Below are 57,172 nucleotides of genomic sequence, written 5' to 3' on the forward strand. Positions count from 1 at the left end.
CTTTACCCAAGAATCTTGTCTGGAACCTTGTGACATGAATGGCCTGCGTCTTTTTGCTGTCATCGCCTGCTTCGGTGTCGCTGCATGCGGCGGAAAGGCGCCGGTGGCAGCTGTCCCGACAAGCGGGGTGACCCTGCTTGGCGCGCTGCCACAGCCGACCGGCTTCGACACGCAGGACGCTTCGCGTCAGACCTTTGTCGGGCCGTTTACCGAATTGACCATCGAGGTCTATGGTATCGCCGACCTGAGGCGCGACGTCCTGACCGACGGCAACGGCCGTTTTTCCTATCCGTTCGCGGGAACCGTCGATGGTGCTGGAAAAACCACCGCCGAACTTGCGCGGGCAATCGAAGGGCGGCTGAGCGGTCGCTACGTCCGCAACCCGCAGGTGACGGTCAATCTCAAGGCATCGTCCAATCCTGCGTTGTTGCTGTCGCAGGCCGTCACGATCGATGGCGAAGTGACGAAGCCTGGCCAATATCCGTTGGTTGGCAAGCAGACGCTCATGCGCGCGATCTCGCTCGCTGGTGGGATTGGCGAATATGCGAAACTCGACGATGTCCTCGTCTTCCGCAAGGTTGAGGGCAAGCAATATGTCGGCATCTATAATCTAAAGGCGATCCGCCGTGGTAATTATGCCGATCCGGAGGTTTTTCCGCACGACGTCATCGTGGTGGGCAATTCGCCGCAGCGCCGCCTTTTCGAAGATGTCATCAACGCGGCGACGCTGCTCAGCACGCCGCTGGTCGTCTTCAGCAATCTCAGCAGCGGCAGCAACAATTAAGACCCGCAATTTCTGAACGGATGAAGCTGACTATGGATATCGCGAAAGACCGGCGAGCGGTCGTGAATGCGGGAATGGCGGACTTGGATGAAGAAGCGCCGGCGTACCGCGGGGGCTTCTTCGACATGCACATGCTGGAGCGGGCATTCGTCGCGGTCCTGAATCACAAGGTGTGGGTTGCCGGTGCGATTCTGGCGTGTCTTTCGCTGGGCCTGGTCGCGACGTTCCTGATGACGCCGCTCTATACGAGCACGTCGCGCATCGAGATCTCGCCGCAGTCGCCCGTAGAAACCGACGTCGAAGGCGCGCGCGAAAAGACGATCTCCAACGAAATCGCTTTCTTCAACACCCAGTACAGCCTGCTGGAATCGCGCTCGCTTGCGGCGCGCACCGTTCGGGCAGGCAATCTACTGAACGATAAGGAATTCCTTGCGGTATACGACCTGACCGAGGGAGAGGAAGGCGGTACGCCGAACAGCGCGCAACGGAGCCGGATGGCTGAGCGGGCCGAGAAGATCCTGCTCGCGGCAGTCAGAGTTGCGCCCGTTCGCCAGTCGAGCCTGGTCGATGTCGGTTTCTCGACGCCATCGCCGGCGCTTTCGGCGAGGCTGACCAATCTCTGGGTCCAGCAGTTCGTGGCCTCCAATCTTGACCGTCGTTTTGCCGCGACGAGCGATGCCCGAAAATTCCTTGAAACGCGTATCACTTCGCTGCGCCGCAACCTCGAAGATTCCGAGCGTGAGCTGATCACCTATGCCACCAGCAGCGGCATCATAACGATTGAGGGGCGTGTCGATCCGGTGAGCGGGCGCACGGTTTCCGAGCGCACGCTCGCGTCGGCGGACGTCGAAAAAATCAGCGACGCTCTCGCGAAGGCGCGCAATGAACGCGTCCAGGCCGAAAGCCAGCTCAATAACTCGACCTCGGCTGCCGATAGCTGGAGCAACAATACGGTCAGTGGATTGCGGCAGAAGCGCGCCGAGCTATCGGCCGATATCGCGCGTCTCGGCGCCATCTATGGCAACGAATATCCTGAGCTCCTTTCCAAGAAGGAACAACTTGCGACGCTGAACCGCGGCATCGATGCGGAGACTGGCCGCGCGAAAAGCATCAATCGCGAAACTTATGCCGCCGCCGTGAAACAGGAAAACCAACTCACCGGCGAACTCGATCGAATTACCGGAAAATATCGCGATCAGCAGCGCCGCTCGATCGAGTATGCGATCCTGCAGCGCGAGGTCGACACCAATCGCCAGCTCTATGACGGCCTTCTGCAGCGCTACAAGGAGATCGGCGCTGCGGGCGTCGGGACGAACAATATCTCGGTCGTCGATACCGGCGTTCCATCGCGCAAGCCGTCGAGCCCCAATCTTTTCCTGAACCTGGCGCTGGCGCTACTCGCCGGTCTCGGCCTTGCTGCCGCGCTTGTATTCTTGCTTGAGCAGCTTGACCAGTCGATCCGCGATCCGAGTGAAGTCACGGCGCGTTTCGGTCTGCCGTTGCTCGGATCGATCCCGAAGATCGACGCCGACGATTTTCAGGATCTGCTGCTCGACAAGAAGTCGATGGTGTATGAATCCTATTTGGCGGCGCAAACTAATCTGACCTTTCTGACGAACCACGGTGCACCGCGGAGCTTCATGCTCACCTCGACGCGGCCCGCCGAAGGGAAGAGCAGCTCGGCACTCAGCCTCGCCAGTGTGTTCAGCCAGACCGACAAGAAGATCATCTTGATCGACGCTGACATCCGCAGCCCATCGCTCAACGAGATGCTCGAAATCGACAACAAGGTCGGCCTCAGCAACTATCTGACAGGATTCGATAATATTCCCGAACTAGTGGCGAAGTCGCCGGAATTCGGGTTTGATTACATGCTCGCCGGCCCGATGCCGCCGAACGCCGCCGAGCTGTTCAGCTCGTCGCGCCTCGGCCAGTTGGTCGATATACTGCTGCGTGATTACGACCATGTCATCCTCGACGCGCCGCCGGTCCTTGGTCTGGCCGACGCGCCGCTGCTCGCGCGCGCGGTCGAAGGCGTCATGTTCACGGTCGATGCGTCGAGCAACAGCTCGCGCGCGATCAAATCGGCGCTCGCGCGCCTGCGTCAGACCGGCGCGCAAATCTATGGCGCGCTCGTCACCAAGGTCAGCCGTCGTAACGAGATATATGGATACGGCTATGGTTATGGATACGGCTATGGATACGGCTATGGCGCGAGCAATAAAAATGGTGAGGCCGAGTAAGCTCGGGCAACTACGATGAAGCTGTCAGGCAAATCCTATCTGCTCTTCGCCGTCGGACTCGTCGTGGGTGCAGCGGCGGCGGCGCAGAGCTTCACGATCGCGAACGAGCGGCGCGCACCGACCCGCTCGTTGATGCTCGGTATGCCGTTCAATGGGGTCGCGGATGCTTCGATGGCCAATTTGCTGCAAGCGGCGCGCATCGCGAAGGGGCCGCAGTCAGCACCCTCGAAAGCGGAAATCAAGCTTGCGCGCGAAGCCCTGGCATCCGAGCCGCTCGCTACATCGGCGTTGCCGATCCTGATCCAGGCGGCCGAGGCCGAGGGGCGGGCAAAGCAAGCGCGGCGACTACTCGATCTGTCGGGCGAGTTGACGCGGCGCGACAATCTGATCAACGCGATGCTGATCGACGACGCCATGAAGACGGAGGATTCGTCGCGTGCGCTCCTGCTCCTAGGGCGCGCGATGACAGTAAATTACAAGGTCCGCGACCTCTATGTTGGCCGCATGGCGGCGGCGACCGTAAGCCCTGGCGCGCTCAACGCCCTGCCGCCGCTGCTCGGACGCGACCCTGAATGGGCGACGGAATATTGGGCTACCATCGCCGGCAACAACGCGCTTGTTCTTAATGGCGCGAAGGTGCGTCTGCGGATCGCGGGTCCGCCGTGGAAACTGAACAAGCCCGACGAGACCGACTTTCGACTGATCCGCGAGCTTGCGAATCTCGATCCGGACGCCGCGTTCCAGCTTTCGCAGGCGTTGGGATTACGGCGGTCGTCGACCGGAGACATTCTTGCGAACCCGAACTTCAAACAGGAACCGCGGTTCGTTCCTCTGGATTGGGAACTGTTTCAATCGGGTGACATTGGCGCCGATATCGATCGGGCGGCGGGGCGGTTGGTGCTGTCCAGCCTGCCGGCCGCGTCGGGTGTAGCGGCGCGTCAGCTTGTTCACATCGCGGCGCCCGGCCGCTATCGCTTGCAGTGGAAGCTGTCGGGGCTGACAACCGATGCCGACGCGTCGCTAAAGTTCCGGCTGGCCTGTGTAGACCGATCGAAAGCGGCCGTTTCGATCGTCCCGGTGCTGCTCGCGCCGGGAGCCGGGCGCGCAGCAATGGATGTTCGTTCATCGACCTGTAGCTGGTACTGGGCCACGCTCGAACTCGACACGTCGAACAGCGCGGCCGGGGTCGATGTCGAGGTTCGCCAGCTGAACCTGCGGCGCGAAGGTGCGGCGCCCGGCACAAGCAGGACCGCCGAATCCCAAAATTGATCTTTCACGATGGAGAAACGCGTGGGCCGTAAGATATTTGTGACCGGCACGGCCGGTTTTATAGGGTTTCATCTTGCCAGACTGTTGCTGGCGGAGGGTTTCGAAGTCGCCGGTTTCGACGGCATGACCGACTATTATGACGTCAACCTTAAGCGCCGGCGGCACCAGATCCTGCTCCAGAATCAGGCGTTCCAGGCGACCGAGGCGATGCTCGAAGATCGCGATCGGATTGATGAGGTCATCGACGCGTTCCAGCCCGATGCGATCGTCCATCTCGCGGCCCAGGCGGGTGTCCGCTATTCGCTCGAAAACCCGCATGCCTATCTGCAGGCGAACGTCATCGGGACGTTCAACGTCATGGAGGCGGCGCGGCGCAACAAGGTCGGCCATCTGTTGATGGCCTCGACCTCGTCGGTCTATGGCGCCAACGAGGACATGCCGTTCCAAGAAACCGAAAAGACGGACACCCCGCTCACCATCTATGCCGCGACCAAAAAAGCTACGGAATCGATGGGGCATGCGCATGCGCACCTCTGGAACGTACCGACGACGATGTTCCGCTTCTTCACCGTCTATGGCCCGTGGGGGCGCCCCGATATGGCGCTCTACAAGTTTGTCGACGCGATCCTCGATGGACGGCCGATCGATCTTTATAACGGCGGCGACATGTACCGCGATTTCACTTACGTCGAGGATCTTGTGCGGGCAATCCGCCTGCTGATTGACGCAGTGCCGCAGCGCCCCGCGTCGGCCGATGAGGTTGAGGAGGGCGATAGCCTGTCGCCCGTCGCGCCGTTCCGGATCGTCAACATCGGGAATAATGACAAGGTTAGGTTGCTCGACTTTGTCGCGGCGATCGAGGAATCGCTCGGCAGGAAGGCCCAGCGCAACCTGATGCCGATGCAGATGGGCGACGTTCCGGCGACCTGGGCCGATGCCAGCCTGCTCGAAAAGCTGACGGGCTATCGCCCGCAGACCGATTTTCGTGACGGCGTCGCGCAGTTCGTTGCTTGGTACAGGGATTATTTTCAGAAATGACCACGCTCTCCGCCCTTCCGGATTTCACTTCCGCTCCGCTCGCGGTCATTGGCCTCGGCTATGTCGGTCTGCCGCTGGCAGTCGAGTTCGGCCGCCAGCGCGACGTGACGGGTTTCGACATCAACCAGAGCCGTATCGCCGCACTGCGCGACGGCCTTGACGATACGCTCGAGACGACGGCCGAGGAACTGGCGGCGGCCTCGCGTCTCGGCTTTTCGTCCGATGCCGCCGACCTGTCGACCGCGCGCGTCTTCATCGTCACGGTCCCGACCCCGATCGATGCGCACAAGCGGCCCGACCTGACCCCGCTGGTGAAGGCGTCCGAAACGGTTGGCCGCGCGCTGAAGCGCGGCGACATCGTCATCTATGAAAGTACCGTATACCCGGGCTGCACCGAAGAGGATTGCGTGCCGATCCTCGAACGCATTAGCGGGCTGACGTTCAACGAGGATTTCTTCTGCGGTTATAGCCCAGAGCGGATCAATCCTGGCGACAAGGAGCATCGTCTTCCGACGATCCGCAAGGTGACCAGCGGCTCGACACCAGAGGTCGCCGAATGGGTCGATCGCCTCTATGCCGAGATTATCACTGCGGGCACTTTCAAGGCCGAGAGTATCCGCGTCGCCGAAGCGGCGAAGGTCATCGAAAATACCCAGCGTGACCTCAACATTGCGCTGATGAACGAGCTGTCGATTATCTTTGGCAAGCTCGGCATCGACACGCACAGCGTGCTCGCCGCGGCGGGAACCAAGTGGAACTTTCTGAAATTCACGCCCGGTCTCGTCGGCGGACATTGCATCGGTGTCGATCCCTATTATCTGACGCACAAGGCGCAGGCGGTCGGTTATCATCCCGAAGTCATCCTCGCCGGTCGGCGGGTCAACGATGGCATGGGGAGCTATATCGCCAGTCAAACAGTGCGGTTGATGATCAAGCGCGGGCTTCCCGTGCAGGGCGCCCGCATTCTTCTGCTGGGGCTCGCCTTCAAGGAAAATTGCCCCGACATCCGTAATACGCGGGTGGTCGATGTGATCGGCGAGCTCTCCGAATATGGTGCCAATGTCGAGGTCTATGACCCCTGGGTTGATGCCACCGAAGCGCGGCACGAATATGACATCGAAGTTCTGGCCCAGCCGGGCACCGATTATGATGCGGTCGTCCTCGCCGTGTCGCACCGCGAGTTTATCGAAGGCGGCGTCGCCGCGTTGCGGGCGTTCGGCAAGCAGGGTGCGATCCTCGTCGACGTGAAGGGGGTTCTCCCCCTCGAAGACTCCGACCTGCGACTGTAAAACGACCGGGCCCGTATGCCCGCATCCCCGCGGGAACGGGAAGGATTGTTCGTGATCAAAGCAAGCGGCATCTATATGATTGGGCGAGCGCTCGCCGCTTTTTTGACGATCGCGTCAGTCGCTATCTTCTCGCGTCTTCTCGCGCCGGCGGATTATGGCGTCTACACGCTGGCGATTACGACGTCGGCGCTGTTCAACGCGCTGTTCTGTACCTGGGTGACGCAGTCGGTATTCCGCCTCTATGCCGAGGCCGATCGGATGCGCCTGCAAAGCACCGGGTTGTTCGCGCTGCTGCTGTCGGGCGCGATCTCGGTCGCTGGCGCTCTGGCGGTGATCCTGTTGTCGGGACGAGCGGTCACGGGAGAGCTCACAGCCGCGCTTTTGCTGCTGTTCACGGGCTATTCGGTCTATGAGTATTGCAATATCCTGCTGTCGCTTCGTCGCCAGCCGGCGCTTTTCGTTCAGCTTCAGTTCGCAAGGCTGATCCTGACGCTGGCGTTGCCGCTCGGCGCCTTCCTGTTGTTCCACCGTTTCGATCGTTTCATGCTGGCGCTGGGGCTCGCCTATTGGCTGCCGCTGCTGATTCCCCGTTTTTTGTTCTGGGCCTCCGGCGCGCGCTTTGCCCAGCTGGACCGGCCGCTGCTGGCGTCGATGGCGCGCTATGGCCTGCCGCTGTCCTTTTCGATCCTGCTCATCCAGCTTGGCAGCAGCCTCGATCGCTATATCCTGGGCGCGCAGCACGGCATCGACGCAGTCGCCGGCTACGCGGCCGGGGCAGACCTTGCGCTGTTCTCGATCGGCATGATGGCCGCCTCGCTGAGCCAGGCATATTATCCGCAGCTGCTCCAGCTTCATTCGGAGGGCAAGGACGAGGAGCAGGGCCGGCTCTACGGGCAATATATGCTGCTATTCGTCGGACTGCTGTTGCCCGCATCGGTCGGCCTGCATTTCGTGGCGGACGATCTGGCGGGTCTGATCACCGGCAAGGCGATCCGCGCCGATGCGGAGCAGTCACTGGGCCTGTTCGCGGCCACCGCCTTTTTCATCAATTTCAAATCCTTCATCATCGACCCGCGCTTCCAAATCGCGAAGCGAACGATGCTTCCCATCGTCAACGCGGCGGTGATGATCGGCCTCCTGCTGGGTAGCTGCTTCCTGCTGATCCCCGTCTATGGCGGTGCCGGAGCGGCGTGGGCCAGCGTGATCGCCGCGGCGGGGGGCTGTACGGTCGCGGCGCTTGTTTCGACCCGCCTGCCCGGGACGGTATCGTTGCCGGTCGTCGATCTGGCAAAGATAGTCGCGGCAGTGACCGTCATGGCCGCGATTCTCTATGTCATCGATCAACCGTCATATGGCGTCGGCGGTTGGACGGAGGCATTGCTCCGGCTCGCAGCGCAAATTTTCACGGGGATAGCGGTCTATGGTGCCGTGCTGGCGGCAACGAATTTCCGGCCCGCGCGTCAAGTCTTCAGCCGGATCGCGGCATTCCGTCGCGACCGGCGCCTACTTTGAGCCGATTTGCAGCAAATATCGCTTGATCGGAGGGCCAGGAGTTTTTCGACAATGCCTACAAGCCTGACCGACGTTTCGACGCACTTTGAATTCGGCGCGAACTGGAAGGATTATTCGGAGAAGATCGACGAAGAAGCCATCCGGCAAGCCGAATCCGGCGTTATGAAGCTTATCTCGAAAGCGGATATCGAAGGCCGAACCTTTCTCGACATCGGTAGCGGGGCGGGACTGCACAGCCTAGCGGCGCTGCGCCTCGGCGCGAAATCGGTCACCGCCGTCGACATCGATCCCAATTCGGTCGAGACGACGCGTAAGGTGCTGGAGCTCAATTGGCCGGAAAAGAATGTCGAGGCACGGCTCGTGTCGATCCTCGATCCAGAGGCGCGCGATCTCGGGACCTTCGATATCGTCTATTCATGGGGCGTGCTGCATCACACCGGCGCGATGTGTGACGCGATCGACAAGGCGGCAAGCCACGTCGCCCCGGGCGGACAATTCATTCTCGCGATCTATCGCAAGACCCCGCTGTGCTGGGCGTGGAAAATCGAGAAGCGGATTTTCACCAACAGCGGCTCGCTCGTCCGTGCGCTCATCCGTGTGCCCTATATCGCTGGATACAAGCTGGGCCTGCTGCTGACCGGCAGAAATCCCACTAGATTCATCGCCGATTACAAAGGGCAGCGCGGCATGAACTTCTATAATGACATCGACGACTGGCTTGGCGGCTATCCTTATGAGTCGGCGACTGAGCAGGAAATCATCTCTTTCCTCGAAACCCGCGGTTTCGAACCTGAGTTCGTTTCCGAGCTCCATCCGAAGCTCGGCCTGTTCGGGACGGGCTGCTCAGAGTTTCGCTTCCGGCGCACCACCTGAACGAGCGACCTTCGTAAACAGGTCGTCCCACATCGCGAGAACCCGCTCTTTTGAATAGTCTGTCGCGGTTGCGAGCGCCGCGCGGCCGAGTTCTTCACGCTTGGCGTCGTTCGATAGCAGCTCCGAAAGAGCATCCGCCAGCGCGTTGACATGGTCGCGATCGGGCAGGAGTATCAAGCGTCGACCGTCGGCACTCAACTCGCCCGGCCCCGTCAGGACATCGAAGGCGATCGACGGGAGGCCCTGTGCCATGGCTTCTAGCAGGGCGTTGGGAAACCCCTCATAAGACGAGGTCATGACGAAGGCGTCGGCACGGTTATACCAGTCGGCGAGGTTTCCCGCAAAACCGGGAAGGCGGATGCGGTCGCTCATTCCGAGCCACTGCGCTCGCTCGATCGCGGCCAGACGCGCTGGGCCGTCGCCGAGCAGAACGACGTCCCAGTCGGGCGCGGCGGACGCGATACGCGCGAAAGCATCGATCAGGACGTCGGCGCGCTTGGATTCCTCGAACCGTCCCGCCCACAGGACGAGCTTTCGATCGGGCGTGAACAGAGCGTCGGGGTTCTGTCGCGGAGGGTTCGATGGCAGCGGGCTGACCACCGGATTGGGGATCGTCTCCACCAGCGCCCGCCCGGCGCGTGCGCTCAGCCATGTCGCCGCAGTCTCGGTCTGGCCGACGAGCGCGGCGGCGAAGGGATAGGTCAGTCGCCGTGCAATGCGATAGAAGAATGGCAGGGGCGGCTGAAGAAGGGGCGGATATGTCCGCTCGCACGCGATAACCGGAATGCCGAGGCCGGCAGCTGCGGTCACCGCTGCACTGTTCACATGCGGCAGAAATGAAAGGATGACATCGGGTTGGGCGGTCTTTATGGATCGCCGAAGCGCTTTCAAACGCTCAAGTTTGCTGGGGTTTGAACCGACCATGTCGGACAGAAAACGGAGTTTCACCGACGGCGACAAAGTGTAGGCACAGCTGCCTCGCTGCGAAAATGTCGGCATCAGGGTCACGTCATCGCCGCGATCGGCCCATGCACTCGCAAGCAAGGCAGCGACCCTTTCGGCGCCGCCCGCTTCCATCGAAGACAGAAGGAAAAGGATTTTCATCGAAGCGGTGGTGCCACAGTTTCAATCTTCATCACAGCAGTGATATCTCCCTGCCATTCGGTCTGAATTTGAGTCGGATTAGGGGAGCGCTGCAGTTCGGGTTCCTGTGGGCCACTCCACAACGGTGCCAATGTTAAGAATCTGAGGGATATCAATAAATGTCAATGCCTTTCGCGCAACAGGTATTTATAGCCGTCGCTATTTTTGGCGCGATATTCCATGTCTTTTCGAGGCGGTCGGTCGATTTTCTTTCGGCATCCTTCTTTGGACTTGTTATTTATTTCCTGCCGGGTCTCTTTGGCGTCGTTCTGGACCCCTATCTACCTGAAATACAGCCGCTGATTCCGCTGGTCCCCGAAACCTATTGGGTGTTCTGTGCGGCGCTGGTGGGAAACATCATATTTTCGATTATGTACCGGCCAAATCCCAATATTATTGCAAAGCCGATCGAGACGTCGGCGACCTTTGATGTCGTGCTGTCCATCGCTACCATCGTCTCGCTGGCTCTGGCATTTGCGGAGTCGGGACCTGCGCTTCTCGACCCAGACAAGAACAACGTGCTGGCGTCGCAGGGACGTTTCTGGATTCTATTCAGCGCGCTGTCGCAAATCTGTGCTTTCGTCGGCGTCGCGTCGCGTCGGACGATTCCGTTGGTATGCGGATTGGGGACTTTGATTTTTGCCGTTTTTGTCGGCTTCCGATCCTATCTGGCAATAACCGGCGTCGCGATCATGATCTATTATGTCGCGGTCATCGGGACCAAGCGGATTTTCTCACTGAAAATCGTGCTGCCGGCCATTGTCTTCATACTTTTCATTTTTCTTTACAAGCAGGTGTATATCGATATCAAATATGGCGAGTATGCACGCGCGTTCGCGCGCCTGTCTGAGCCTGATATCTATTTCGGGGCGATTGAGAAATCGGAGCCGTTCGCAACCCAGGCGATTCTGAACACCGTCATGATGTACGACTATCGCGTACCCTTTGAATCGCTGGCCAGCGTTCTTCTCGCGCTCGTGCCCTTTCTGTCTGTATTCTTCGATCTCGATCCACGGCTTGTCGGATTCAACTTCCAGGAAATTCTCTTCCCTGGGCTAGAATATGGGCTGGCTTCGAACATTTATGGGAATTTTTATGGCCTGTTCGGGGTATTCGGAATCTTTCTGTGGATCGTCCTCCACAATATGATCCTGATGTGGTTCTCGAAAGCGATCCATCGCTGGAAGGGGTACAAGCGAATCCCGCTGTTTCTTTGCGGATCATTGATGTGCTTCTACGTAATCCGAAGCGATCTTGTGTATAATATCTCCTCGCTCAATCGGATTATCTATACGTTCATCGGCACATTCATCCTGTACAAGTTGATAGCAATCGTCACCGAGGGAGGGCAGCGCGCGCGGGTCCCGGTCCGCGGTCCGCAAGCCTGATCCGGTTCCGGAAACACAGCAGAAGCGCTTTCGGCATGGGTAGGCGAATCCTTCATATCATCACGGGGCTCGATCAGGGGGGCGCCGAGCGTTCGCTGGTCAATTTGCTCGAAAGCGATCTCGGTCGGCGGTTCGACAACCGCGTGTTGTCACTTGGCGGTCCCGGCCATTATGGACCGGTCCTGCAAGGACAGGGAATTACTGTCGATACGCTTGATCTGGCGGGGACGCGTTCGATCCCGTCGGGACTTGGCGGCTTGAGACGCGTAATGCGCGATTTTCGCCCAGACATCATCCAGGGGTGGATGTACCACGGAAATCTTTTTGCCGAGCTGGCCGCGTCGCTGTTCGGTCGATCCGCTGCAAGCGCATGGAACGTCCGGCAATCGCTTTACGATATCGGACATGAAAAACGCGGGACGCGGGCTGTGATCCGGCTGCTCAGGGCGCTGTCGTCTCGGCCGCGCGCAATCGTCTACAACAGCCATCAGTCGCGCGCGCATCACGAAGCGTTCGGGTTCGGCTCCGCGCCGGGGCGGGTGATCCCGAACGGGTTCGACACAGATCGCTGGCGCCCCGATGCGGAACGGAGGGCTGCGTTTCGTCAGGCGCTGGGCGTCGCTGCGGATGCGCCGGTACTCGGTTTCGTCGGTCGTGCTCACCCGCAAAAGGACGTGCCGACGTTTCTTGCGGCCGCCTCTGCAGCGATGACGTCGCATCCCGATCTTCATGTCGCCATGGTCGGTGAGGGGTTTGATCGGGACGGCGCGGCGCTTGGGTCTTGGCGCGAGACGTTGCCCGCCGGGCGTTTCCATCCGCTGGGCCGTCGCCGCGATGTCGAATCGATTCTGCCTGGTTTCGATTTCTTTTGCCTGTCGTCGTCAAGCGAGGCTTTTCCCAATGTCGTGGGCGAGGCAATGGCGGTGGGACTACCGTGTATCGCCACCGACGTCGGCGACTGCGCGCGGCTGATGGGCGGAATCGGTCGCATCGTCCCCTCTGGCGACGCGACGAAAATGGCCGTAGCAATCGGTGAAATGGCGCGCATGGACCTTGCGCGCCGCGCCGAAATCGGCGAAGCGGCGCGCGCTAGGATTGTCGCCGCCTATGGCCTCGACGCCACCGTCGATGCTTATGCCGAACTTTATGATATGATTATGAAAAGAGACGGTTGATGTGCGGCTTTACGGGGTTTCTGGACCGGGCGGGCTTTGCCGACGGTGAGGCGTTGCTGCGGCGGATGGCGGATACGATCATCCATCGCGGCCCCGACAGCGACGGCTATTGGGTCGATGCCGACGCGGGGATCGCGCTCGCGCACCGCCGGCTGGCGATCATCGACCTGTCGCCTGCCGGGCATCAGCCGATGCTCAGCGGCGACGGACGCTATGTGCTGAGCTACAACGGCGAAATCTACAACCATCTCGACATGCGCCGCGAGCTTGAGGCCGCGGGCTCCATCGCGTGGCGCGGTCATTCGGATACCGAGACGTTGCTCGCGGGCTTTTCGGCCTGGGGGGTGCTCGGCACGCTGCAACGCGCAAACGGCATGTTCGCCTTCGCGCTCTGGGACCGCGCCGAGCGAAGGCTCACTCTCGCGCGCGACCGCATGGGCGAAAAGCCGCTCTATTACGGGATGCAGGGCTCTGCGCTGTTCTTCGGGTCCGAACTGAAGGCGCTTCGTCAGCACCCGGCGTGGCGTGGCGGGGTGAACCGCGACGCGCTGACGCTGTTCCTGCGCCACAATTATGTGCCCGGGCCCTATTCGATCTACGACGGCATATTGAAACTGCCGCCCGCTCACTATGTCGAGATCGGTCCCGACGATCGGACGCCGGGCGAGCCGGTCGCTTTTTGGGACATCGCGCAAAAGGCACGCGACGGGCGCGACAATCCTTTCGCGGGATCTGCCGAGGCCTCGGTCGATGCGCTGGGCGAATTGCTCGGCGACGCGGTCAAAATCCGCATGGCGGCCGACGTGCCGCTCGGCGCGTTTCTCTCGGGCGGCTATGATTCGAGCACGATCGTCGCGCTGATGCAGGCGCAGTCGCAGCGGCCGGTGAAGACCTTCTCGATCGGCTTTTCGGAGGCCGAGTATGACGAGGCGCATCATGCGAAGCGCGTCGCGGCGCACCTTGGCACCGATCATACCGAACTTTATGTTACACCCCAGGATGCGCTCGATCAGATCCCGAAACTGCCGCATCACTGGGACGAGCCCTTCGCCGATTCCTCGCAGATCCCGACGCTGCTGGTCAGCCAGCTGGCGCGGACGCAGGTGACCGTCAGCCTGTCGGGCGACGGCGGTGACGAACTGCTTTGCGGCTATAACCGTTATGCCCAGGGCTATGATATCTGGCGGCGCCTGGGGAAGCTGCCGCGCGGGATGCGGAAAGCGGCAGCGGGCGCGTTGCGGTTGACGCCGGGACGCGCGATCGACACGCTGATGAAGGTCGCGCCTGAAAAGCTGCGCAAACTTGCGGTCGGCGACCGACTGCTCAAGCTGGCTGACGTCCTCGACGTCGATCAGGCCGATGATTTCTATCGCTCGCTGGTTTCGCATGCGAAGCACCCCGAGCGGCTGGTTCCTGGCGCACGCGAACCTGAAACGGTGTTGACTCAGGCGGATCCTGACTGGGCGGACCGTGATTTCCGCGACCGCATGATGTATCTCGATATGCGGACCTATTTGCCTGACGACATATTGGTGAAGGTCGACCGCGCGAGCATGGCGGTGAGCCTCGAATCGCGTGTCCCGTTGCTCGATCACCGCGTCGTCGAATTCGCCCTCGCCCTGCCGCTCGAACACAAGCTGCGGAATGGCGAATCGAAATGGCCGCTGCGTCAGCTTCTCTACCGTCACGTTCCGCGCGAAATGATGGAACGGCCGAAGATGGGCTTTGGCGTCCCGATCGACCACTGGTTACAGGGGCCGCTGCGCGACTGGGCCGACGATCTGTTGAGCGAAGACCGACTGAAGCGCGAGGGTTTCTTCGACGTCGGCGAAGTCCGCCGCCTGTGGACCGAAACCCGGAGCGGGCGCCGCCGCTGGCATTATCATGTGTGGGACATATTGATGTTCCAGGCATGGCTCGACGCGCAGCGTTCGCAGTGACCGGCGCGCGGAAAGAGGCGGGGGACGGATGCTGAAGCGTGGGTTCGATCTGGCGACCGCGGCGCTGCTTTTCGTTCCGGCGTTGCTCGTCTGTCTGGTTGCCGCCATATTTTCCGGAATCGAGTTCCGAGCGAATCCGCTGTTCTTGCAGTGGCGCGTCGGAAAAGGGCAGAAGCCCTTTCGCCTCTACAAGATCCGCACCATGGAGCCGACGACCGGCGACCGTCCGTCGCACGAGGTGGCGGTCGCACGGATTTCGCGGTCGAGCGCGCTGATCCGCAAGCTCAAGATCGACGAACTGCCGCAACTCATCTGTGTCCTGCGCGGTGATATGAGTCTTGTCGGGCCTCGTCCTTGCCTTCCCATCCAGGCCGAGCTGATCGCCGCGCGCGCGCGCTATGGTGTTTTTCGGGTTCGTCCGGGCGTGACGGGACTCGCGCAGGTCCAGGGCGTCGACATGTCTGAGCCCGAACGGCTCGCGGCGATCGACGGCGACTATGTCGCGAACCAAAGCTTGATTGGCGATATCCGGATATTGCTGCACACCTTCGGCGGTGGGGGGCGCGGCGATGCCGCGTTTCGGGACTCGGCCTAGATCTCAGACCGGGGCAGTCGCCTTTTCGACCAGCGCAGCCGTGGGGACGGGCCATTCGACCGGGCAATCGGCCGCAAAGCGTTCGCCGGAAAAGGCCGCGTCGCCGAACAGGCTGTCGCCGCGCTGTCCCAGCAACTGGCGGACGACGCGGCGTCCCGCACCGCCAATCGGGAATAGCCGCGGCCTGCGACCAAGCGCGCACGAAATCCGGGAATAAAATTCTTCGGTCGAGATGGCGGGCGAATCGGTGACGATATAGGCTCCCTCAAGCGTCGCGCCGGCGGTAGCCTGCAAAGCGGCAGCGAAATTGTCGATATGCATGATGCTGCGACGATTGCCTGTACCACGTAGGGGCAGGGGAACACCGCGTTGCGCCGCGCTGCGAAGCATCGCGAACGGGCCACCGCCGTCCGCGCCGATCAGGATCGGAGGACGAAGGATCGCCAGCCGCGTTTCGGGATGATTGGCGGCAAACGCCAAAAGGGCGTCGTCGCCGCGCCGCTTGCTGATCCCGTAAGCGGTGGTGGGATAGCACTGATCAGCGTCGGAGACATCTTGCCCGGCTTCGGTGGCGCTGGTCAGCGCGGCGACGCTGCTCACATGGATCATCCGTGAGACGCCCGCGGCGGCGGCGGCGCGGAAGAGGCGCTGGGGCAATACGACATTGGCATCATCGGCCGCGGGGCCGATTCCGCTCTTCTCACCGGCGCAATTGATCAGCGCGTCGCAGCCCGTCAGTGCATGGTCGAGTGCTTCGAGCATTTGGCGCCCGAGCGGCACGACCGCAATCTCTTGCTTCGACAAGTGCCGGACGAGATGGCGCCCGACAAAACCGGCTGCGCCGGCGACCGCAATACGCATCTGCTTTTATATCCTTGCAACGAGCTGTGCTGTTTCAAGCCTTGATTTCAAGCTTTGATCCAAGTCCGCTCTTGACGCTTCGCACCCGAACGCGTCAAGCGGAGCGCGTAGGACAAGACGGAAATATGGCTAAAATTCTTATCAATGGGTCACACGCCCACTATCTCTATAATTTCCGGTCCGCGCTCGCTGAGGAAATGATCCGACGGGGGCATGAGGTGCATGTGTCGTCGCCCGACCTCAAGGGCGAATTCGCCGATCATTTTCGGGCAATGGGCGCGATCCCGCACGACATCGAGCTGAAACGCACCAAAATATCGTTCGCCGGCGATATCCTCTATTATCGAAACATCATGAGGATCGTACGGGACGCGAAAATAGATTTTGTTCTGAACTATACGATCAAGCCCAATATCTGGGGCAGCCTGGCCGCCAGAAGCGCCGGCGCCCGATCGGCGAGCATGGTGACGGGGCTGGGATTCGCTTTCATCGAACGGCGCGGCGTGGTGCGGAAACTTACGCAGAAGGTCGCGCAGGGGCTGTACCGGCTGGCGACCAATGCAAATAGCCATGTGATATTCCAGAACCCCGACGACCGGGACGATTTCATCGCGGCGGGCTGTTTACCCGACAGCAGCAAGACGATCATGGTCAATGGTTCGGGCATCGACCTTGAACAATTTGTTCCGGTGCCTCTACCCGGCCAGCCGGTTTTCCTGACGATCGCGCGGCTCTTGCACAGCAAGGGGCTCAACGAACTCGCGGCAGCGGGACGGACCGTTCGCCAAGCTGTCCCGGGTGCGCGGATATTGGTGGCGGGCATGCTCGACACCGGTCCCGATGCAGTGACCCGCGAGGAACTCGACGAGTGGATCGCCGACGGCATCGAATATCTCGGCCTTCTCGAAGATGTTCGGCCCGCGATCGCGGCCTCGGCGGTGTTCGTTCTGCCATCCTGGCGCGAAGGTACGCCACGGACCGTCCTCGAAGCAATGGCGATGGGACGTCCGATCATTACGACCGACGCGCCCGGCTGCCGGGAAACCACCACCGATGGCGTCAACGGGCGGCTTGTGCCGGTCAAGGATGCCCATGCCTTAGCACAGGCGATGATCGCTCTTGGCATCGATGCAGACGAGCGAGTGCGCATGGGCGCAGCGAGCCGGAGCATCGCTGAGGAAAAATATGACGTCCATCAAGTGAACGTCTCGATGCTTGAGCAACTCGGACTGTAATCGACGCCCGCGCTGTCAGGCGCTCATCTTTCCGGCGCTCTCGGGGGCATATTCGGGAACCAGACCAGCGATAATCTGGACCGCCGCGTTAGCGTCGCCGCTTTGCCGGATGGTCACGTCCAGATTATGCAGCGATTGTTGGAGTTGAGCCCACGGCAACAAAACTTCGCGCGCCCGCATGATCCGTGGATGACTCGTCGCTTGCGGATTATTGCCGATCAGCAATTCCTCGTATAGTTTTTCGCCGGGGCGCAATCCCGTTTCGACGATCTGGATATCGCCATCGGAATTGTCATCGTCGTGGATGGTGAGGCCGGACAAGCGGATCATGGAGCGAGCAAGATCAATGACCTTCACCGGCTGCCCCATGTCGAGCACGAACACTTCGCCGCCCTTGGCCATCGCACTCGCCTGGATCACCAACTGCGCGGCTTCTGGGATGGTCATGAAATAGCGGGTGATTTCACGGTGGGTAAGCGTTACCGGGCCGCCTGCCGCGATCTGCGCTTTGAAGCGCGGAACGACCGAGCCGCTGGATCCAAGCACGTTGCCGAAACGGACCATGCTGAAAATGGTTTTCACGGCTGGTTGTTCGGCACGGGCTTGCAGAATCAATTCGCACACGCGTTTCGAGGCGCCCATGACGTTGGTCGGACGCACCGCCTTGTCGGTGCTGATCAGGATGAAGTTGGCTACACCGGCGGCTTCGGCGGCTTCGACGCTATGCAGCGTGCCCATGATGTTGTTCCGCAGCCCCGAAAGCGGATTAGCCTCGACCAGCGGAACATGCTTATAGGCTGCGGCGTGAAAGACCGTCTCGGGGCGATAATGGTGGTAGATGCGGGACATCGACGATCGTTCGGATACATTGGCGAGTTCGGGCGTCAGCTGAACATCGATGCCGAGGTCATTTACGAGCTCGCTAAGCTCTTGTTCGATCGCGTATAGCGCGAACTCCGACTGTTCGAGCAGGATCAGCCGGTTGGGGTGGCAACGGATTATCTGCCGGCACAATTCGCTACCGATCGATCCGCCGGCCCCCGACACCGTTACAGTCTTGCCGACGATCGTCTTTCCCATCAGCAGCTCATTTGCCGCGACGGCTTCGCGGCCGAGAAGCTCTTCGATCTGGATCTCGCGTAGGTCGTTCACGGTAATGCTGCCGTCGATGACGTTCGTTAGATTGGGAAGCGAGCGGACATAGATATTTTCGTTCTGTAGCTTTTCGATGATTTCCCGGCGGCGCGTGCGCGACGCGCTCGGAATCGCCAGCAGGACTTCGTCAACCCTCGTTTCGTCGAGCAGGCCGTCGAGGCGATCGGACCCGAAAACCGGAACGCCGTCCAGCCGCTGACCTTTGAGCCGCAGGTCGTCGTCGACGAATCCCACCAGATCTAACTGTGATTCGTGCCGCAGCGAAAGCGCGAGCTGCTGGCCGGCGCGTCCCGCCCCATAGACCAGCACGCGGCGGGCATTCACGTCGACGACCTTCAGCAGGTCGAGCAAAGCGAAACGGACGAATATCCGGCTCGATGCGAGGAGGAGCAGGAAAATGATCGGATGCAGAACACACAATGTTCGCGGCACGTCGGGAACGCGAAACACGACCAGAATGACGATAAGCGGCAGCATGAGCAGGCCGCAGGCGATTGCCAAGTCGGCGACGGTACGCGCGCCCGAATAGCGGATAAGCGATCGGTACACCCCCGATTTCCAAGCGATAGGATACCAAAGGGCGAGCGCGGTGATGCTGAACATCAATATCGGGCGGGAGATGATATCCCACACGCCGAGCCGCAGTGAAAAGGCGATCAGAACGGAAGCTATGCACAGAAGCCCGTCGATCACGATGGCGGCAACTTGACGCTGCCTCCGCGGGCGGTCGACAATGTAGGTTAAAATCGACGCGCGCAGCTGCTGCCAGTATTTTTCGTCGAGAATCGTCATTTATCGTTACAATTCCAAATTGATCCTCACCCCTCTCGCGCGGTCACTAGCCTTTTGCGGCATTTCGCTCAAGCGAACATTGGCCGGGCGCCGAGGGGGCTCTGTTCCGAACCGGCCGGTCGGTGACGATTGCCTTAGAGTCCGCCCTTTTGCTTTTGTCGGAGCGGACACTACACTGTGTCTCCGTGTCTCTAGCGCAAATGCCGGAAATAGCCGGTCTACTGTGGCTCTCGCGCCGGAGAGGGAATTCCCCCCGCGTCAGGATCGACCGCGGTAACGCAGGAGGTTGCAATCGCGCCTCGCAAGCTCGACATAGCGAGGATGGGAGTGACGCATGAACTTCGTCTTCGACAATAGTTTCCACGATTCGATGGAAGGATTTTATGCCCCCGCCGACGCGGCGAAGCCTTCGGCCCCAGCGCTGCTCGGGTTCAACCATGCGCTTGCCGAACGACTGAGCCTCGCTGTCAATGACGCGAGCGACGCGCAACTCGCGAGCATCTTTTCGGGGCAATCGCTTCCCGCTGGCGCCAATCCGCTCGCTTTTGCCTATGCTGGCCACCAGTTCGGCCATTTTTCGTCGCAGCTGGGCGATGGCCGTGCGTTGTTGATCGGCGAAGTCGTCGTGCCCGACGGGGCGCGGTTCGATGTGCAGCTGAAAGGATCGGGCCCGACCGCCTTTTCGCGCAATGGTGACGGCAAGGCGGCGATCGGCCCGGTGCTGCGTGAATTTCTGGTGTCGGAAGCAATGGCCGCCATGGGCGTCCCCACGACACGCGCACTCGCTGCCGTCGCCACGGGCGATCGCGTCCAACGCGAGCGTGCGCATCCCGGAGCGGTGCTGACGCGCGTTGCGAGCAGCCATATTCGCGTCGGGACCTTTCAGTTTTTTGCCGCACATTTTGGCGCCGACCATGTGGCGAAGCTCGTCGATTACAGCGTTCGGCGGCATTTTTCCGATCTTATCGATACCACGAATCCGGCGCTGGGCCTGCTAGAACGCGTTGCTACATTGCAATGCGATCTTGTCGCGCATTGGCTTGGCGTCGGCTTCATCCACGGCGTGATGAATACGGACAATGTCGCGATCAGCGGCGAGACGATCGATTACGGCCCCTGCGCCTTCATGGACCGGTTCGCCGTGAACACCGTGTTCAGCTCGATCGATGCCAATGGTCGCTACGCCTATGGCCGGCAACCGCAGATATTGCACTGGAACATGGCGCGTTTCGCCGAGGCGCTGCTTCCCGCGATCCACCGCGTGTCGCCGGCCGATGTCGATGCCGCGAAGACACTGGTGGATGCGATTCCCGGCCGCTTTCGTGCAATCTGGCACGAGCGGGTCAGGTTGAAACTGGGGCTGGGCGGCGGCGATGCGGACGACAGCGAACTGATCGATACGCTGTTCGACGAACTCGAAGAGCATCGCGTCGATTTCACCTCCTTTTTTCGCGCGCTCGCGATGCTCTTGCGCGGCGATGGCGCGATGCTTCAAAGCCTGCTTCCGGCACCCGACGCGATGGCGCCCTGGATCGCTCTGTGGTGGGACCGAATCGAGCATGACGCGGCGGGGCCGCTCGCGCATGCCGACGCCATGGACGCAGTCAACCCGCTCTATATCCCGCGCAATCACCTGGTCGAGGCAGCACTGGAAGCCGCTGAGGCTGGCGACCTGGCGCTGTGGCTCGAACTTCTCGACGTCGTGCGGCATCCCTATGATGTGCGTGCGGGGCTGGAGCGCTTCGCCGAACCGGGGCCCGATGACGCTGCGCCCTACAAGACCTTCTGTGGAACATGATGCGGGCGGTCGCGGTTGAGCTGCCGCATTGCAGTTGCTAGGGACGGCGCCGCACCATCAGAGGATAAGTCATTGGCTCCAGAAACTGTTAGGCCCGCGCCGCCCGTCAAAATTGCGGTCGTCGGCACGGGCTATGTCGGTATTTCCAACGCCATATTGCTGGCGCAGCGCAATGAAGTGGTCGCGCTCGACATCGATGCTCGCAAGGTTGAACAGATCAACGCGCGGCTGTCACCGATCGCCGATCCCGAAATCGAAGATTATCTGGCGAACAAGCCGCTGAACCTTGTCGCGACGACTGACCGCGACGCGGCCTACGCGGGCGCCCACTTCGTCATCGTCGCGACGCCGACCGACTATGACCCCGACACCAATTATTTCAACACGCGCACGGTCGAGAGCGTGATTGCCGACGCGCTGGTGAAGGCGCCGGGCGCGCTGATTATCGTCAAGTCGACCGTTCCCGTGGGCTTCACCGAACGGATGCGCGCCGAGCTGGGTACCGATGCCATCGTCTTCTCGCCCGAGTTCCTGCGCGAAGGGCGGGCGCTGTACGACAATCTTCATCCCTCGCGGATCATCGTAGGCAACACGCATCCGCGCGCGGCCGAATTCGCCCGCCTGCTGCTCGAAGGGTCGCTCAAGCCCGAGGCGGAGATCTTGCAGACCGGCAATACCGAGGCCGAGGCGATCAAGCTGTTCGCCAACACCTATCTTGCGATGCGCGTCGCCTTTTTCAACGAGCTCGATACCTATGCCGCGGCGCATGGCGTGGATTCGCGTCAGGTTATCGAGGGCGTGTGCCTCGATCCGCGGATCGGGCAATTCTATAATAATCCATCCTTCGGTTATGGCGGTTATTGCCTGCCCAAGGACACCAAGCAGATGCTCGCCAATTACGAGAAAGTACCGCAGAACCTGATCCAGGCGATCGTATCGTCGAACACGACGCGCAAGGATTTCATCGCTTCCGAAGTCATCAAGCGCAACCCCCGGGTCGTCGGTATCCACCGTCTTGCGATGAAGGCCGGGTCGGACAATTTTCGCGCGAGCAGCATTCTCGGCGTGATGAAGCGCGTGAAGGCCAAGGGCATCGAGGTGATCGTGTACGAGCCGCTGGTCGAAGAGGAGCGATTGTTCAATTCGCGCGTGATCCGCGATCTGGATGCGTTCAAGGCCGAAGCCGACGTCATCATCGCCAATCGCGTGACCGACGACCTCGCCGACGTTGCGGACAAGGTCTACAGCCGCGACCTTTTCGGCGCCGATTCCTGACCCTCTCTCTCGGCGCAACTCGGCGCATTGCCGGGAACTGTCCCATTGTCGGAGAGTTTGCGTATCAAACAGGGAGAAACGGGTTGCACAGCCATATCTTGCGAGCCACAAGGACCCACCGGTGGCCCACAGATGAAGAAATCTGACATTTCCTGTAAATCCTGTTGGTGCCAATCTTCGCGGATTCGGCCTTTGCTGATCGGCGCGACTTCCCTTCTTTGCCTGGGATGGGCGGGCGCAGCTCATGCACAGCAGGTCGAGCCGCCCAAGGTCGTGCCGACACTTCAGGGCGCTGCCGGCGAACCGATCGCGGCCCCGTCTCCGCCGCCGCCCGACGCGCAACTGCCCGAAGTCGCTCCGATCATCAGCGACGAAGAGTTCGAGAAGGCGATTCCGTCGATCGGCGCCGAGGATGATCCCGAACTCGATCGGCCGCTCGAAACGATTGCCGACTTTGAAAAACGCGGAGCTGCCGAAGCCGCAAAACAGCGTCAAGCAACCGCCGACGGGACAGTGGAAACGCAGCCGCCGAAGGTCGACGGCATCCCGGTTCCGGCGCTGGCCGATGGCGATGCCGTCGAGGCAATTGGCGACGCCCCGATCAGCGATGTCGAACTCGCTGCGCCGTTGCCGCCGCTCGAAAGCTTCGACGTCGAGCCCGTCCAGTTTGCCGAAGCCGAGGATGACAAGGACAATGTCAGCATTGCCTATGTCGTTCAGGTCAATGGTCTGGACGCTGCCGACGACAGCACCGACGTCGATCTGGCCGACCTTTTCGGCGATCTGTCGGCACTCTACAAAGGTGACGGCAAGGCGGACAATGCCGCCATGGTCCGCGCGCGACTGAGCTCGGACGGCGAACTGATGCAGCGTATCCTCGCGTCCGAGGGCTATTATGACGGGGCGGTCGACACGCGTATCGATCGTAGCGAGACAGGAGGGCGCAGTCAGGCTGTCAAGGCGATCATCGATGTGACGCCGGGGAAGCGGTATACGCTGGCCGACATCATCATCAACGCGGCGCCCACTGTGCCGCCCGCGCTGATCGCCGACAATTTCCCGCTCGCCGTCGGCGAACCGATCGTTGCACAACGCATTCAGGGCGCCGAAGCCGCGATCGCGCTCAAACTGCCCGAAGAGGGCTACCCCTTTGCCAAGGTTGGGCAGCGGGACATTCTGCTCGACGGCGCGACCAATGATGGCGTTTACACGCTGCCGGTCGACATCGGCAAACGGTCGCGTTTCGGCGGGATCGAGACGACAGGCGATCTGGCGTTCGACGCTGAGCATGTCGAGGTGTTGGCGCGCTTCAAACGCGGTGACTTGTACGATAGCCGTAAGGTCGATGATCTCCGGCAGGCACTGGTCGCGACGGGGCTGTTTTCAACCGTCGCCGCCGAACCGCAGCCGACCGGCGAAAGCGCTGGCGGCGATACCGAATATGTGACGATGCTGGTCACGCAGGACGCCGGCCCGCCGCGTACGCTCGCCGCGAGCGCGGGCTATGGGACCGGCGAGGGGATCCGGCTGGATGGCAGCTGGACGCACCGCAACTTCTTGCCGCCCGAAGGCGCGCTGATCTTCCGCGGCGTGGCCGGGACGAAGGAGCAGGGACTCGGTGCAACGCTGCGCCAGTCGAACGCTGGCCGCCGCGATCGGACCTTCGAACTCGTTACCGAAGTCACCCGCAGCAATTATGATGCGTTCAACGCGATCACCGGCCGCGTCGGGGCGCGGGTCAGCTATGATTCAACCCCGATCTGGCAGAAGAAATTTACCTATGCCTATGGCGTCGAACTGCTCGCGTCCCGCGAAGACGATTATGATTTCACGGCGGGCAGCCGCAGATATGACTTCTACACGATTCTCGGGCTGACCGGCCAGGTCGGGATGGACCGCACCGATAGCCTGCTCGATCCGACCAAGGGGTTCCGGATCACGACGCTGATCCAGCCCGAAGGCTCGCTCGCCGGGAAGTTTTCGCCCTATGGCCGCCTCCGGACCGACATCAGCGGCTATTATCCGGTCACCGACAGCATCGTGGTTGCCGGACGGGTAAGGGTCGGGTCGATCCTCGGAGCGGCGCGCGAACGGCTCGCGCCGTCGCGGCGTTTCTATGCCGGCGGTGGCGGGTCGGTTCGCGGCTTCGGTTATCAGGAGCTTGGTCCCAAAGACCCGAACAACGACCCGATCGGCGGCCGTAGCGTTGCCGAGGCCGCGTTCGAAACGCGTTACCGTTTCGGCAATTTCGGCGTCGTCGGCTTTGTAGACGCCGGGCAGGTCTATCGTTCGTCGGCGCCGACCTTCCAGAATCTGCGCTTCGGTGCGGGGATCGGTGCGCGCTATTACACCAATTTCGGTCCGATGCGGTTCGACGTCGCGACCCCGATCGGGCGCAAGCCGGGTGAAGCGCGAGTCAGCGTTTATGTCTCGATCGGGCAGGCGTTTTGATGGCTGACGACCCCGCTTTCGCTGCCGAAGACTCCGCGCCGGCAAAGCCGCGGTCATGGCCGCTTACGATCTTGCGCTGGGTCGGCCTGACGTTGCTTGGGCTTGTCCTGCTTTTTGCGCTGTTCCTTATCGGGCTCAACAGTGACGCGGGGCGGCGGTTCGTCGTCACGCAGATCGAAAAATATGAATTCGAAAACGGGATGAAAATCGGTATCGGCCGGCTAGACGGCTCGCTTTATGGCCGGACGGTCATTCGCGATTTCACCCTGTCCGATCCCAAAGGTGTGTTCCTCGCGTCGCCCGAGGTGAAGGTCGACTGGCGGCCGATCCGCTATCTTGCAAATCATGTCGACGTCCGCTCGGCGACGGCCGCGACGATGACGATGCGGAAATTTCCCGAGTTCAAGGTCGTTCCCGACACTGGCGAACCGCTGCTCCCCGATCTCGATATCGACGTCGGGCTGGTGCGTGTCGATCGTTTCATTTTTGAGCCCGCGGTTGCCGGCGCACGGCAGGTCGCCACGCTGAACGGCAAGGTTGCAATCGCCGACCGGCGCGCGCAGGTCACCGCCAATGCCGCGACCATCAGTGGAGGTGGCGGGCAGGGCGACACGCTGAAGCTGTTGCTCGATGCGGTTCCCGAGCAGAACCGGCTCGCGGTGTCGCTCGACGTCAATGCCCCGCAAGGCGGCGTGCTCGCGGCGATGGGCGGGTTCAAGGAACCGCTGACCGCCAAACTCGATGGACGCGGTGACTGGAAAGCATGGAACGGCAACCTGACCGCAAATCTCGGCGCGGCGCCGCTCGCACGCGTGGCACTGACCGGGCGCGACGGCACTTTCACGGCAAAAGGAACGGCGCAGGCCGCGCGGCTGTTGACCGGCCCGACGGCCGAGATGCTCGGCGCCGAAACCGCAATCGACCTGACCGCGCAGCTCGACGAGCGCAAAGCCGTAATCGACGGCCGGCTCTCGTCGGATGCGGCGCGGCTGGGCATCAGCGGTGGCGTCGATTTCGGCGCCAGTCGCTACGAAGGGCTGCAACTCGCGGCCAATATCCTGCGTCCCGGTGCTATTGCGCCCGCGCTGCGCGCCAATGGCCTGCGCGCCACTGCGACACTCGATGGAGCGTTCGCATTGCCGACGGTTGTTTATCAGGCCAACGCCAACAGCCTTGCGGTCAACGATATCATCGTGGAGGGGCTGAGCCTTGCGGGCAAGGCGCGCGTCGATGCCGATCAGATCGTCATTCCCGTCGCGGGCCGCGCTACGCGCATCCGCGGACTCGACACGGTCGCTGGCGGAACGCTCGTTGCAGTCCGGCTTGATGGTGACCTCGCGTACAGCAATGGCCGTATCCTCAGCGATAATTTGCGCCTGCGATCGCCGCGCATCGACGCAAAGGCGATCGTCATCGCCGATCTCAACAAGGGCTTTTACACCGGAGCTATCGACGGGCGGATCAATGATTACCGGGTCGAAAGTGTCGGCATTTTCGATATCGACACCGACGCCGATCTCAAGACCGCGCCGCGTGGCGGGTTCGAGATCGTCGGCCGCGTCCGCGCGCGGTCGACCAAATTGTTCAATTCAGGCGTGCGCGATTTCCTTGGCGGCAATGCGACGGCGTCGAGCGATGTACGCTATGGTACCGACGGAATTGTCCGGTTCGCGAACCTGCGGCTTTCCGCGCCGCGTCTGCGCGTCACCGGCGGGCAGGGGAGCTATGCCCCGAACGGCCAGATCCAGCTGACCGCGCGCGCCAACTCGACCGACTATGGCCCCGTCGGGGTCCAGCTTGCGGGAACGATCAGCAACCCGCGCGCGGTGGTGACCGCCGAGCGTCCGGGGCTCGGGATCGGGCTCGCCAATCTGGTGGCGAAGATCAACGGCGCGCCGAACGGCTATCGTCTCGCCGCCACCGGCGACACTGACTATGGCCCGCTGTCGGCTGATGTCGTGCTGCTAACCGCGACCGGCCCGCTGACGATCGATGTCGAACGCGGCGACCTGTCGGGGATCGGTTTCAGCGGGCGGATGGTGAAGAGCGATGCTGGACCTTTCGTGGGCCAGCTTAACGCGTCGGGACAGGGCCTTGGCGGTCTTGTCAGGCTAAGCGCCGCTGGCCAGTATCAGGCGGCGGCGATCAATGTCCGCGCAAACGACGTCGTTCTGCCCGGACCCGCACAGCTTGCGATCGGGTCTGCGATCGTCGACGCCGACGTGACGCTATACGATACGCCGCATATCGTCGCCGATATCCAGATCGCCCAGACGCGGATCCGCGAATATGACATCGCGGTGGGACGCGTGAAGATCGACTATCGCGACGGGACCGGCAAGGCGCAGGCGCTGGTCGAAGGCACCAGCGGCGTTCCGTTCCGTATCGCCGCCAATGCCGATCTTGCGCCGCAATTGTGGCGCGCTTCGGTGCAGGGCCGCGCCACCGGTATCAATTTCCGTACAACGTCGCCCGCGCGCATCATTCCGGGTGCAGACGGTTATGAATTGCTGCCGACGACGGTCAGCCTTGGCCGCGGCAGCAGCGCGCGGGTCGCCGGGCGCTTCGGCGATGGCATCATGATCCAGAGCCGCCTCGACCGCGTCAATATGGCGATCCTCAACGCCGTCTATCCCGACATGGGGCTTGGCGGCCGCGCGTCGGGCAGCCTCGATTTCGAACAGGCCAATTCCGAAAGCGTCCCGCGCGCCGATGCGCGGCTGACGATCTCCGACTTCACACGCACGACCGCAGCCTCGGTCAGCCAGCCGGTCGACGTCAATTTTGCCGGCAAGCTGCTCAGCGATGGCGGTGAGGCGCGGGCGGTGATGCGCAAGCGCGGCAGCGTCATCGGCCGCCTGCAGGCGTCGCTGCGCCCGCTTGGTCCCGGTGCGGGCGACTGGACGACGCGCCTGCAAGCCGCGCCGCTTGGTGGCGGCATCCGATACAATGGCCCGGCCGACACGCTCTATTCCTTCTTCGGTCCGGCCGACCAGCATGTGTCGGGACCGATCGCCGTCGCTGCTGATTTCAGCTGCAGCGTCGCGAATCCCTGTCTCGAGGGAGTCGTGCGCGGCAAGGACATGGTCTATGAAAACCAGACCTATGGCACGCGGCTCACCAACATGGTCGTCAATGGCCGCTTCACGGGCAACCGGCTGGAGATCGAACAGCTCACGGCAAAAGCCGGCGACGGGACCGTTCAGGCGAAGGGCTCTATCAGTCTTGCGTCGGCCGATGGCTATCCGATGAATATTTCCGCAACGCTCGACAATGCGCGGCTCGCCAAAAGCGAAAATATCGCCGCGCGCGCGACGGGCAATCTGACGCTCGAGAAGGTCGCCGGACAGACCGCTTTACTGTCGGGCAGCCTGCGCCTGCCCGAAACGCGCTATCGTATCGTGCGTGAAGGGGCGGCCCAAGTACCCGTTCTTACGGGCGTGCGGAGGAAACCCGCCGCGGGGCGCCCACGAGTCAGCGGCGATGGCCTTGCAGCTGTCGGCGGAAGCCTGTTCGATCTCATCCGCCTCGACATTGCGCTGAAGGCGCCCGACGAAATCTATGTCACCGGCATGGGTCTGGAATCCGAGTGGAAGGCCGACGTCGTGTTGCGCGGCACGACCGAGGCGCCGCGCGTGACGGGCGAGATCGAACTGGTGCGCGGGACACTTGGCTTTGCTGGCCGCTCGTTCGAACTCCAGGAAGGGCGGGTGACCTTCCCGACCGGCGATGCCTTCGATCCCGCGATCCGCCTTGTCGCCAGCGATACGATCGAAACCGTTACGGTGACGGTCACCGTCACCGGCCGCGCAAGCAATCCGCAAATCGCCTTCTCCAGCGTTCCCGGCCTGCCGCAGGACGAGATCGTGTCGCGTATCCTGTTCGGCGATTCGATCACGACATTGTCGCCGCTGCAGGCGGTGCAACTTGCCTCGTCGCTCAACACGCTGAGCAGTAGCGGTGGCGGACTGAGCCCGCTCGGCGCGCTCCAGTCGGCGACCGGTATCGATCGGCTTCGCGTCCTCGGTCCCGATGATACGGTTGGCCGCGGCACGGCGCTCGCCGCCGGGCAATATATCACCAAGGACATTTATCTTGAGGTCATCACCGACGCGCGAGGCTACACCGCGACCCAGCTCGAGATCAGCCTGACCCCGGCGCTGTCGGTGCTGAGCCAGGCGGGCGGTTCGGGGCAATCGAACCTCAGCATCCGGTATCGCAAGGATTATTGATGCGCCGCGCTGCCATCATCGTACCGCTGCTGCTCCTCACCGCGTGCAAGGACGAACCCGACTTCGAAACTCGCTACGACGGAGCGGCCAAGGAGATCGAGGCGCGCGCCAAAGCGATGGACGCCGACATTGCCAAATCGGACGAAGCCGCGGCGGCGGTGTCCGCATCGGAAGACTTGCAACCGGCCGTCAAGCCGTCTAATCCGCCCGCGTCATCTGGGGAGTAGCCAGCCGTCCTTCGCGACGGGCCACCGTGTCAACATACTCGGCCGAGAGGTCGTGGTGCGGTGGAAGCGGGATCACCGCTTGGGCGAGACCAATGGCATCGAACCTTCCGTCCGGGCTGGGCGGCAGGGTACGATGTCTATTGGAATTGCCTGCCGCCCGGCCCCGGAGTAACCCATGGAAGCCTTGTTCACCTCGACCGCTGTCGTCGCGCTCGCCGAAATCGGCGACAAGACGCAGCTGCTCGCGATCCTGCTCGCGACGCGTTTCAACCGACCGGTTCCGATCATTCTCGGTATCCTCGTCGCGACGCTCGCCAACCATGCGCTGGCAGCGCTGCTCGGTGCGTCGGTCGCTTCGTTTCTCGACAGCCCGATCTTCCGCTATGCGATCGGCCTGTCGTTCATCGCGATGGCGGCGTGGACGCTGGTCCCCGACAAGCTCGACGATGACGACGCGCCAAAGCCGCGTTTCGGCGCCTTTCTGACGACGCTCGTTGCTTTTTTTCTCGTCGAAATGGGTGACAAGACACAGGTCGCGACGATCGCGCTCGGCGCGCAATATCATAACGTCCTTCTGGTCACCGCCGGCACGACCCTCGGCATGATGATCGCCAATGTGCCGGCAATCTTCCTCGGCCACGAACTGCTCAAGCGCGTCGACCTCGCCAAAGTCCGCATGGTCGCGGCAGGATTGTTTCTCGTGATCGGCCTGTGGGTGCTGGCGCAGACGGCGGGCTGGTTCGGCTAGTCCGCGTTTCGCGTGGCGAGCATGCGTTCGAAGCGCCAGCTCGACGCGCACATGGCGTCGAGGTCGCGATTTGCCTTCCAGCCCAGTTCGCGCGCGGCGCGTTCGGGGCTGGCAAAGCAGCTCGCGACATCGCCATCGCGGCGCGGGGCAATGCGATAGGGGACGCTGACATTGTTCACGCGCTCGAACGCCTCGACCATGCCGAGCACCGAATAGCCCTGGCCAGTGCCAAGGTTCCATGTCGACAGCGGTTGGTCGGTCCTTCCGATCGCATCGAGCGCGGCCACATGGCCCTCGGCGAGGTCGACGACATGAATATAGTCGCGCACCCCCGTGCCATCGGGCGTGTCATAGTCGCTGCCGAAGACCGCCAGTTCGTTCAGCCGTCCGGCGGCGACCCGGCTGATAAACGGCATCAGATTGTTGGGGGTGCCGTTGGGGTTCTCGCCAATCAGCCCGCTGTCGTGTGCGCCGACCGGGTTGAAATAACGCAGGATTGCGATGCGCCATTCGGGATCGGCTGCGGCAACATCGGCGAGCATCTCCTCGATCATCAGCTTGGTGCGACCATATGGATTGGTCGCCGAGGTCGGGTGATCTTCATCGAGCGGCAGATATTGCGGCTGACCATAGACCGTGGCACTCGACGAGAAGACCAGCGTCCTGACCTCGCAATCGCGCATCGCTTCGAGCAAAGTCAGCGTGCCGCGAACATTATTGTCATAATATTTGATCGGCTCGGCGACCGATTCGCCAACAGCCTTGAGCCCCGCGAAATGGATGACAGCGTCGATCGAATGATCGCCCATTACGCGGCATAGCGCGTCTCCGTCGCGGATATCGCCTTTGACGAGCGGGATGGCAGTGCCGGTAATCGCTTCGAGGCGATCCATTACGGTCGCGTCACTATTGGACAGATTGTCGAAACAGACGACGTCGTGCCCCGACGACACCAGCGCTGCCGCAACATGGCTGCCGATATATCCCGCTCCGCCCGTCAGTAGAATCTTCATCGCTCGACCTGCCTCCACTGGCGCTGGCGCCCATCGTTGGTCGCCCTATTCCATCCGGAGCATCGTACCAAGACATTGTCTGCAGCTGGGACCGTCGGTTCCCGGCCGGTTTTATCATGTCGATTGATAAAGTGGTGAGCCCTGCTGGGTTCGAACCAGCGACCTACTGATTAAAAGTCAGTTGCTCTACCGACTGAGCTAAGGGCCCATCGCGGCGCCGATAAAGGCGCTGCCGCGAAGTGAGCCGTCGCCCTAGTGCGCCGATGCGCCCCGGTCAACCGGCTTTGGACGGGCGAGGCGCGCGGCAAGTTGCCGGACGCTATGCCCGTGCAGCGGATGCTGCCATTCGGGGACGATCGCACGCAGCGGGCCCAGCACGAAGGCGCGCTCCTCGATGGCCGGATGCGGGATGGTCAGCGCAGCGTCGGACCATGTGCCGCCCGACCAGAGCAGGATGTCGAGATCGAGCGTCCGGGCGCTCCAGCGTTGACCGGTGCGGCGGCCGAAGCTTGCCTCGATGGCTTGCAGGCGTTCGAGCATTTCGGGCGGGCTGAGCGGCGAGGCGACGAGCGCGACCGCATTGGCATAGCGACGGCGCGACGGGCCGAGTGGGTCGCTGGTGATGATCGGGCTGGCATCGACGGCTTCGATATCGTCGCTTTCCAGCGCCGCGAGCGCGGCGAGCAGCACCGCACGCGGGTCGCCGAAGCGCGCATGGCGCCGGTTCGATCCGAGGCCAATGGCATAAAGGGGAAGCGGCATTGCGTTGCTCATGGCCTCGCGCCTATCGCAGATGCGTGGAGATTGACAGCCCGTTGCCCGGCACCGAGCCGCCGCACGATTGTCCGCGATGCCCGCGGCTGGTCGCGTTTCGCCGCGAATGCCAGGTCGAATATCCCGATTGGTGGAATGCGCCGGTCTATGCATTTGGCGATTCCCACGCTTGGCTGGCATTCGCCGGCCTCGCGCCCGGCAAGCATGGCGCGAACCGCACGGGCCGGCCGTTCACGGGCGATTATGCCGGGGACCTGCTGTTCGCGATGCTCGCCGATTTCGGTCTGAGCAAGGGCCGGTACGATGCGCGTATCGACGACGGCCTGACGCTCGATGGGGCGATCATCGTCAACAGCGTCAAATGCCTGCCGCCGCAGAACAAGCCGACACCGCAGGAGATTGCAAACTGCCGGCCCTATTTCGAAACCCAACTGGCGGCGCTGCCCAGCGTTCGCGTCATCATCGCGCTCGGGCGTATCGCGCACGAGGCCACGCTGCGCGCGGCCGGAGTGCGGCTGGCGGTCTATCCCTTCGCGCACGGTGCGGTCCACGCGTTGCCCGATGGGCGCCACTTGGTCGATAGCTATCATTGCTCGCGCTACAACACGAACACCGGGCGATTGACGCCGGCCATGTTTGCCGATGTTTTTCGCACCGCGCTCGCGCTGAAGGATCAGACGAGCGGGCCGAATTCCTCGACCAGTCCGCGATAGAGGACGCGCTTGAACGGCACGATCAGCTTCTCGATCTCGTTAAGCTCGGCCCACTTCCACGCCCGGAATTCTTGATGCTTCGTATGGATATTGACGTCGCTGTCCTCGCCCATGAAGCGCATCAGGAACCAATGCTGGCGCTGGCCGCGATATTTGCCGCCCCACATCTTGCCGATCAGTTCATCGGGCAGATCATAGAAATATTCCTCGCGGCCGCGTGCGATGATCTCGACCAGCCCGCCATGCACGCCGGTTTCCTCACCGAGTTCGCGGATCGCGGCTTGCTCGGCATCCTCGCCGTCATCGATTCCGCCTTGCGGCATCTGCCAGGCTTCGCTTGACGTATCGAGCCGCTGGCCGACGAAGATACGGCCGTCACGGTTCGCGAGCATCACCCCGGCGCAGGGGCGGTAGGGAAGGGCATTATGGTCAATCATGCCGATCCACTAGCCTCGGCGACGATCGCCTTCAATACGGTCAATGCCCCGCGAATATCTTCCTTCGCGCTCGGGATCCCCTGCGACAGGTTGATATAGCCGTGGATCGTGCCAGTGGCCTCGCGATATGTGGTGGGCACGCCGGCCTCGATCAACTTGGCTGCATAGGCCCGGCCCTGGTCGCGCAACGGATCGAGCCCGGCGGTGATCAGCAGTGTTGGCGGCAAGCCCTCGGCCGGGAAATCGAGCGGCGAGGCGCGATAGTCGGCGGGATCGGCGGCGTATTGGTTGCCGAACCAGGTCATGCTGCCCGCCGTAAGCAAATGGCCTTCGCCGAAATCGCGATAGCTCTGCCAATCGTCGTGCGTCGTCACGGCGGGATAGATCGGATGGATCGCAATCACCGGTTTCGACGCCGGCTGATCGCGCAAGGTGAGCGCGGTGGCGATCGTCAAATTGCCCCCGGCGCTTTCGCCCGACAAGACGAGGCCGGTGCTAGGAATGTTGTCGGCGACCCAGCGCGTCGCGGCTTCGCAGTCCTCGGGTGCGGCGGGGAAGGGGTGTTCGGGGGCAAGGCGATAGTCGACCGCGACGACCGGCATGTCGAGAAGGCGCGCCGCTTCGGCGCAATAGGGATCGTGCGTGTCGAGATCGCCGATCACCCAGCCACCACCATGATAGAAGACCATGACCGGTCCGACCTCTCGATCGGGACGATTGTCATAGATGCGGATCGCGATATCGCCCGCGGGGCCCGGGATCGTCCGGTCCTCTACCTTGGCGATTTCGCCGCGCGGCACGTCGGCGAGTTGCCCCATCACGCGAAACATCTCGCGCGCGCCCTCCGGCGGCATCTCTTCCATCTTCGGGCCGTCCTGTGCGTTCAGAAAGGCGAGGAAGCCCGCCACATCGGGGCGTGTATAATGGGGCGTGCCGTCGGTCATCCAGTCTCTCCCTGAGCGATATCATCGTCCAGCTATTCGCTATTGGCGGGGCAAATTCAATCGCGAATCGAAACTGACTGGCGTTTGCCCTTTGCAGTGCACAATTTTTTCTGAATTGCGGCATGGCCTCCACGGGACTAGGCCCATGTCACAGGTTCGCAAGATTTAAGGCAGAAGTGAAAATGGCGACAGCGGTAGTGGACGAAGCCGACAAACGGCAGTCCCCCCTTTCGGATGCGGTAGTCGTCAGATTTGCCGGCGATAGTGGTGACGGGATGCAGCTGACCGGGGGGCAATTCACCTTGTCGTCGGCGCTCGCGGGCAACGACTTTGCGACCTTCCCTGATTTTCCTGCCGAAATCCGCGCACCGCAAGGCACGCTGTTCGGTGTCTCGGCGTTTCAGATCAACTTTGGTTCGTCGGCGATCGACACCGCAGGCGATGCGCCCGATGTGCTCGTCGCGATGAACCCCGCAGCGCTCAAGACCAATGTGCCGCAGCTCAAGCAAGGCGGCCTGATCATCGCCGACGAGGGCGAGTTCAACGAACGCAACCTCGCCAAGGCGAAATATGCGGCGAACCCGCTCGAGGATGGCAGCCTTGCCAAATGGCAGCTCCTCAAACTCAACATCAGCCAGCTGACGATGGATGCTGTGAAGCCCTTCGGGCTCGGCAACAAGGAAGCGCTGCGCTGCAAGAATATGTGGACGCTGGGGCTCGCGCTCTGGATGTTCGACCGCGATCGCCAGCCGCTCGTCGACTGGCTCAACGGCAAATTCGCCAAGGCGCCCGATCTGGCTGCGGCCAATATCGCCGCGCTCAACGCGGGCCACGCCTATGGCGAAACCGCCGAACTCGCTGGCCCGCTCAAGCAGCATCATGTCGATCCGGCGCCGGTGGCGCCCGGCCTCTATCGTACGCTGACGGGTGCCGAGGGCATCGCACTCGGTCTTGTCGCGGGCGCGCAGCTCGCGAATCTGCCGATGTTCTTCGGCGGCTATCCGATCACCCCGGCGTCGGCGATTCTGCATCATTTGTCGCGGCTCAAGGAATATGACGTCACGACCTTTCAGGCCGAGGACGAGATTGCGGCGATCTGTTCGGCGATTGGCGCCAGCTATGGCGGCTCGCTCGGTGTCACCAGCTCTTCGGGCCCCGGCATTGCGCTGAAGGGCGAGGCGATGGGCCTTGCTATCATGACCGAACTGCCGCTGATCATCGTCAATTCGCAGCGCGGCGGCCCGTCGACCGGCCTGCCGACGAAGACCGAGCAGTCGGATCTGTATCAGGCTGTCTATGGCCGCAACGGCGATGCGCCGATGCCGGTGATTTCTGCACGTTCACCCGGCGACGCGTTCGAATGCGCGATCGAGGCGGTGCGCATCGCGGTGCAATATATGACGCCGGTGATTTTGCTGACCGACGGTTATATCGCCAACGCGGCCGAACCCTGGGCGGTGCCCGACCTCACCACCTACGAGGCATTCCCGGTCGAGTTTCTGACGGAAGTGCCCGAAGGCGGGTTCAAGCCCTATGGCCGCGACGAAAAGCTCAAGCGTCCGTGGGTCAAGCCCGGTACCCCCGGCTTGCTCCACCGCATCGGCGGGATCGAGAAGGAACTCGATACGGGGCACATCAACTACGAGGCGTCGAACCATCAGGCGATGACCGACATCCGCAAGGCCAAGATCGACGGCATCAAGGTCCCCGACCAGATCGTCGAACTGGGCGCCGAAGGCGGCAAGCTTGCGGTCGTCGGATGGGGCTCGACCTTCGGACCGATCCATCAGGCAGTGCGTCGCAAACGCGCCGAGGGACTGGATGTCAGCCATGTCCATATCCGCCATATCTGGCCGCTTCCCGCCAATCTTGGCGAGCTGCTCAAAAGCTATGACAAGGTAATTGTGCCCGAAATGAATACCGGACAGCTCAAGACCGTGCTGCGCGACCAGTATCTGGTCGATGCGAAACCGGTGAACAAGGTGTCGGGCCAGCCCTTCACGATCGCCGAGATCGAAAGCGCCATCGAGGAGGCAATCAAGTGAACGAGATGACCACGATCGCTCGCACGACGACGCTCAAGGACTGGGAAACCGATCAGGAAGTTCGCTGGTGCCCCGGATGCGGCGACTATGCGATCCTGAAGGCCGTGCAGCGCACCATGCCCGAAATCGGCACCACGCCCGAAAATACGGTTTTCATCAGCGGTATCGGCTGCTCGTCGCGTTTCCCCTATTATATGGAAACCTATGGCTTCCATACGATCCATGGCCGCGCGCCAGCGTTCGCGACGGGGCTGAAACTTGCCAATCCGGGTCTCGACATCTGGATTGTCACCGGCGATGGCGATGGTCTGTCGATCGGCGGCAACCACACAATGCACCTGATCCGCCGCAATCTCGATTGCCAGATCATGTTGTTCAACAACGAGATCTATGGCCTTACAAAGGGGCAATATTCCCCGACCAGCCGTGTCGGGACAACCAGTCCGTCGACGCCCTTTGGCTCGGTCGACCGGCCCGCGCAGCCTGCGGCTTTCGCGCTTGGCGCCGGCGCCCGCTTTGTAGCGCGCGGCTTCGACGTGTCGAAAGAATTGCCGAACGTGCTGAAGGCGGCGCACGCGCACAAGGGCGCTGCATTTATCGAGATTTTTCAGAATTGTATCGTCTATAATAAAGACGTGTTCGAAGATTTTGCTGCGCCCAAGGGTGCCGAGGATCGCCAGCTCTGGCTCAAAAATGGTGAACCGATGCTGTTCGCCAAGGGCGTCAAGGGCATCGCACTCGACAGTGACGCCTTGCACCTGAAGGTGGTCGATGTCGTCGATGGCGATTGGCAGGCAGCGGGGGTGATCGTCCACGACGTAACCAACCGCAGCGTCGCGCACATGCTCGTCGAAATGCGCTTCGGCGAATTCCCGATGGCGCTCGGCGTGCTCTATGACGACCCGCGCCCCACGTTCGAGGCCGATGTCATCCGCCAGAACCAGGTCGCAGCCGAAGGCAAGGCCGCCGACTTGCAAAGCCTGCTCAAAAAGGGCCAGACGTGGACTGTTACCGAGGGCGGGCCGGAACTCTGATCTTGGTGCAGCGCCGCGGGTCGGACCTATAGGTCCGCATGGACAATCTGACCCACAGCCTCGCCGGTGCGATTCTGGGCCAGATGGGGCTCAAGAAAAAGACCGGCCTTGCGATGCCGACGCTGATTATCGCGGCGAACCTGCCCGATATCGACGCGGGCTGCGCGATCTACGGAATCGAATCGCTGGCGATGCGGCGCGGGATCACGCATGGGCCGATCGCGCTCATCCTGCTGCCGCTGCTCCTGTGGGTATTGATGCTCGCGTTCGACCGGTGGCAGGAACGACGCGGCAAGCGGCCGCCGGGGCGTGTGCCGATCCACAAAGGCTGGCTGCTGGCGCTCGCCTATATAGGCTGCTTCAGCCACCCTGCGCTCGACTGGCTGAACAACTATGGCATCCGCCTGCTCGAGCCCTTTTCGTCGCAATGGTTCTATGGCGACAGCATCTTCATCATCGACCTGTGGATCTGGATCGCGCTCGGCGTGTCGGTCTGGCTGTCGCTCCGCCGTGAACGACGCGGGATCGCCAACTGGCAGCGGCCGGCGTGGATCGGTTTTACCGCCGTATGCGCCTATATCTTCGCCAACGGCCTGATCACTGGCGCCGCTGAGCGCATGGCATCTCGTGCGCTCGACGCAAGCGGGCATCGCGGCGCGCTGGTCGTGGCCAGTCCGCCGCCGCTCGCATTCTGGAAGCGCGATATCTTCTGGCGAACCGCCGATCGCTATGGGACCGCGAGCTTCGTGCCAGGCGTTGGCGGCGGTGTCGACATCGGTGGTGTCCCGACCGGAATGGACGATCCGCGACTCGCGACATGGGTAAAGGCCGACCCGGCGGCTCGCGCTTTCCTGTTCTGGTCGCGGATGCCGGTCGCCCAACGCGATGGCGACGCGATCCTGCTCCGCGATCAGCGCTTCATGCATCCACTCGCGCAGGATCGGTTCCAGGTGCGCCTGACCGCGCCGGACACGGCCAGCCGTCCCGAATGAGAGCGGAGATATGACGTCATGACAGGGCGCGGCAACTGATTGTCAGCCGGGCAAGTTTGGGGCAGGAAGGCAGTTATGAACACGCATGTCAGCCCGCGTCGCGGTAAGGAACTGCTCCGCGCCGACCGTGCCTACCGCACTGGCGGGATGGCCCGGCTGATCGCGCTGGCACCCGGGCGCCTCTTTCACCGCATGCTCGATCGGATCGACGCCGGGCTCGGACTCGGCACGATCGAAAGCCATCTGCCCGACGGCAGCGTGCGGCTGCTCGGCGGCCGCGGCAAAGGGCCGGTGGCGGTCATCCATCTCCACAGCTGGGCGGCGCTTGCGCGGCTCGCGCTGTCGGGGTCGGTTGGCTGGTACCGTGCGTGGGAGGCGCGCGAATGGTCGTCGCCCGATCCTGTACCGCTGTTCGATCTGTTCACGCGCAACGGCGAATCGCTGGGCAATGTCGCTCGCGCGCATGGTCCTTGGCGCTGGCTGAACAAGGCGATCCACGCGTTTCACCGTAACGATCGCCGCGGCGCAAAGCGGAATATCCATGCTCACTATGATTTGGGTAATGATTTCTATCGCTTGTGGCTCGACCCGAGCATGAACTATTCAAGCGCATTGTTCACCGACCCTGGCCAATCGCTCGAGGAAGCGCAAGCGGCGAAAGTCGATGCGATCCTCGACCGGCTCGATCTGCGGTCGGGAAGCCGGTTGCTCGAAATCGGATGTGGATGGGGTGCGCTCGCGCAACGCGCCGTCGAGCGCCACGACGTTCTTTATACCGGCATCACCCTGTCGCCGGCGCAGGCCGATATTGCCGATGCACGGCTGCAAGCGGTCGATTTGTCGGGGCGCTCGCGCATCGAAATCTGCGATTACCGCGATGTACAGGGCCCTTATGATGCGATTGCCAGCGTCGAGATGGTCGAGGCGGTGGGCGAAGTCTATTGGCCCGCTTATCTCGACGCGATCGCGCGGTTGTTGAAACCCGGTGGGCGGGCGGCGATCCAGTATATCCTGATCAACGACGCGCTGTTCGAACGTTATGCGGCGAGCAGCGACTTCATTCAGGCCTACATCTTCCCGGGCGGCTGCCTGATTTCGGAAAGTCGCTTTCGCGCACTGGCCGAAGCGCGGGGGCTCGCCTGGCGCGATGTCCAGCGATTTGGTGGCGATTATGCCGAAACGCTCCGCCAGTGGCGCGAGCGTTTCGATGCGGCCGTCGCGGCCGATCAATTGCCGTCGGGGTTCGACGAGCGCTTCGTACGGCTCTGGCGCTATTATCTGCAATATTGCGAGGGAGGCTTTCGCGGCGGCGGTATCGCCGTCGCGCAAGTCACGCTCGAAAAAACGGCCTGAAAACATAAGGGAGAGAAGCATGCGAAGATTATTGGCGGCGGTGCTGATGTGCACCGCGGCGGCGGGGTGCAATGCGCCGGCTCCGACGCAAACTGTCGACAAGCAAATCACCGACAAACTGCCAAAGGATCTGAATGTGCTGTTCTGGACCCAGGATCAACGCGACGCTGCCTTCCGCTCGATGGAGACCGTGCCCAAGGTTGTCGTTAACACGGTCAAGGCCGGCGGACCCGTCTATCCGCTGCCGCAGGGCAAGCCGATCGAGATTGGCACCGATATCGACGCCTATATGGCGAAACAGCGCAACGCCGGACTGATCATCGTTCAGGACGGCAAGATCCGCCTCGAAAAATACGCCCTCGGCTATAGCGCCGCGGGCCGATGGACGAGCTTCTCGGTCGCGAAGAGCTTCACCTCGACCCTCGTCGGTGCGGCGGTGAAGGACGGTTATATCAAGAGCCTCGACGACAAGGTCACCGTCTATATCCCCGCGCTCAAGGGTTCGGCCTATGACGACGTCAGCGTGCGGCAACTGCTGACGATGACCTCGGGCGTCAAGTGGAACGAGGATTATACCGATCCCAAGTCCGACGTCGCGCTGTTCAACCTGCAAAAGCCGGTCGCGGGCGAGGACATAACGGTTAGCTATATGAAGACCTTGCCGCGCGAAGCGCCCGCGGGGTCGAAGTGGGTGTACAAGACCGGCGAGACCAATCTGATAGGCGTGCTGGTATCGAGCGCGACGGGCAAGACATTGTCGCAATATCTGTCCGAAAAGGTCTGGAAGCCGTTCGGCATGGAGCAGGACGCGGTGTGGATGCTCGGCGCGACGGGGCACGAGATCAGCGGCTGCTGTATGTCCGCAAGCCTCAAGGATTATGCACGTTTCGGGCAATTTATCCTGAACGGCGGCGTGGTGGGCGGCAAGAAGGTGCTGCCCGACGACTGGCTCCCCGCCGCAACGACGAAGCAGGCGGGCATCGATCTGCCGGGCCGCGGCTATGGCTATCAATGGTGGACCAACGACGACGGCAGTTTCGCCGCGCAGGGCATATTCGGGCAGGGCATTTTCATCGATCCCAAGCGCAAGCTCGTGATCGCATCGAACGGCAACTGGCCGACCGCGACCGATCCCGAGGGTGTCGGCGCAGCGCGTGAGGTTTTTTACAAGGCTGTGCAGGCGGCAGTCGACAAAGAGGCGAAATAAGACGTCGCCCCGCGAAGGCGGGGGCCGCTATCGGCTTTACGCAACATCTCCGGCCGCGCTCGCCTTTGCGGGGGTGGTCGGAGTTTATTCAGCCGCAATCGCCGTTGCGCGCTGCGCCAGCCATGCTGCCGCAAGCGGAACTGCGACGCCCAAAGCCATGATCCACCACGCGTCGGAAAAATCCGTTGCGGTGTAGAGGGCTGCGCCAATGACGGCGCCCGCAACAACCCATCCGGGACCGGTGCCGTTTGAGACTCGCATGGCGAGCCATCCGCCGGCGAATGTAGCTATGAACCAGCCAACGATGAGCGATATGGTCGAGCCGATCGGAATCAAGATTTCGCCCGTCGCAACCTCATACTCCGAAGGCGAGAATTCGCTGCCGGCATATTGGGCAAGCCAGATCAGCCCGAAGGCAACGAAGATGCCGGCCACGGCGGCAATTGCCGATCGCAAAATATCCTTGGTCATGTGAACGCCCTTGCAAACCCCGTCTTCTGTCGGTGTCTTTAGCGCAGGAACCCGAAGATGGCGTTAAGCTTTTTGCATGACCTTGGGCAGCGCATGGAAGGCGGTGCTGTCGAAGCCCGCAACCATGAGGTCCGCGACATATTCGCCGACCGCGACGGGGTCTTTGATGCTCTGCGGATCCTCACCGGGATAGGCGCGTGCGCGCATCTGCGTCCGTGTGCCGCCAGGATCGAGGATCGCTGTACGCACCGTGGAGATATTGCGCATTTCAGCGCCATAGCTGGTGACCAGAGTTTCGAAGGCCGCCTTCGAGGCGGCATAGGCGCCCCAATAGGCACGCGGGTCGCGCGCGACGCTGCTGGAAAGCGCGATCAGGCGGCCGTTCGCGGCACGGCGCAGCAACGGGTCGAAATTGGCGATCAGCGCCTGCTGCGCGATCAGGTTGAGCGTCAGCAGCTTGTTGAATTCCTTGCCGTCGATCGCCGCGACGGGGGTCAGCGTGCCGAGCATCGCGGCGTTGAGCACCAGCATGTCGAGCTGCTGCCAGCGTTCGGCGATTGCGCTTGCAAGGCGGGCAATGCTGTCGCCGTCGGTCAGGTCGAGCGGCGCGATCGTCGCGCTGCCACCCGCTTCGTGGATCCGGTCTTCGAGTTCTTCGAGCCCGCCCGCCGTGCGCGCGGTGATCACGACATGCGCGCCGCGTGCGGCGAGCGATTCCGCGATGGCTTCGCCAATACCACGGCTTGCCCCGGTGACGAGCGCAACCTGGCCCGCCAATTCTTCAGTCCTTGTGGTCATTGTGTCAGACAACCCGTTCGGCAAGCAGCGAAAATTGATCTTCCAACCCATGCTCGTCGAAATCGGTCAGCGTGGTCGGATAGTCACCCGTAAAGCAGGCATCGCAATATTTCGGGGCGTCGTCGCTGCGCTTCGCCTCGCCCAAAGCCCGATACAAACCGTCGATCGAGATGAAGGACAGGCTGTCGGCGTTAATGAAATTCGCCATCTGCCCAACGCTCATCTGCGCCGCGAGCAGTTTTGCCCGTTCGGGCGTGTCGACGCCATAGAAGCAGCTGTGCTGGGTTGGCGGGCTGGCGATGCGCATATGCACTTCGGTCGCGCCGGCATCGCGCATCATCTGCACGATTTTCAGGCTGGTGGTGCCGCGCACGATCGAATCGTCGATCAACACGACACGCTTGCCGGCAATCAACGCACGATTGGCATTATGCTTCAGCTTGACGCCCAGATGGCGAACCTTGTCGCCGGGCTGGATGAAGGTGCGTCCGACATAGTGCGAACGAATAATGCCGAGTTCGAACGGAATGCCCGATTCCTGCGCATAACCGATCGCGGCGGGTGTTCCCGAATCGGGGACCGGGATGACTAGATCCGCTTCGACCGGGTTTTCGCGCGCGAGTTCGGCGCCGATCGCCTTGCGGACCGAATAGACGCTCGTCCCGTCGACAATCGAATCGGGGCGCGAGAAATAGACATATTCGAAAATGCACGGGCGCGCCGACTGCGCGGCAAAGGGGCGGTGTGAGGTCAACTGGCCCTCGCGAATGATGACGAGTTCGCCGGGCTCGACCGAGCGTACGAATTCGGCACCGACCACGTCGAGTGCGACCGTTTCTGACGCCAGAATATGGGCATCGCCCAGTTTGCCGATGACGAGCGGGCGGATGCCGAGCGGATCGCGGCAGCCGATCATGCCTTCGGCGGTTAGGCAGATGAGCGAATAGGCGCCTTCGATCTGTTTCAGCGCGTCGATGAACCGGTCGAGCAGCGAACGATAGCTCGACGTCGCGACGAGGTGGATGATCACCTCGGTATCGCTGGTCGATTGAAAGATCGAACCGCGCCGGACGAGGACCTTCTTGAGCGCCGTGGCGTTGGAAATATTGCCGTTATGCGCGACCGCGAAGCCGCCCGTCGACAGGTCGGCGAACAGCGGCTGGACATTGCGCAGCGCAGTCTCGCCCGTCGTCGAATAGCGGACATGACCGACCGACGATCCGCCTTGCAGCTGACGCATGATGTCGTCGCGGTCAAAATTGCCCGCGACATGACCCATCGCACGGTGGGTGTGGAATTCCTTGCCGTCGAAGGCAGTGATGCCCGCGGCTTCCTGTCCACGATGTTGCAGGGCGTGTAGGCCCAGCGCGACAACCGCGGCGGCGCTGTCTGCGCCGTGAATACCAAAGACGCCGCACTCCTCACGGAGTTTGTCGTCGTCGAAAGGATTAGTGGTGAGCATGATGGTCCAGCAGCGAGGGCAGTGACTGGGGCGCATATAGGGAGGGACATTGCAAATGTCGCCCCCCCAATTCACGCAATTGTCACGAGGGCTGAAAAGGACCGCGTGACAGCGGCTTTAATCCTGCTCTAAAGCGCGGTTTATGGATGATCAGCGCGACACGACCGACCGATTTCTCCCACGTTTCGATGCCGCAGGGCTGGTGACCGCAATCGTTACCGATGCCGAAACGCATGTCCTGCTGATGGTTGCGCATATGAACGCCGAAGCGATCGAGCAAAGCCGGGCGACGGGGCAGGCGCATTTCTGGTCGCGGTCGCGGGGCACATTGTGGCGCAAGGGCGAGACGTCGGGCAATGGTCTCACGCTGGTCGAGATGCGCGTCGATTGCGATCAGGACGCGCTGCTGCTGCGTGTCAAGCCTGCGGGGCCTGCCTGTCACACCGGGCGCCGCTCATGCTTCTATCGCCGCGTCGAGGCCGATGGCAGCCTGACCTTCCTGGCGGATGATGCGCAAGGCTAGCGTCTTTCCGGCCCTTGTGGCGCTGTTGCTCGCAGGATGCGGGCGGCCCGCTGCGGATGAAGGGGATTCGCGGGTCGAAGCAAGCAACCCGCTTGAGGTTGCCGCCCGCCAGCGCGGCGTCGTCCGCGCGGAGACCTCAACGCCCGTTGGCGTTTTCGAGCGCGCGCACGATCTGGGACGCGATGCGATGTGCGTCGTTCCCGATGGCGCCGGAAAATGGCGTTTTGCCGTCACTGCGGCCTTTGGGCCCGGCCTTTCCTGTACCGCCAACGGAACGATGGTTCGCGAAGGCGAGAACTGGCGGATGCGCTTCGCAGGCGTCGAGGGCTGTGAAGCGCTGGTGCACGAAGAAGAGGATGAGCTTCGAATCCCCGGAAACCTGCCGTCGCAATGCGATCGTCTGTGCCCCGATCGCGCCTCGCTTTCGGGTTTGCGACTGCCGCGCGCGAGCTGGTCGGCCACCGATGCGGGGGGCTTGCGGATGTCCGATCGTCAGGGCAATATACAGCGTCCTTGCGGCGGTTGACCTTCCCCGGAACGTCCCGATTTGCCGGGCTTGACGTTCACGTCAACGGAAACTAGTTTCAATTGCATGACCGAACAATATGGCCACGCCCATATCGATACCCCCGACCATCTGGGGCGTGAACAATTCAGCATAACCGACTTGTCGACCGAGTTCGGCGTTACCGCCCGCGCGCTGCGTTTCTATGAGGATGAAGGGCTGATCAGCCCGTCGCGCAAGGGATTGTCGCGCATCTACTCGAAACGCGACCGTGCGCGGCTCGCGTGGATCCTTCGCGCCAAGCGCACGGGTTTCAGCCTCGCCGACATTCGCGAGATGATCGACCTTTACGACGTGGGTGACGGCCGCAAAACGCAGCGTCAGGTCACGATCGAGAAATGCGAGCAGCGTATCGGCTTGTTGCAGCGCCAGCGCGACGATATCGATAGTGCTGTCGAGGAATTGTCGCGGTTCATCGATATGGTGAAGAAAGTCGACGCCGGCCAAAAGGTCGACTGAGCCTCTCCCCAGGCAAGAGTGACATTGCTACCTGCTTTTCAGAAGGATTTCTCATGCCCGTCTATCGCGCGCCCGTGCAAGACACGCTGTTCCTGCTCAATGACGTCCTCGGGATCGAGCGTTATGCGAACCTGCCCGGTTTCGCCAATGCAACTCCCGACATGATCGAAGCGGTGCTGACCGAAGCAGGCAAATTCTGCGAAGAGGTCCTGTTCCCGATCAACCAGTCGGGCGATCTCGAGGGCTGCACGCGCCACGATGACGGATCGGTGACGACGCCCAAAGGTTTCAAGGAGGCCTATAAGGCTTATAGCGACGCGGGCTGGGGCCTGCTCACCGCGCCCGAGGAATTCGGCGGGCAGGGCCTGCCGCATGTGATCGGTTTCCCGGTCGAGGAATATCGTAACGCCGCCAACCAGGCCTTCGCCATGTATCCGGGGCTGACACAGGGCGCGACCGCCGCGATCCTCGTCAAGGGCTCGGATGAGCAGAAGGCGACCTATGTCCCCAAAATGATTGCGGGCGAATGGGGCGGGACGATGAACCTGACCGAGCCGCATTGCGGCACCGACCTTGGCCTTATCCGCACCCGCGCGGTGCCGAACGGCGATGGCAGCTATGACGTCACGGGGACCAAGATCTTCATCTCGTCGGGCGAGCATGACCTCACCGAGAATATCATCCACCTCGTGCTGGCAAAGACCCCCGACGCGCCCGACAGCGTGAAGGGTATCTCGCTCTTCATCGTGCCCAAGTTCATCGTCAACGACGACGGCTCGCTCGGCGATCGCAACACGCTTTCGTGCGGCTCGATCGAGCATAAGATGGGTATTCACGCCAACTCGACCTGCGTCATGAACTATGACGGCGCAAAGGGCTGGATGGTCGGCGAGGAAAATAAGGGTCTCGCCGCGATGTTCGTGATGATGAACGCCGCGCGCCTTGGCGTCGGCATTCAGGGGCTGGGGCAGGCCGACGTCGCCTATCAGAACGCCGTCCAATATGCGCAGGACCGTCGCCAAGGCCGCGCGCTCACCGGTCCCAAGGATCCGCAGGAAAAGGCCGATCCGCTGTTCGTCCACCCCGACGTTCGCCGTATGCTGATGGACGGCAAGGCGACGGTCGAAGGATTGCGCGCCCTCTGCACCTGGGGGGCGCTGCAGGTCGATCTTGCGCATGCCGCCGAGAGCGAGGAAGAGCGCCAGCGTGCCGACGATCTCGTCAGCCTGCTGACGCCGGTGATCAAAGGCTATGGCACCGACAAGGGCTATGAGGTCGCGACCAACGCGCAGCAGGTCTTCGGCGGCCACGGCTACATCGAGGAACAGGGCATGTCGCAATATGTCCGCGATGCCCGCATCACGATGATCTACGAAGGCGCGAATGGCGTGCAGGCGATGGATCTCGTTGGCCGCAAGCTTGCGCAGAATGGCGGTCGCGCGATCCAGGCCTTCTTCGCGATCATCGACGACGAATGCGGCCGCGCCAAGGGCAACGAAGCGCTCGCCGACTTCGCCACGCGCCTCGAAAAAGCCAATGGCGAGCTCAAGGCGGCGACGATGTGGTTCATGCAAAACGGTATGGCGAACCCCAACAATATCGGCGCCGGCGCGCATCATTATATGCATATACTCGGGAACGTTGCATTGGGATCGATGTGGCTGATGATGGCTGAAGCCGCGCAAAAGGCGCTCGCAGAGGGGCGCGGGAACAAGGCGTTTCTCGAAGCCAAGCTGGTGACGGCACGCTATTTCGGCGAACGGTTCTTGCCGGACGCCGGGTCGCTGCGCCGCAAGATCGAGGCGGGCAGCGAAGCGATGATGGCGCTGACGCCGGACCAGTTTGTCGCCGCCTGATCCGCGTCCCTGCAACCATCGCCGCCGTCATGCGTGTCGGCGGCGATGAGCAAGCGCGACCTGAAACCAATCGTCGTCGAAGGCCGCAATTGCTGGCGGATCGAGCGCGCCGACAAGGCGCGAATGATCGTCGATGCCGCCGACTATTATGCGCTGCTCGAACGATTGATGGCCGACGCGAAGCAGCGCATCCTGCTGATCGGATGGGATTTCGACCCGCGCATTGCGTTGAAACCCGACAAGCAGGGCAAGGGCGAGCCGCTTGGCGACTATCTGCTCCGCCTCGCGAAGGACAAGCCCGATCGCGACATCGACATATTGCGTTGGAATTTCGGCGGGCTGAAACAGTTTGCGATGCCGCGGATCCTGTCGATGGTCGCGCGCTGGAAATTGACGCGCTCGATCAGCTTCCGCCTCGACAGCGCGCATCCCGTCGGGTGCAGTCATCACCAGAAAGTTGCGGTGTTCGACGATCATCTGGCGATCTGCGGCGGCATCGATGTCGGATCGCGGCGCTGGGACACGCGCGATCACAAGGATGGCGATCCGCACCGCACCGCGCCCGATGGCAAAGCCTATATGCCGTGGCATGATTCGACGATGATCCTCGCCGGGCCAGTGGGAAACGCACTCGCCGATCTCGGTAATGAACGCTGGAAGCGCGCGACAAAAAAACCGCTGCGCGATCTGGAAGGCGAGGGCGAGAATTGGCCCGATGATCTCGAACCCGATTTCGAGGATGTCGATGTCGCGATTTCGCGAACCCGCGCCGAATATGAGAATGTCGAGGAAGTCCGCGAGATCGAGCAGCTCTATCTCGACATGATCGCGGCGGCGGAGCGGTTCATCTATTTCGAAAATCAATATTTCACCTGCGGCAAGATTGCTGCCGCGATTGCCGCGCGCCTGAGCGAGGAAGATCCGCCCGAGTTCGTGATGGTGATGCCCAAAACCGCCGATGGTTGGCTCGAGCAGATGGCGATGGACGCCGCGCGCGTGCAACTGGTGCGCGCGATTGCGAAGTCGAAGCATGGCGACCGCCTGAAAGTCTATTATCCGCGTACGAAGCGCGGCGAGCCAATCTATGTGCACGCCAAGACCGCGATCGTCGACGATCGCATGATGCGGGTCGGATCGGCCAATATGAACAACCGCTCGATGGGGCTCGACAGCGAATGCGACGTGACGATCGACGCCGCGCTTCCGGCGAATCATGGTGTCGAACCGGTGATTGCGCGCCTTCGGGAATCGCTCATCGCCGAACATCTCGATGTGAAGGAAGACGCAGTGGCGGCGACGTTCAAGGACACCGGCTCATTGATCGAAACGATCGAGGCGCTGCGCGGCAAGGGCCGCTCGCTCGAACTGCTCGACCTTGTGCCGCCGGGCCCGTTGGACGAATTCATCGCCAACAATGAGGTGCTCGACCCGACCAGTCCCGACGCCATGTTCGAAAGCCTCACCGAACGTGGTCTCAGGAAGAGCTGGCACCGTGGCCGCAACTGGATGAAACGGCACCGGCCTTTCCGGCACAAAACATCCTGATTGGCGTGTGCGCTTAGTCACTTGCGGTCGCGGGTCATGCTCATATGATGACCACGATGTCGGATGCTGCACCCACGCCCGCCGAGACAAAGCGGCTTTCGGCTTTCATCAGCCATCACAGTTCGCAGGTTGAAACGGCGCGTCGTCTGAAACGCCTGCTCGCGGCGCGCGGCATCGACGGCTGGCTCGCCCCCGACGATATTGCGGCCGGCACGGCGTTCGATCAGTCGATCGTCGATCAGATCGACCGCTCCGATGCCATTGTCCTGTTATTTTGCCCGCAATCGGACCAGTCGCGCCATGTGAAGCGCGAACTGATGCTGGGCGAGGACAACAACAAGATCATCCTGCCGGTGCGGCTGGAGGATGTGCGCGCGCAGGGGCTCGCATACTGGCTCAAGGATTATCAGTGGATCGACTGGTTCGCGGGTGAGGAGCAGGCGGTCGACCGGATCGTCGCAGCGATGACGACGGGCGGCGCGCCTGCGGTGTCACCCGGCACGACCGCGCGGCAAATACCGACCGTTGCTGTGCCACGCCGCAACCGTTTGTGGATGGTCATTGCGGGCGGCGTCGCGCTCGCTGGCTTGATCGGCGGCGGTATCTGGTGGCAAAGCCGCGGTACTGCATCGGGAGACCCGGGCGCAGCGGTCGCCGACAATCCCATCGAACCCGGCATCTGGACGAGTAAACGCGAAGTCGTTGAAATCCTGTTCCCCGAAATGGCACCCGAGTATGTGGCGCAGTTCAAGCAAGTGCTGGAAACCGACCCCGATCCTGAAGATTGCATCGCTCCCAAAGTCGCGGCGAAGCCCGACGTTTTACTTTTCGATCCGGACCATGAAGCAAAATGCACGATCGGCGCGTTCAAGATGAACGGTGGCAGGATCAGCGGCTACCTCAACTGCAAACCCGCGGGGGACGACGCGAATGCCAATTTGCAGATAACAATGCGGGGCACCTACACCCGCACCAGCATGGAGTTCGACAATCTCGTCACCATGCAATCGAGCCAGGGCATGGTCCGCTTCCGCAGCCACGAAACACAGCGCTGGCTGCGCGGTCCCGCCTGCGGATGATCAGTCGGACAGTGCGAGAATATGCTTCGCCTGCTTAAGGTGCGGCGCATCGACCATCTTGCCATCGACTTGCAGCACCCCGACGCCCGGATTGGCGGCAAAGGCATCGACGATCGCCTGCGCGCGCGCCGTCTCGTCGGCCGTGGGGGTAAAGGCGGCATTGATCGGTTCGACCTGCGATGGATGGATGGCCATCATACCGGTAAAGCCGTCGCGCCGCGCCCGCGCTGCATAGGCCGCGAGGCCCGCTTCATCCTTGATCGCCGGGAATACGGTGTCGATCGCTGCGACGCCCGCGCCGTGCGCGGCAAACAGCGTGAGCGCGCGCGCAACTTCATACGGTGAGGTGTAGCTGCCGTCGTCATGCCGGCTGGTCGTCGCGCCGATCGCGGCGGGCAGGTCCTCCGCCCCCCACGTCAGGCCGAGCAGGCGATCCTTCGTCTCGCGGTAGCTTCCCAATGTGAAGATCGCCGCGGGGGTTTCGGTCGCGATCGGCAGGATCGGCGGGAGTGAGGCGTCGCGCGCCGATTCGCTGCGCAGGATCGTGTCGAGTTGCGCAATGCTCGGTGCGCCCTCGGCCTTGGGCAGCATAATCGCATCGGGGCGTGCCGCGATGATCGCGGCAACGTCGGCGGCGGTCAGGTGACCGTCGAGCGGATTGACGCGCACGATGGTCACAACCTCGCGCTCGCCCACAAGGTAATCGGCAATCGCATGGCGCGCCGCATCCTTGTTCGTGAGCGATACCGAATCCTCGAGATCGAGGATGATCGCGTCGGCGCCCGACGCGGCGGCCTTGGCAAAACGCTCGGGGCGGTCGCCGGGGACGAAGAGGAGAGAACGAAGTCGCATTAGCTGGCCTTCCGCTGGACAAGGGCAGAACGCTCGCACTGGCAAACAAGTTCATCGCGCTGGTTGATGCAGCGGTGGAGGAAGGTCACAATCCCGGCGTTCGGCCGCGATTTCGAGTCCTTGAGGCCGATCACTTCGCTCTCCGCACGCAGCGTATCGCCGATGAATACCGGCTTCGGCATCACGAGCTTGTCATAACCGAGATTGGCGACGAGCGTGCCCAATGTCGTGTCGCCGACCGACAGCCCGACCATCAGGCTGAAGGTAAAGGTGCCGTTGACGAGGATCTGGCCGAATTCCGACGCCTTCGCCGCCTCGATGTCGAGGTGCAAAGGCTGCGGGTTATGCGTCATCACCGTGAAGAGGAGATTGTCGGTCTCGGTCACGGTGCGGCGGATATCGTGGGTCAGCGTTTCGCCGATCTGCCACTCGTCGAAATATTTGCCGGCCATTATGCGTCTTCCTTTTCAATCCGTACAAGCAGCGCCTCGACCTGAACCTGCGCGCCTGCGGCCGCGTTGAGTTCGGCGACCACACCGTCGAACGGTGCGGTCAAGCTGTGCTCCATCTTCATGGCCTCCAGCGTCAGCAGCTTTTGCCCCTTGATTACCTTGTCGCCTGCCGAGACTTCGACTGCGATAACCTTGCCGGGCATCGGTGACAGGATCGCGCCGTCGCTCGCGGCTGCGCCGGCGCTGCCTTGGGCACGCCATGGCGCCAGTTGCCAGACCGAACCCGCCTCGGCGACGAGCATCGCGGGGGCGGGCTGTTCGGCGCCGGGGCCATGCAATTCGACCTCGACGCGCTTGCCGTCGAGCAGAAAGGGAGCGGTGCGCACATCGGGTGCGTTGAGGCGGAAGCCCGCCTGCAAGGCCCGCGGTACCAGCGCCATCGCGGCATTGGTGAGCGCCTGGCTTGTCGGGACCGGTTCGGCGGTCATCGCGTCGCCGTCGCGGCCGATCAGCCCGGTATCGACGGTGCCGGAGACGAAATCGGGATGATCGAGCGCATTGATCAGGAAGGCCGAATTGGTCTTCACCGGCCAGATCGCGCTGTCCTCGAGCATCTCCGACAGCAATTCGCGCGCTTCCTCGCGGTCCTCGCCCCAGGCGATGACCTTCGCGATCATCGGGTCATAGAAGGGTGAGACCTCCGCGCCTTCATAGACGCCGGTGTCGACGCGGCCGATATGCTCGGGAAGCTGGAACAATTCGAGGGTGCCGATCGAGGGGAGGAAGCCCTTGGCTGGATCTTCGGCGTAAAGCCGCGCTTCCATCGCCCAGCCGTTGATCGCCAACTGGTCCTGCGCCAGCGGGATCGCTTCGCCCGACGCAACGCGCAGCTGCCATTCGACGAGGTCGACGCCGGTGATTTCCTCGGTCACCGGGTGCTCGACCTGCAGCCGGGTATTCATTTCCATAAACCAGATGCGATCGGCGCGAAGGCCTTCCGAGGCGTCGGCGATAAACTCGATCGTCCCCGCGCCGACATAGTCGACCGCCTTCGCCGCGCGCACCGCGGCGGCGCAGAGGTCGGCGCGCGTCGCCTCGTCCATGCCGGGGGCGGGGGCTTCCTCGATCACCTTCTGGTGGCGGCGCTGGAGTGAGCAGTCGCGCTCGAACAGGTGGACGACATTGCCGTGGGTATCGCCGAACACCTGCACCTCGATATGGCGCGGGGTCAGGATATATTTCTCGATCAGCACATGGTCGTTGCCGAACGAGGCCGCCGCTTCGCGCTGGCACGACGCAAGCGCGTCGATGAAATCGGCCGCGGCATCGACCTTGCGCATCCCCTTGCCGCCGCCGCCGGCGACCGCCTTGATCAGCACCGGATAGCCGATTTCAGCCGCCTGTTCGGCGAGAAAGGCCGGATCCTGATTCTCGCCCATATAGCCGGGCGTCACCGGTACGCCCGCTTCGGCCATCAATTTCTTCGCGGCGTCCTTCAGCCCCATCGCGGTGATCGACGACGGCTTCGGGCCGACCCACACGAGCCCGGCATCGGCCACCGCCTGCGCGAACTCGGCATTCTCGGACAGGAAGCCATAGCCCGGATGAATAGCCTCGGCGCCGGTCGCCTTCGCCGCAGCGATGATCTTGTCGCCAATGAGGTAGGATTCGCGTGCCGGCGAGGGGCCGATATGCACCGCCTCGTCGGCCTCACGGACGTGCAGCGCTTTGGCGTCGGCGTCCGAATAGACGGCAATGGTGCGGATGCCCATCTCGCGCGCGGTGCGGATGATGCGGCAGGCGATTTCGCCGCGATTGGCGATGAGGAGAGAGTGGATCATGGGTGGGGTTCCGGAAAGCCGTGGCGGGTGTGAAGCGTTTCAAGCAGCAGCTTGATCTCGTTCACGAAACCGCCATCGGAAAAAACAAGAGCGGGAAGATTCTGGTTCGCCTCGCCGATTGCATCGACCACAAGCGGGCGCGGGCGCGGCCAGGGAACGCGGATCACCTCGAGGTTGGTGGTGCGATCGGGAAACATTGCGAGCAGGCCTTCGATCAGGATGCAATCGCGGCAATAGAAGGTCGCCCCAGGAAAAGCGGGATCGTCGAACTCGCGATCGAGGATGAACAGGCGGTCGGGTGCGTCGCTCATCGCCGTCACATCCGGAACACGCCGAAGCCGCGGTCCTCGACCGGGGCGTTCAGCGTTGCGGAAAATGCCAGTCCGAGCACATCGCGCGTCTGCGCGGGATCGATGATGCCATCGTCCCACAGGCGCGCAGTCGCATGATAGGGATTGCCCTCATCCTCATATTTTTGGCGGATCGGCGCCTTGAAAGCTTCGGCTTCCTCTGGCGTCCATTTGTCGGCGTCGCGGTGGACTGTCGCGAGCACCGACGCGGCCTGTTCGCCCCCCATCACGCTGATCCGGCTGTTCGGCCAGCTGAACAGGAAGCGCGGGGAATAAGCGCGCCCGCACATGCCGTAATTGCCCGCGCCGAAGCTGCCGCCGATCAGCACGGTGATCTTTGGCACCGTTGCGGTCGCGACCGCGGTGACCAGCTTCGCGCCATGTTTGGCGATGCCCTCGGCTTCATATTTGCCGCCGACCATGAAGCCGCTGATGTTTTGCAGGAAGAGCAGGGGGATGCGCCGCTGCTGCGCGAGCTCGATGAAATGCGCGCCTTTGACCGCGCTCTCGCTGAACAGCACGCCGTTGTTTGCGAGGATTGCGACCGGGATGCCCCAAATATGCGCGAAGCCGCACACCAGCGTGCTGCCGTAGTTCGCTTTGAACTCGTGAAACTCGCTGGCGTCGACGATGCGGGCGATCACTTCGTGCACATCATAGGGCGCGCGGACGTCGTTGGGGACGACGCCATACAGCTCTTCGCCGTCATATTTTGGCGGGCGCGGGTCCTTCATCGGAACCTCAAAGCCCCTGTCCGCGCCCAGATGGCTGACGATGTCGCGCACGATCGTCAGCGCGTGCTCGTCATTCTCGGCGAGATGGTCGACGACCCCCGACTTCTTCGCGTGAAGATCGCCGCCGCCGAGATCCTCGGCGCTGATTTCTTCGCCGGTCGCCGCCTTCACCAGCGGCGGGCCGGCGAGGAAGATCGTGCCCTGGTTGCGCACGATCACCGTCTCGTCGGACATCGCGGGAACGTAAGCCCCGCCCGCAGTGCAGCTTCCCATCACGCACGCGATCTGCGGGATACGCTTCGCCGACATGTTGGCCTGATTAAAGAAGATGCGCCCGAAATGGTCGCGGTCGGGGAACACCTGGTCCTGATGCGGCAGGTTCGCGCCGCCGCTGTCGACGAGATAGATGCACGGCAGGCGGTTCGCCTCTGCGATCTCCTGCGCGCGCAGATGCTTCTTGACGGTCATCGGATAATAGGTGCCGCCCTTCACCGTCGCGTCGTTGCAGACGATCATGCACTGGCGCCCCGACACCTGTCCGATGCCGCAGATCAACCCTGCGCCCGGCACTTCGCCGTCATACAGGTCGTTCGCGGCCAATTGGCCGATTTCGAGGAAAGGCGAGCCGGGGTCGAGCAGCCGCTCGACGCGCTCGCGCGGCAGCAATTTGCCGCGGCTCGTATGGCGCTCGCGCGACTTCTCGTTGCCGCCGAGCGCTGCGTCGGCGACGTGCGCCCGCAGCGCGTCGGTCAGCGCGCGATTATGCGCCGTACGCGTGCGATATTCGTCGCTGTCCACGTTGATGCTGGTGCCAAGAACCGGTGCGCTCACTGTATAATATCTCCTGGAAGTCGATCTGGAACTAACCCGTCGCTCGTCGATTGAAAAGCGCAGCAGGCCGAAAATGGTTGGCGTTGAAACCGCTTTGTCACAGGTCTACGCTTTCTGCTTGCCCTCGCAAAAACAAGGTCGTTCCCATGAAAAAAGCTGTCTTCGCTGTTCTTCTGTCCACCGCCGCGATCGTCGCGGGACCTGTCGCCTGTTCGAAGGGCGAGAAGGCCGCGGCAACGTACACGGTGGGCACCGACCTTGGCATCAGCAAGGCGGCGATGGACACCGCGGCGAAGCCCGGGGATGACTTCTATGCCTACGCCAACGGCAATTGGGACAAGACGACGCCGATCCCCGCCGACCGCTCGTCGATCGGCGCGTTTTACGTCGCGCAGCTCGAGACCGAAAAGCGCAACCGCGAACTGATCGATGCGATCGTCAAGGGCGGTGCCGCAGCCGACACCAACGAAGGCCGCATCGCCGCTTTCTACAAGGCCTACACCGACACGAAGGCGATCGACGCTGCGGGTCTGAAGCCCATCGCCGCCGACCTCGCGCGCTTTGCGGCGATTACCGACAAGGCCGGTCTGTCGAAGATACTGGGAGAACAGCTCCGCGCCGACGTCGACCCGCTCAACGCGACCAACTTCCAGACCGAGAACCTCTTCGGCGTTTTCGTGACGCAGGGCCTCGCGACGCCCGGCGACGTGATCCCCTATCTGCTCCAGGGCGGCCTCGGCATGCCCGAGCGCGAATATTATCTGTCGGCCGACCCGAAGATGGCGACCATCCGGACGGCCTATCAGGCCTATATCGCCAAGCTGCTGACCGCCGCCGGTCAGCCCGACACGGCGGCGAAGGCGAGGCGCATCTATGACCTCGAGGTCAAGATCGCGAAGGCGCACGCGACGCGTGAACAGAGCGAGGATTTCACCAAATCGGCGGACGTCTGGACGAACGCCGATTTCGCGAAGAAAGCGCCCGGCATCGACTGGCCCGCTTTCCTTGCGGCCGCCAAGCTCGATGGCGCGACGAAGTTCGGCGCCTATCATGCCGGTGCGATCACCGGCCTGTCGGCGCTGGTCGCATCCGAGCCGCTCGACGCGTGGAAAGACTGGCTGGTCTTTCACCAGATCAACAGCCACGCCGATGTGCTGCCTAGCACGATCGACAGCGCCCATTTCGCCTTTTTCGACACGACGTTGAAGGGCACGCCGCAGCAGCGCAGCCGCGAGAAGCGCGCGCTCGATTCGCTCGACATCTATCTCGGCGACGCTGTCGGCAAGGCCTATGCCGACAAATATTTCCCCGCTTCGGCGAAGGCCGAAGTCGGCGATATGGTGAAGAACATCAAGACCGCCTTCGCCACCCGCGTCGGTACGATCGATTGGATGGCGCCCGAAACCAAGAAAGAGGCGATAAAGAAGGTCGAAACGATTGCGGTTGGTGTCGGCTATCCCGACACGTGGCGCGACTATGGCAGCTATACGGTCGGCGCCGATGCCTATGCAAACGAGGTTGCGGGGCAGAAAGCCGAATATGCACACCAGCTCGCCAAGATCGGCAAGCCGATGGACAAGGGCGAATGGTGGATGGTCCCGCAGACCGTCAACGCCGTGAATCTGCCGGTGCAGAACGCGCTGAACTTCCCCGCCGCGATCCTGCAGCCGCCCTTCTTCAACGCCAAGGCCGACCCCGCGTTCAACTATGGTGCGGTCGGTGCGGTCATCGGCCACGAGATCAGCCACAGCTTCGACAACAATGGCGCAGCGTTCGACTCCACCGGCGCGCTGCGCAACTGGTGGACCCAGGCGGATCTGGCGAAGTTCAATGCGTCGGGCGCTGCACTCGCGGCGCAGTTCGACACCTACAAGCCGTTCCCCGATCTTGCGGTCAACGGCAAGCTGACGCTCGGCGAGAATATCGCCGACGTTGCGGGGCTTCAGGCCGCGTATGACGCGTATCGCGCTTCGCTGGGGGGCAAGGAAGCCCCGGTGATCGACGGCTTTACCGGCGATCAGCGCTTCTTCATTGCGTTTGCGCAGACCTGGGCGACCAAGATGCGTGCCGAGGCGCTGCGCGCGCGCGTCGCGACCGATGGGCATGCCCCGGGCATGTACCGCGCGCTGACGGTGCGAAACCTCGACGCCTGGTACAAGGCGTTCAACGTCCAGCCGACCGACAAGCTGTACCTCGCGCCCGACAAGCGGGTGCGCGTTTGGGGATGATGTAAGGGAAGGGCGGGGCATCAATCGGCCTCGCCCTTGCCGGGCTGTGCGCCGGGCTTTTCCTTGAGGATCAGATAGCGATAGACGCCGATCGCGTTGATGATCAGCAGCGCGATATTCTGCCACCCGATGCCTTCGCTGTCGGGTTGCAGGAACCCCCAGCCGATCAGCGCGGCGCTGCTCGTCACAAAGACGACAAACGCCCAGCCGGTCCAGCGCCGGCCAAGGTTCAGCGATACGACGAGCGCCGCAAGCGTCGCCGCCCCCGCGCCATAATATTGCAGGATGGTGAGCAAAGTGTCGCTCATTTGCCCGTCGCGCCGAAGACGAATTCGAGCTTCAGCCCGTCGGGATCGGCAAAGAAGACGGCGTAGTAGGTCGGATCAAAAAGCGGATAATCGGCGGGCGCGTCGAGGATCGTCGTGCCCGTCCGGACCAGAAGTTCGTGGAGGCGATCGACATCCTCGCGGCTTTCGGCCGTCCACGCGAGATGGTGCAGTCCGGGTGAAGTGCGGTCGTGGATGCGCTCCGCACCCGCGCCGAGCGATTCGACGATTCCGATCGAATGAAAGGGTTCGCCCGCACGGTCCC

48 protein-coding genes, 1 tRNA gene and 1 riboswitch (1 of these 50 cut by a window edge) are annotated in these 57,172 nt (G+C 62.3%); of the genes, 31 read left to right on the top strand and 18 right to left on the bottom strand.

The features are described from left to right. Positions 1-34 precede the first annotated feature (34 nt). The 7 genes from AC07NV_RS19410 (at position 35) to AC07NV_RS19440 (ending at position 9,008) form a co-directional block, all read left to right on the top strand. Positions 35-784 carry a polysaccharide biosynthesis/export family protein gene (locus tag AC07NV_RS19410; protein ID WP_495168037.1) on the top strand — a complete coding sequence of 250 codons (750 nt, stop codon included), beginning with the start codon at positions 35-37 and terminating at the stop codon, positions 782-784. Positions 785-858: 74 nt separating this feature from the next. Then, complete coding sequence (locus AC07NV_RS19415) at positions 859-3,027, top strand: GumC family protein (RefSeq protein WP_495168038.1); 2,169 nt, start codon at positions 859-861, stop codon at positions 3,025-3,027. 15 nt (positions 3,028-3,042) lie between these two features. Continuing rightward, positions 3,043-4,296 carry a hypothetical protein gene (locus tag AC07NV_RS19420; RefSeq protein ID WP_495168039.1) on the top strand — a complete coding sequence of 418 codons (1,254 nt, stop codon included), beginning with the start codon at positions 3,043-3,045 and terminating at the stop codon, positions 4,294-4,296. Positions 4,297-4,305: 9 nt separating this feature from the next. After that, complete coding sequence (locus tag AC07NV_RS19425) at positions 4,306-5,334, top strand: NAD-dependent epimerase/dehydratase family protein (protein WP_495168040.1); 1,029 nt, start codon at positions 4,306-4,308, stop codon at positions 5,332-5,334. Further along, positions 5,331-6,623 (top strand): Vi polysaccharide biosynthesis UDP-N-acetylglucosamine C-6 dehydrogenase TviB, encoded by a 1,293-nt coding sequence (gene tviB / locus AC07NV_RS19430; RefSeq protein WP_495168041.1) that lies wholly within the window; start codon positions 5,331-5,333, stop codon positions 6,621-6,623. Before AC07NV_RS19425 ends, tviB begins: the two co-directional genes overlap by 4 nt. A 51-nt stretch (positions 6,624-6,674) precedes the next feature. Then, the gene (locus tag AC07NV_RS19435) at positions 6,675-8,135 is read left to right on the top strand and encodes a lipopolysaccharide biosynthesis protein (RefSeq protein WP_495168042.1); all 1,461 of its coding nucleotides are present in this window, start codon (positions 6,675-6,677) and stop codon (positions 8,133-8,135) included. Positions 8,136-8,186: 51 nt separating this feature from the next. Continuing rightward, on the top strand, positions 8,187-9,008 hold the full coding sequence (locus AC07NV_RS19440; RefSeq protein ID WP_495168043.1) for a class I SAM-dependent methyltransferase: 822 nt from the start codon (positions 8,187-8,189) through the stop codon (positions 9,006-9,008). Here the strand turns inward: AC07NV_RS19440 and AC07NV_RS19445 are convergent. After that, complete coding sequence (locus tag AC07NV_RS19445) at positions 8,979-10,112, bottom strand: glycosyltransferase family 4 protein (protein WP_495168044.1); 1,134 nt, start codon at positions 10,110-10,112, stop codon at positions 8,979-8,981. The two genes, AC07NV_RS19440 and AC07NV_RS19445, sit on opposite strands and share 30 nt — an antisense overlap. Before the next feature lie 158 nt (positions 10,113-10,270). Here AC07NV_RS19445 and AC07NV_RS19450 point away from each other — a divergent pair, with 158 nt between their 5' ends. From AC07NV_RS19450 to AC07NV_RS19465, 4 genes are read left to right on the top strand one after another with little or no spacing between them, the layout of a single operon-like run. Beyond that, entirely contained in the window at positions 10,271-11,539 is a 1,269-nt protein-coding gene (locus tag AC07NV_RS19450; protein WP_495168045.1) for a hypothetical protein, read from the top strand. Positions 11,540-11,574: 35 nt separating this feature from the next. Further along, positions 11,575-12,714, top strand: coding sequence for a glycosyltransferase (locus tag AC07NV_RS19455; RefSeq protein WP_495168046.1), 1,140 nt, complete (start codon positions 11,575-11,577; stop codon positions 12,712-12,714). Further along, positions 12,714-14,654, top strand: a complete 1,941-nt coding sequence (gene asnB / locus AC07NV_RS19460) for an asparagine synthase (glutamine-hydrolyzing) (RefSeq protein WP_495168047.1) — start codon at positions 12,714-12,716, stop codon at positions 14,652-14,654. Before AC07NV_RS19455 ends, asnB begins: the two co-directional genes overlap by 1 nt. A 28-nt stretch (positions 14,655-14,682) precedes the next feature. Continuing rightward, complete coding sequence (locus AC07NV_RS19465; protein ID WP_495168048.1) at positions 14,683-15,249, top strand: sugar transferase; 567 nt, start codon at positions 14,683-14,685, stop codon at positions 15,247-15,249. 3 nt (positions 15,250-15,252) lie between these two features. On the opposite strand, the gene AC07NV_RS19470 is transcribed toward AC07NV_RS19465, so the two are convergent. Then, positions 15,253-16,110: an NAD-dependent epimerase/dehydratase family protein gene (locus tag AC07NV_RS19470; protein ID WP_495168049.1), complete on the bottom strand. Its 858-nt coding sequence runs from the start codon at positions 16,108-16,110 to the stop codon at positions 15,253-15,255. Positions 16,111-16,235: 125 nt separating this feature from the next. Between AC07NV_RS19470 and AC07NV_RS19475 the strand changes: the two genes are divergently transcribed. Continuing rightward, positions 16,236-17,345, top strand: coding sequence for a glycosyltransferase family 4 protein (locus AC07NV_RS19475; RefSeq protein ID WP_495168050.1), 1,110 nt, complete (start codon positions 16,236-16,238; stop codon positions 17,343-17,345). Positions 17,346-17,360: 15 nt separating this feature from the next. Here the strand turns inward: AC07NV_RS19475 and AC07NV_RS19480 are convergent, their stop codons facing one another. After that, positions 17,361-19,292: a polysaccharide biosynthesis protein gene (locus tag AC07NV_RS19480; protein ID WP_495168051.1), complete on the bottom strand. Its 1,932-nt coding sequence runs from the start codon at positions 19,290-19,292 to the stop codon at positions 17,361-17,363. 334 nt (positions 19,293-19,626) lie between these two features. On the opposite strand from AC07NV_RS19480, the gene AC07NV_RS19485 reads away from it, so the two are divergent. The 6 genes from AC07NV_RS19485 (at position 19,627) to AC07NV_RS19510 (ending at position 30,023) form a co-directional block, all read left to right on the top strand. After that, entirely contained in the window at positions 19,627-21,090 is a 1,464-nt protein-coding gene (locus AC07NV_RS19485) for a protein adenylyltransferase SelO (protein WP_495168052.1), read from the top strand. A 72-nt stretch (positions 21,091-21,162) separates the two neighbouring features. Beyond that, on the top strand, positions 21,163-22,365 hold the full coding sequence (locus tag AC07NV_RS19490; RefSeq protein ID WP_495168053.1) for a nucleotide sugar dehydrogenase: 1,203 nt from the start codon (positions 21,163-21,165) through the stop codon (positions 22,363-22,365). 273 nt (positions 22,366-22,638) lie between these two features. After that, entirely contained in the window at positions 22,639-24,816 is a 2,178-nt protein-coding gene (locus tag AC07NV_RS19495; protein ID WP_495168054.1) for an autotransporter assembly complex protein TamA, read from the top strand. Beyond that, on the top strand, positions 24,816-29,048 hold the full coding sequence (locus AC07NV_RS19500; RefSeq protein WP_495168055.1) for a translocation/assembly module TamB domain-containing protein: 4,233 nt from the start codon (positions 24,816-24,818) through the stop codon (positions 29,046-29,048). The genes AC07NV_RS19495 and AC07NV_RS19500 overlap by 1 nt, the downstream gene beginning before the upstream one ends. Then, the gene (locus AC07NV_RS19505; protein WP_495168056.1) at positions 29,048-29,275 is read left to right on the top strand and encodes a hypothetical protein; all 228 of its coding nucleotides are present in this window, start codon (positions 29,048-29,050) and stop codon (positions 29,273-29,275) included. Before AC07NV_RS19500 ends, AC07NV_RS19505 begins: the two co-directional genes overlap by 1 nt. Continuing rightward, positions 29,252-29,434: riboswitch (yybP-ykoY riboswitch) on the top strand. It overlaps the preceding gene by 24 nt. Before the next feature lie 16 nt (positions 29,435-29,450). Further along, the gene (locus tag AC07NV_RS19510; protein ID WP_495168057.1) at positions 29,451-30,023 is read left to right on the top strand and encodes a TMEM165/GDT1 family protein; all 573 of its coding nucleotides are present in this window, start codon (positions 29,451-29,453) and stop codon (positions 30,021-30,023) included. Here AC07NV_RS19510 and galE read toward each other — a convergent pair. From galE to folK, 3 genes are all read right to left on the bottom strand, one after another. Beyond that, the gene (gene galE / locus AC07NV_RS19515; protein ID WP_495168058.1) at positions 30,020-31,036 is read right to left on the bottom strand and encodes a UDP-glucose 4-epimerase GalE; all 1,017 of its coding nucleotides are present in this window, start codon (positions 31,034-31,036) and stop codon (positions 30,020-30,022) included. The two genes, AC07NV_RS19510 and galE, sit on opposite strands and share 4 nt — an antisense overlap. A gap of 132 nt (positions 31,037-31,168) precedes the next feature. Then, positions 31,169-31,244 (bottom strand) — tRNA-Lys (locus AC07NV_RS19520). Positions 31,245-31,288: 44 nt separating this feature from the next. Beyond that, positions 31,289-31,810: a 2-amino-4-hydroxy-6-hydroxymethyldihydropteridine diphosphokinase gene (gene folK, locus AC07NV_RS19525; RefSeq protein WP_495168059.1), complete on the bottom strand. Its 522-nt coding sequence runs from the start codon at positions 31,808-31,810 to the stop codon at positions 31,289-31,291. Positions 31,811-31,833: 23 nt separating this feature from the next. Between folK and AC07NV_RS19530 the strand changes: the two genes are divergently transcribed. Beyond that, positions 31,834-32,523 carry a uracil-DNA glycosylase gene (locus tag AC07NV_RS19530; protein WP_495168060.1) on the top strand — a complete coding sequence of 230 codons (690 nt, stop codon included), beginning with the start codon at positions 31,834-31,836 and terminating at the stop codon, positions 32,521-32,523. Here AC07NV_RS19530 and AC07NV_RS19535 read toward each other — a convergent pair. Together AC07NV_RS19535 and AC07NV_RS19540 are read right to left on the bottom strand one after the other, a co-directional pair. Next, the gene (locus AC07NV_RS19535) at positions 32,484-32,960 is read right to left on the bottom strand and encodes an RNA pyrophosphohydrolase (RefSeq protein WP_495168061.1); all 477 of its coding nucleotides are present in this window, start codon (positions 32,958-32,960) and stop codon (positions 32,484-32,486) included. The two genes, AC07NV_RS19530 and AC07NV_RS19535, sit on opposite strands and share 40 nt — an antisense overlap. Next, the gene (locus AC07NV_RS19540) at positions 32,957-33,904 is read right to left on the bottom strand and encodes an alpha/beta hydrolase (protein ID WP_495168062.1); all 948 of its coding nucleotides are present in this window, start codon (positions 33,902-33,904) and stop codon (positions 32,957-32,959) included. Before AC07NV_RS19540 ends, AC07NV_RS19535 begins: the two co-directional genes overlap by 4 nt. A 182-nt stretch (positions 33,905-34,086) precedes the next feature. On the opposite strand from AC07NV_RS19540, the gene AC07NV_RS19545 reads away from it, so the two are divergent. From AC07NV_RS19545 to AC07NV_RS19565, 5 genes are all read left to right on the top strand, one after another. Further along, on the top strand, positions 34,087-35,949 hold the full coding sequence (locus tag AC07NV_RS19545) for a 2-oxoacid:acceptor oxidoreductase subunit alpha (RefSeq protein WP_495168063.1): 1,863 nt from the start codon (positions 34,087-34,089) through the stop codon (positions 35,947-35,949). Then, positions 35,946-36,983 (top strand): 2-oxoacid:ferredoxin oxidoreductase subunit beta, encoded by a 1,038-nt coding sequence (locus AC07NV_RS19550; protein WP_495168064.1) that lies wholly within the window; start codon positions 35,946-35,948, stop codon positions 36,981-36,983. Before AC07NV_RS19545 ends, AC07NV_RS19550 begins: the two co-directional genes overlap by 4 nt. 38 nt (positions 36,984-37,021) lie before the next feature. Continuing rightward, positions 37,022-37,975 (top strand): metal-dependent hydrolase, encoded by a 954-nt coding sequence (locus tag AC07NV_RS19555; RefSeq protein ID WP_495168065.1) that lies wholly within the window; start codon positions 37,022-37,024, stop codon positions 37,973-37,975. A 75-nt stretch (positions 37,976-38,050) separates the two neighbouring features. Beyond that, positions 38,051-39,328 carry a class I SAM-dependent methyltransferase gene (locus tag AC07NV_RS19560; protein WP_495168066.1) on the top strand — a complete coding sequence of 426 codons (1,278 nt, stop codon included), beginning with the start codon at positions 38,051-38,053 and terminating at the stop codon, positions 39,326-39,328. 19 nt (positions 39,329-39,347) lie between these two features. Next, on the top strand, positions 39,348-40,535 hold the full coding sequence (locus tag AC07NV_RS19565) for a serine hydrolase domain-containing protein (protein WP_495168067.1): 1,188 nt from the start codon (positions 39,348-39,350) through the stop codon (positions 40,533-40,535). An 84-nt stretch (positions 40,536-40,619) separates the two neighbouring features. Here the strand turns inward: AC07NV_RS19565 and AC07NV_RS19570 are convergent, their stop codons facing one another. The 3 genes from AC07NV_RS19570 to purF form a co-directional block, all read right to left on the bottom strand. Continuing rightward, a complete protein-coding gene (locus AC07NV_RS19570) occupies positions 40,620-41,006 on the bottom strand; it encodes a hypothetical protein (protein ID WP_495168068.1) in 387 nt (128 codons plus the stop codon). A 63-nt stretch (positions 41,007-41,069) separates the two neighbouring features. After that, positions 41,070-41,804, bottom strand: coding sequence for an SDR family NAD(P)-dependent oxidoreductase (locus AC07NV_RS19575; protein WP_495168069.1), 735 nt, complete (start codon positions 41,802-41,804; stop codon positions 41,070-41,072). A gap of 4 nt (positions 41,805-41,808) precedes the next feature. After that, positions 41,809-43,266, bottom strand: a complete 1,458-nt coding sequence (gene purF / locus AC07NV_RS19580; protein WP_495168070.1) for an amidophosphoribosyltransferase — start codon at positions 43,264-43,266, stop codon at positions 41,809-41,811. 142 nt (positions 43,267-43,408) lie between these two features. Between purF and hisI the strand changes: the two genes are divergently transcribed. The 6 genes from hisI to AC07NV_RS19610 all read left to right on the top strand — a co-directional run bounded on the left by hisI (position 43,409) and on the right by AC07NV_RS19610 (position 49,293). Further along, on the top strand, positions 43,409-43,789 hold the full coding sequence (hisI, locus tag AC07NV_RS19585; RefSeq protein WP_495168071.1) for a phosphoribosyl-AMP cyclohydrolase: 381 nt from the start codon (positions 43,409-43,411) through the stop codon (positions 43,787-43,789). Further along, positions 43,773-44,315 (top strand): hypothetical protein, encoded by a 543-nt coding sequence (locus AC07NV_RS19590; RefSeq protein WP_495168072.1) that lies wholly within the window; start codon positions 43,773-43,775, stop codon positions 44,313-44,315. The genes hisI and AC07NV_RS19590 overlap by 17 nt, the downstream gene beginning before the upstream one ends. Positions 44,316-44,381: 66 nt before the next feature. After that, a complete protein-coding gene (locus AC07NV_RS19595) occupies positions 44,382-44,813 on the top strand; it encodes a MerR family transcriptional regulator (protein WP_252171840.1) in 432 nt (143 codons plus the stop codon). A gap of 53 nt (positions 44,814-44,866) precedes the next feature. Continuing rightward, the gene (locus AC07NV_RS19600; protein WP_495168073.1) at positions 44,867-46,669 is read left to right on the top strand and encodes an acyl-CoA dehydrogenase C-terminal domain-containing protein; all 1,803 of its coding nucleotides are present in this window, start codon (positions 44,867-44,869) and stop codon (positions 46,667-46,669) included. 45 nt (positions 46,670-46,714) lie between these two features. Further along, the gene (locus AC07NV_RS19605; RefSeq protein ID WP_495168074.1) at positions 46,715-48,214 is read left to right on the top strand and encodes a phospholipase D-like domain-containing protein; all 1,500 of its coding nucleotides are present in this window, start codon (positions 46,715-46,717) and stop codon (positions 48,212-48,214) included. Between the two features lie 44 nt (positions 48,215-48,258). After that, on the top strand, positions 48,259-49,293 hold the full coding sequence (locus AC07NV_RS19610) for a TIR domain-containing protein (RefSeq protein ID WP_495168075.1): 1,035 nt from the start codon (positions 48,259-48,261) through the stop codon (positions 49,291-49,293). Here the strand turns inward: AC07NV_RS19610 and AC07NV_RS19615 are convergent, their stop codons facing one another. The 5 genes from AC07NV_RS19615 to AC07NV_RS19635 are packed head-to-tail and all read right to left on the bottom strand — an operon-like array spanning position 49,294 to position 54,353. Further along, on the bottom strand, positions 49,294-50,145 hold the full coding sequence (locus tag AC07NV_RS19615; protein ID WP_495168076.1) for an HpcH/HpaI aldolase/citrate lyase family protein: 852 nt from the start codon (positions 50,143-50,145) through the stop codon (positions 49,294-49,296). It abuts the gene before it with no gap. Beyond that, a complete protein-coding gene (locus AC07NV_RS19620; protein ID WP_495168077.1) occupies positions 50,145-50,597 on the bottom strand; it encodes a MaoC family dehydratase in 453 nt (150 codons plus the stop codon). Before AC07NV_RS19620 ends, AC07NV_RS19615 begins: the two co-directional genes overlap by 1 nt. Continuing rightward, positions 50,597-52,438 (bottom strand): acetyl/propionyl/methylcrotonyl-CoA carboxylase subunit alpha, encoded by a 1,842-nt coding sequence (locus tag AC07NV_RS19625; protein ID WP_495168078.1) that lies wholly within the window; start codon positions 52,436-52,438, stop codon positions 50,597-50,599. Before AC07NV_RS19625 ends, AC07NV_RS19620 begins: the two co-directional genes overlap by 1 nt. Continuing rightward, positions 52,435-52,749 carry a DUF3088 family protein gene (locus AC07NV_RS19630; protein WP_495168079.1) on the bottom strand — a complete coding sequence of 105 codons (315 nt, stop codon included), beginning with the start codon at positions 52,747-52,749 and terminating at the stop codon, positions 52,435-52,437. The genes AC07NV_RS19625 and AC07NV_RS19630 overlap by 4 nt, the downstream gene beginning before the upstream one ends. 5 nt (positions 52,750-52,754) lie before the next feature. Next, the gene (locus AC07NV_RS19635) at positions 52,755-54,353 is read right to left on the bottom strand and encodes a carboxyl transferase domain-containing protein (RefSeq protein WP_495168080.1); all 1,599 of its coding nucleotides are present in this window, start codon (positions 54,351-54,353) and stop codon (positions 52,755-52,757) included. Between the two features lie 146 nt (positions 54,354-54,499). On the opposite strand from AC07NV_RS19635, the gene AC07NV_RS19640 reads away from it, so the two are divergent. Next, complete coding sequence (locus AC07NV_RS19640; RefSeq protein ID WP_495168081.1) at positions 54,500-56,581, top strand: M13 family metallopeptidase; 2,082 nt, start codon at positions 54,500-54,502, stop codon at positions 56,579-56,581. 20 nt (positions 56,582-56,601) lie between these two features. Here the strand turns inward: AC07NV_RS19640 and AC07NV_RS19645 are convergent, their stop codons facing one another. After that, positions 56,602-56,889 carry a hypothetical protein gene (locus AC07NV_RS19645; protein ID WP_495168082.1) on the bottom strand — a complete coding sequence of 96 codons (288 nt, stop codon included), beginning with the start codon at positions 56,887-56,889 and terminating at the stop codon, positions 56,602-56,604. Further along, a protein-coding gene (locus tag AC07NV_RS19650) for a VOC family protein (protein WP_495168083.1) crosses the window boundary here: on the bottom strand, positions 56,886-57,172 show its 3' portion. The gene runs 127 nt beyond the window's last position; only the last 287 of its 414 coding nucleotides appear in the window; the start codon falls outside the window, past its right edge — the gene reads right to left on this strand; its stop codon occupies positions 56,886-56,888. Before AC07NV_RS19650 ends, AC07NV_RS19645 begins: the two co-directional genes overlap by 4 nt.

Source organism: Sphingopyxis sp. GW821-FHT10B01, from assembly GCF_059415685.1.

What these genes read in the sequence shown, in the direction of transcription:
- AC07NV_RS19410 (WP_495168037.1), top strand. Translation starts at nt 35, where the DNA reads ATGAATGGCCTGCGTCTTTTTGCTGTCATCGCCTGCTTCGGTGTCGCT.
- AC07NV_RS19415 (WP_495168038.1), top strand. Translation starts at nt 859, where the DNA reads ATGGCGGACTTGGATGAAGAAGCGCCGGCGTACCGCGGGGGCTTCTTC.
- AC07NV_RS19420 (WP_495168039.1), top strand. Translation starts at nt 3,043, where the DNA reads ATGAAGCTGTCAGGCAAATCCTATCTGCTCTTCGCCGTCGGACTCGTC.
- AC07NV_RS19425 (WP_495168040.1), top strand. Translation starts at nt 4,306, where the DNA reads ATGGAGAAACGCGTGGGCCGTAAGATATTTGTGACCGGCACGGCCGGT.
- tviB (WP_495168041.1), top strand. Translation starts at nt 5,331, where the DNA reads ATGACCACGCTCTCCGCCCTTCCGGATTTCACTTCCGCTCCGCTCGCG.
- AC07NV_RS19440 (WP_495168043.1), top strand. Translation starts at nt 8,187, where the DNA reads ATGCCTACAAGCCTGACCGACGTTTCGACGCACTTTGAATTCGGCGCG.
- AC07NV_RS19445 (WP_495168044.1), bottom strand. Translation starts at nt 10,112, where the DNA reads ATGAAAATCCTTTTCCTTCTGTCTTCGATGGAAGCGGGCGGCGCCGAA.
- AC07NV_RS19450 (WP_495168045.1), top strand. Translation starts at nt 10,271, where the DNA reads ATGTCAATGCCTTTCGCGCAACAGGTATTTATAGCCGTCGCTATTTTT.
- AC07NV_RS19455 (WP_495168046.1), top strand. Translation starts at nt 11,575, where the DNA reads ATGGGTAGGCGAATCCTTCATATCATCACGGGGCTCGATCAGGGGGGC.
- asnB (WP_495168047.1), top strand. Translation starts at nt 12,714, where the DNA reads ATGTGCGGCTTTACGGGGTTTCTGGACCGGGCGGGCTTTGCCGACGGT.
- AC07NV_RS19465 (WP_495168048.1), top strand. Translation starts at nt 14,683, where the DNA reads ATGCTGAAGCGTGGGTTCGATCTGGCGACCGCGGCGCTGCTTTTCGTT.
- AC07NV_RS19470 (WP_495168049.1), bottom strand. Translation starts at nt 16,110, where the DNA reads ATGCGTATTGCGGTCGCCGGCGCAGCCGGTTTTGTCGGGCGCCATCTC.
- AC07NV_RS19475 (WP_495168050.1), top strand. Translation starts at nt 16,236, where the DNA reads ATGGCTAAAATTCTTATCAATGGGTCACACGCCCACTATCTCTATAAT.
- AC07NV_RS19480 (WP_495168051.1), bottom strand. Translation starts at nt 19,292, where the DNA reads ATGACGATTCTCGACGAAAAATACTGGCAGCAGCTGCGCGCGTCGATT.
- AC07NV_RS19485 (WP_495168052.1), top strand. Translation starts at nt 19,627, where the DNA reads ATGAACTTCGTCTTCGACAATAGTTTCCACGATTCGATGGAAGGATTT.
- AC07NV_RS19500 (WP_495168055.1), top strand. Translation starts at nt 24,816, where the DNA reads ATGGCTGACGACCCCGCTTTCGCTGCCGAAGACTCCGCGCCGGCAAAG.
- AC07NV_RS19505 (WP_495168056.1), top strand. Translation starts at nt 29,048, where the DNA reads ATGCGCCGCGCTGCCATCATCGTACCGCTGCTGCTCCTCACCGCGTGC.
- AC07NV_RS19510 (WP_495168057.1), top strand. Translation starts at nt 29,451, where the DNA reads ATGGAAGCCTTGTTCACCTCGACCGCTGTCGTCGCGCTCGCCGAAATC.
- galE (WP_495168058.1), bottom strand. Translation starts at nt 31,036, where the DNA reads ATGAAGATTCTACTGACGGGCGGAGCGGGATATATCGGCAGCCATGTT.
- folK (WP_495168059.1), bottom strand. Translation starts at nt 31,810, where the DNA reads ATGAGCAACGCAATGCCGCTTCCCCTTTATGCCATTGGCCTCGGATCG.
- AC07NV_RS19535 (WP_495168061.1), bottom strand. Translation starts at nt 32,960, where the DNA reads ATGATTGACCATAATGCCCTTCCCTACCGCCCCTGCGCCGGGGTGATG.
- AC07NV_RS19540 (WP_495168062.1), bottom strand. Translation starts at nt 33,904, where the DNA reads ATGACCGACGGCACGCCCCATTATACACGCCCCGATGTGGCGGGCTTC.
- AC07NV_RS19545 (WP_495168063.1), top strand. Translation starts at nt 34,087, where the DNA reads ATGGCGACAGCGGTAGTGGACGAAGCCGACAAACGGCAGTCCCCCCTT.
- AC07NV_RS19555 (WP_495168065.1), top strand. Translation starts at nt 37,022, where the DNA reads ATGGACAATCTGACCCACAGCCTCGCCGGTGCGATTCTGGGCCAGATG.
- AC07NV_RS19560 (WP_495168066.1), top strand. Translation starts at nt 38,051, where the DNA reads ATGAACACGCATGTCAGCCCGCGTCGCGGTAAGGAACTGCTCCGCGCC.
- AC07NV_RS19565 (WP_495168067.1), top strand. Translation starts at nt 39,348, where the DNA reads ATGCGAAGATTATTGGCGGCGGTGCTGATGTGCACCGCGGCGGCGGGG.
- AC07NV_RS19570 (WP_495168068.1), bottom strand. Translation starts at nt 41,006, where the DNA reads ATGACCAAGGATATTTTGCGATCGGCAATTGCCGCCGTGGCCGGCATC.
- AC07NV_RS19575 (WP_495168069.1), bottom strand. Translation starts at nt 41,804, where the DNA reads ATGACCACAAGGACTGAAGAATTGGCGGGCCAGGTTGCGCTCGTCACC.
- purF (WP_495168070.1), bottom strand. Translation starts at nt 43,266, where the DNA reads ATGCTCACCACTAATCCTTTCGACGACGACAAACTCCGTGAGGAGTGC.
- hisI (WP_495168071.1), top strand. Translation starts at nt 43,409, where the DNA reads ATGGATGATCAGCGCGACACGACCGACCGATTTCTCCCACGTTTCGAT.
- AC07NV_RS19590 (WP_495168072.1), top strand. Translation starts at nt 43,773, where the DNA reads ATGATGCGCAAGGCTAGCGTCTTTCCGGCCCTTGTGGCGCTGTTGCTC.
- AC07NV_RS19595 (WP_252171840.1), top strand. Translation starts at nt 44,382, where the DNA reads ATGACCGAACAATATGGCCACGCCCATATCGATACCCCCGACCATCTG.
- AC07NV_RS19600 (WP_495168073.1), top strand. Translation starts at nt 44,867, where the DNA reads ATGCCCGTCTATCGCGCGCCCGTGCAAGACACGCTGTTCCTGCTCAAT.
- AC07NV_RS19605 (WP_495168074.1), top strand. Translation starts at nt 46,715, where the DNA reads ATGAGCAAGCGCGACCTGAAACCAATCGTCGTCGAAGGCCGCAATTGC.
- AC07NV_RS19610 (WP_495168075.1), top strand. Translation starts at nt 48,259, where the DNA reads ATGATGACCACGATGTCGGATGCTGCACCCACGCCCGCCGAGACAAAG.
- AC07NV_RS19615 (WP_495168076.1), bottom strand. Translation starts at nt 50,145, where the DNA reads ATGCGACTTCGTTCTCTCCTCTTCGTCCCCGGCGACCGCCCCGAGCGT.
- AC07NV_RS19620 (WP_495168077.1), bottom strand. Translation starts at nt 50,597, where the DNA reads ATGGCCGGCAAATATTTCGACGAGTGGCAGATCGGCGAAACGCTGACC.
- AC07NV_RS19625 (WP_495168078.1), bottom strand. Translation starts at nt 52,438, where the DNA reads ATGATCCACTCTCTCCTCATCGCCAATCGCGGCGAAATCGCCTGCCGC.
- AC07NV_RS19630 (WP_495168079.1), bottom strand. Translation starts at nt 52,749, where the DNA reads ATGAGCGACGCACCCGACCGCCTGTTCATCCTCGATCGCGAGTTCGAC.
- AC07NV_RS19640 (WP_495168081.1), top strand. Translation starts at nt 54,500, where the DNA reads ATGAAAAAAGCTGTCTTCGCTGTTCTTCTGTCCACCGCCGCGATCGTC.
- AC07NV_RS19645 (WP_495168082.1), bottom strand. Translation starts at nt 56,889, where the DNA reads ATGAGCGACACTTTGCTCACCATCCTGCAATATTATGGCGCGGGGGCG.